33 protein-coding genes and 1 pseudogene are annotated in these 40409 nt (G+C 72.9%); 22 read left to right on the plus strand and 12 right to left on the minus strand.

Features of this window, described 5'->3' with window-relative positions:
- Together Q7T52_RS15855 and Q7T52_RS15860 are read left to right on the plus strand one after the other, a co-directional pair.
- The coding region (locus Q7T52_RS15855) for an oxidoreductase C-terminal domain-containing protein (RefSeq protein WP_304804168.1) at positions 1-411 on the plus strand (411 nt) is incomplete at its 5' end.
- On the plus strand, positions 408-1535 hold the full coding sequence (locus tag Q7T52_RS15860; RefSeq protein ID WP_304804170.1) for an aromatic ring-hydroxylating dioxygenase subunit alpha: 1128 nt from the start codon (positions 408-410) through the stop codon (positions 1533-1535). The genes Q7T52_RS15855 and Q7T52_RS15860, both read left to right, overlap by 4 nt.
- 100 nt (positions 1536-1635) lie before the next feature.
- Here the strand turns inward: Q7T52_RS15860 and purU are convergent, their stop codons facing one another.
- The gene (gene purU, locus Q7T52_RS15865; RefSeq protein ID WP_304804172.1) at positions 1636-2484 is read right to left on the minus strand and encodes a formyltetrahydrofolate deformylase; all 849 of its coding nucleotides are present in this window, start codon (positions 2482-2484) and stop codon (positions 1636-1638) included.
- 58 nt (positions 2485-2542) lie between these two features.
- Here purU and Q7T52_RS15870 point away from each other — a divergent pair, with 58 nt between their 5' ends.
- From Q7T52_RS15870 to Q7T52_RS15920, 11 genes are all read left to right on the plus strand, one after another.
- Entirely contained in the window at positions 2543-3298 is a 756-nt protein-coding gene (locus Q7T52_RS15870; protein WP_304804174.1) for an IclR family transcriptional regulator, read from the plus strand.
- 124 nt (positions 3299-3422) lie between these two features.
- The gene (locus Q7T52_RS15875; RefSeq protein ID WP_304804176.1) at positions 3423-4925 is read left to right on the plus strand and encodes an aldehyde dehydrogenase family protein; all 1503 of its coding nucleotides are present in this window, start codon (positions 3423-3425) and stop codon (positions 4923-4925) included.
- The gene (gene betA, locus Q7T52_RS15880; RefSeq protein ID WP_304804178.1) at positions 4922-6670 is read left to right on the plus strand and encodes a choline dehydrogenase; all 1749 of its coding nucleotides are present in this window, start codon (positions 4922-4924) and stop codon (positions 6668-6670) included. The genes Q7T52_RS15875 and betA overlap by 4 nt, the downstream gene beginning before the upstream one ends.
- Entirely contained in the window at positions 6667-7707 is a 1041-nt protein-coding gene (locus tag Q7T52_RS15885; RefSeq protein ID WP_304804180.1) for a glycine betaine/L-proline ABC transporter ATP-binding protein, read from the plus strand. Before betA ends, Q7T52_RS15885 begins: the two co-directional genes overlap by 4 nt.
- Complete coding sequence (locus Q7T52_RS15890) at positions 7707-9716, plus strand: ABC transporter permease subunit (RefSeq protein ID WP_304804182.1); 2010 nt, start codon at positions 7707-7709, stop codon at positions 9714-9716. The genes Q7T52_RS15885 and Q7T52_RS15890 overlap by 1 nt, the downstream gene beginning before the upstream one ends.
- 80 nt (positions 9717-9796) lie before the next feature.
- Complete coding sequence (locus Q7T52_RS15895) at positions 9797-10777, plus strand: ABC transporter substrate-binding protein (RefSeq protein ID WP_304804184.1); 981 nt, start codon at positions 9797-9799, stop codon at positions 10775-10777.
- Between the two features lie 131 nt (positions 10778-10908).
- Positions 10909-13368 carry an FAD-dependent oxidoreductase gene (locus tag Q7T52_RS15900; protein WP_304804186.1) on the plus strand — a complete coding sequence of 820 codons (2460 nt, stop codon included), beginning with the start codon at positions 10909-10911 and terminating at the stop codon, positions 13366-13368.
- Between the two features lie 11 nt (positions 13369-13379).
- A complete protein-coding gene (locus tag Q7T52_RS15905) occupies positions 13380-14597 on the plus strand; it encodes a sarcosine oxidase subunit beta family protein (protein ID WP_370692330.1) in 1218 nt (405 codons plus the stop codon).
- 27 nt (positions 14598-14624) lie between these two features.
- A complete protein-coding gene (locus Q7T52_RS15910) occupies positions 14625-14870 on the plus strand; it encodes a sarcosine oxidase subunit delta (protein WP_304804190.1) in 246 nt (81 codons plus the stop codon).
- Positions 14870-17611, plus strand: a complete 2742-nt coding sequence (locus tag Q7T52_RS15915; RefSeq protein ID WP_304804192.1) for a 2Fe-2S iron-sulfur cluster-binding protein — start codon at positions 14870-14872, stop codon at positions 17609-17611. Before Q7T52_RS15910 ends, Q7T52_RS15915 begins: the two co-directional genes overlap by 1 nt.
- A complete protein-coding gene (locus tag Q7T52_RS15920; RefSeq protein WP_304804194.1) occupies positions 17604-18113 on the plus strand; it encodes a sarcosine oxidase subunit gamma family protein in 510 nt (169 codons plus the stop codon). The genes Q7T52_RS15915 and Q7T52_RS15920 overlap by 8 nt, the downstream gene beginning before the upstream one ends.
- A 9-nt stretch (positions 18114-18122) precedes the next feature.
- Here the strand turns inward: Q7T52_RS15920 and Q7T52_RS15925 are convergent, their stop codons facing one another.
- The gene (locus Q7T52_RS15925) at positions 18123-18500 is read right to left on the minus strand and encodes a helix-turn-helix domain-containing protein (protein ID WP_304804195.1); all 378 of its coding nucleotides are present in this window, start codon (positions 18498-18500) and stop codon (positions 18123-18125) included.
- A gap of 95 nt (positions 18501-18595) precedes the next feature.
- Here Q7T52_RS15925 and Q7T52_RS15930 point away from each other — a divergent pair, with 95 nt between their 5' ends.
- Positions 18596-19213, plus strand: a complete 618-nt coding sequence (locus Q7T52_RS15930; protein WP_304804196.1) for a malonic semialdehyde reductase — start codon at positions 18596-18598, stop codon at positions 19211-19213.
- Positions 19214-19342: 129 nt separating this feature from the next.
- On the opposite strand, the gene Q7T52_RS15935 is transcribed toward Q7T52_RS15930, so the two are convergent.
- Together Q7T52_RS15935 and Q7T52_RS15940 are read right to left on the minus strand one after the other, a co-directional pair.
- Positions 19343-20200: a hypothetical protein gene (locus Q7T52_RS15935; protein ID WP_304804197.1), complete on the minus strand. Its 858-nt coding sequence runs from the start codon at positions 20198-20200 to the stop codon at positions 19343-19345.
- 13 nt (positions 20201-20213) lie between these two features.
- Positions 20214-20948, minus strand: coding sequence for a helix-turn-helix domain-containing protein (locus tag Q7T52_RS15940; protein ID WP_304804199.1), 735 nt, complete (start codon positions 20946-20948; stop codon positions 20214-20216).
- 93 nt (positions 20949-21041) lie between these two features.
- On the opposite strand from Q7T52_RS15940, the gene Q7T52_RS15945 reads away from it, so the two are divergent.
- Positions 21042-22760 (plus strand): sodium:proton antiporter, encoded by a 1719-nt coding sequence (locus tag Q7T52_RS15945; RefSeq protein ID WP_304804201.1) that lies wholly within the window; start codon positions 21042-21044, stop codon positions 22758-22760.
- A 10-nt stretch (positions 22761-22770) separates the two neighbouring features.
- Here Q7T52_RS15945 and Q7T52_RS15950 read toward each other — a convergent pair whose 3' ends face one another.
- From Q7T52_RS15950 to Q7T52_RS15960, 3 genes are all read right to left on the minus strand, one after another.
- Entirely contained in the window at positions 22771-23463 is a 693-nt protein-coding gene (locus tag Q7T52_RS15950; RefSeq protein WP_304804203.1) for a PaaI family thioesterase, read from the minus strand.
- Between the two features lie 26 nt (positions 23464-23489).
- Positions 23490-25682, minus strand: a complete 2193-nt coding sequence (locus Q7T52_RS15955; protein ID WP_304804205.1) for a hypothetical protein — start codon at positions 25680-25682, stop codon at positions 23490-23492.
- A 73-nt stretch (positions 25683-25755) separates the two neighbouring features.
- Positions 25756-26745 (minus strand): aldo/keto reductase, encoded by a 990-nt coding sequence (locus Q7T52_RS15960; protein ID WP_304804206.1) that lies wholly within the window; start codon positions 26743-26745, stop codon positions 25756-25758.
- Between the two features lie 156 nt (positions 26746-26901).
- On the opposite strand from Q7T52_RS15960, the gene Q7T52_RS15965 reads away from it, so the two are divergent.
- From Q7T52_RS15965 to Q7T52_RS15985, 5 genes are read left to right on the plus strand one after another with little or no spacing between them, the layout of a single operon-like run.
- Positions 26902-27210, plus strand: coding sequence for an STAS domain-containing protein (locus Q7T52_RS15965; RefSeq protein ID WP_304804208.1), 309 nt, complete (start codon positions 26902-26904; stop codon positions 27208-27210).
- 14 nt (positions 27211-27224) lie between these two features.
- The gene (locus Q7T52_RS15970; protein ID WP_304804210.1) at positions 27225-27632 is read left to right on the plus strand and encodes an ATP-binding protein; all 408 of its coding nucleotides are present in this window, start codon (positions 27225-27227) and stop codon (positions 27630-27632) included.
- A complete protein-coding gene (locus Q7T52_RS15975) occupies positions 27629-28900 on the plus strand; it encodes a PP2C family protein-serine/threonine phosphatase (protein WP_304804212.1) in 1272 nt (423 codons plus the stop codon). The genes Q7T52_RS15970 and Q7T52_RS15975 overlap by 4 nt, the downstream gene beginning before the upstream one ends.
- Entirely contained in the window at positions 28897-30012 is a 1116-nt protein-coding gene (locus Q7T52_RS15980) for a B12-binding domain-containing protein (RefSeq protein ID WP_304804214.1), read from the plus strand. The genes Q7T52_RS15975 and Q7T52_RS15980 overlap by 4 nt, the downstream gene beginning before the upstream one ends.
- Positions 30013-30035: 23 nt before the next feature.
- The gene (locus tag Q7T52_RS15985) at positions 30036-31778 is read left to right on the plus strand and encodes a HAMP domain-containing sensor histidine kinase (protein WP_304804216.1); all 1743 of its coding nucleotides are present in this window, start codon (positions 30036-30038) and stop codon (positions 31776-31778) included.
- A gap of 131 nt (positions 31779-31909) precedes the next feature.
- On the opposite strand, the gene Q7T52_RS15990 is transcribed toward Q7T52_RS15985, so the two are convergent.
- The 4 genes from Q7T52_RS15990 to Q7T52_RS16005 all read right to left on the minus strand — a co-directional run bounded on the left by Q7T52_RS15990 (position 31910) and on the right by Q7T52_RS16005 (position 36687).
- A complete protein-coding gene (locus Q7T52_RS15990) occupies positions 31910-33646 on the minus strand; it encodes an AMP-binding protein (RefSeq protein WP_304804218.1) in 1737 nt (578 codons plus the stop codon).
- 10 nt (positions 33647-33656) lie between these two features.
- Positions 33657-34400 (minus strand): vWA domain-containing protein, encoded by a 744-nt coding sequence (locus Q7T52_RS15995; protein WP_304804220.1) that lies wholly within the window; start codon positions 34398-34400, stop codon positions 33657-33659.
- A 209-nt stretch (positions 34401-34609) separates the two neighbouring features.
- Entirely contained in the window at positions 34610-35506 is an 897-nt protein-coding gene (locus Q7T52_RS16000; RefSeq protein WP_304804222.1) for a MoxR family ATPase, read from the minus strand.
- 65 nt (positions 35507-35571) lie between these two features.
- On the minus strand, positions 35572-36687 hold the full coding sequence (locus tag Q7T52_RS16005) for an NDMA-dependent alcohol dehydrogenase (protein WP_304804224.1): 1116 nt from the start codon (positions 36685-36687) through the stop codon (positions 35572-35574).
- 145 nt (positions 36688-36832) lie between these two features.
- Between Q7T52_RS16005 and Q7T52_RS16010 the strand changes: the two genes are divergently transcribed.
- Positions 36833-38479, plus strand: coding sequence for a sigma-54-dependent Fis family transcriptional regulator (locus tag Q7T52_RS16010; RefSeq protein ID WP_304804226.1), 1647 nt, complete (start codon positions 36833-36835; stop codon positions 38477-38479).
- A 94-nt stretch (positions 38480-38573) separates the two neighbouring features.
- Positions 38574-40052, plus strand: a complete 1479-nt coding sequence (locus Q7T52_RS16015) for an aldehyde dehydrogenase (RefSeq protein ID WP_304804228.1) — start codon at positions 38574-38576, stop codon at positions 40050-40052.
- On the opposite strand, the pseudogene Q7T52_RS16020 reads toward Q7T52_RS16015, so the two are convergent.
- Positions 40022-40409 (minus strand): annotated as a pseudogene (locus Q7T52_RS16020) (mycofactocin system glycosyltransferase); the annotation flags it as partial. The gene Q7T52_RS16015 and the pseudogene Q7T52_RS16020 overlap by 31 nt on opposite strands.

A 40409-nucleotide genomic window follows, 5' to 3' on the forward strand; every position in this document is an offset into this window, starting at 1 on the left:
ACCGACGAGCACGGCGCGACCGCCGCGCCCGGCGTCCACGCCGTCGGCGACTGCGCCGCGTGGTTCGACGCGCGCCGCGGCCGCCACCACCGCGTCGAGCACTGGACCGAGTCCCACGAGCGCCCGCGGACCGTCGCGGCCCGGCTCCTCGGGCTCGAGCCGCCGCGCGCCGCGGCGCCCTACTTCTGGAGCGAGCAGTACGACGTGCGCCTGCAGTTCGCGGGCCACCGGGAGGGAGACGAGAGCGTGACCATCGAGGCCGGCAGCGCCGAGACCCAAGACCTGCTGGCGGTCTACCGCTGCGCCGACGGGTCGCCGACCGCCGTGCTGGGGATGAACCAGCCGCGCCTCTTCGGCCGGCTGCGCCGCACGCTGGCGACGGCCGCGACGCAGGCCCCGGTGCCGGCGTGACCACCACCGAGCTGCCCGAGACCGGGCCGAGCCTGATCCCGACCTTGCCCGGGGCGTCCTACGTCGACCCCGCGGTCTACGCGGCCGAGTGCGAGCGGATCTTCGAGGACATGTGGTTCTGCGCGGTCCACGAGAGCGACCTGCCCAAGCCGGGTGCGTTCCGCACCGTGCAGGTCGGTCGCGAGTCGATCCTGGTCACGCGGTCGCGCCGCGGCGAGGTGCGCGCGTTCTACAACGTCTGCCGCCACCGCGGAGCCCGCATCTGCACCGAGGAGTCCGGCGAGCGCGCCCGGTCGTTCCAGTGCAGCTACCACGCCTGGACCTACGACTTCGACGGCAAGCTGATCGCCGCCCCCAACCTCACCAAGATGCCCGACGTCGACCGCGTCGACTACGGCCTCCGGCGGGTCCACGTGCGCACCTGGATGGGCTATGTCTGGGTCTCGCTGGCCGACGAGCCGCCGAGCTTCGAGGAGACGGTCGAGCAGGAGATCGTCGACCGCCTCGGCACCGTCGACAACATCGCGTCCTACGACGTCGCCTCGCTGAGCATCGGGCGCCGCATCGTCTACGACGTCCAGGCCAACTGGAAGCTCATCGTCGAGAACTTCATGGAGTGCTACCACTGCGCGACCATCCACCCCGAGCTCACCGAGGTGCTGCCCGAGTTCGCCGACGGCCTGGCCGCGCAGTTCTACGTCGACCACGGCGCGGCGTTCGGCGAGGAGATCTCGGGCTTCACCGTCGACGGCTCCGAGGGGTTCGGCACGCTGCCCGGACTCGACGAGGACCGCGACCGCAAGTACTACGCCATCACCATCCGCCCGCAGGTCTTCGTCAACCTGGTGCCCGACCACGTCATCTGGCACCGGATGTACCCCGTGGGTCCCGACCGCACGGTCGTCGAGTGCGACTGGCTCTACACCCCCGACGTCGTCGCCTCCGGCCGTGACGTCACGGCCTCGGTCGAGCTCTTCCACCGGGTCAACCAGCAGGACTTCGAGGCGTGCGAGCGCACGCAGCCGGCGATGAGCTCCAAGCTCTACGCCGGGGGTGGGGTGCTCGTGCCGAGCGAGCACCACATCGCGGGGTTCCACGACTGGGTGAGCGGCAAGCTGGCCTGACCCACGGGTGGGCGGGTGGTGGCGGGGCTGGGTGCGCCGGCTGCGGGGATCTCGACGCGGGCTCGCCGAGGGCTCGCCCGGCTCGATCACCGTTGGGGTGTCAGTCGAAGACGACGACGCGGGAGCGGTCGAGGAGCAGGCGCGACTCGGTGTGCCAGCGGACGGCCTGGGCGAGGACGCGGGCCTCGACGTCGCGGCCGGCGCCGACCATCTCCTCGGGCGTGGTGCGGTGGTCGATGCGGATGACGTCCTGCTCGATGATCGGGCCCTCGTCGAGGTCGGACGTGACGTAGTGGGCGGTCGCGCCGATGAGCTTGACGCCGCGCTCGTGGGCCTGGTGGTAGGGCTTGGCGCCCTTGAAGCTCGGCAGGAACGAGTGGTGGATGTTGATCACCCGGCCGTCGAGCTTGGCGCAGGTGTCGTCGGAGATCACCTGCATGTAGCGGGCCAGCACCACGAGGTCGACCCGCTCGGAGGCGACCAGCGAGAGCAGCTGCTGCTCGGCGTCGGCCTTGGTGTCGGCGGTGACCGGCACGTGGTGGAACGGGATGTCGTAGGTCGCGGTGAGCCGCTCGTAGTCGCGGTGGTTGGAGACCACGCCGGCGATCTCGACGTTGAGCGAGCCGGTGGAGTAGCGGAAGAGCAGGTCGTTGAGGCAGTGGCCGAACTTCGAGACCATCACCAGCACGCGGTAGGGCGCGTCGGCGGCGACGAGCTGCCAGGTCATCCCGTGCGCCTGGGCGAGCGCCACGAACGAGCCCTGCAGCGACTCGGCGGTCACGCCCTCGGCCTCGAACTCGACGCGCATGAAGAAGCGCCGGCCCAGCCGGTCGTCGAACTGCTGGGAGTCGGTGATGTTGCCGCGGTGGGCGACGACCCACCCGGAGACGGCGTGCACCAGGCCGACGTGGTTGTCGCAGGCGAGGGTGAGCACGAAGCGCGGGGACACCCGACCAGTGTGCGGCGACTGTTGCGCCATGCGCAAGTAGTTGCATAATATGCAACTCATGAGCGTGCAATCGGTCGACCGGGCCCTGCAGATCCTGGAGATCCTCGCACGCGACGGCGAGTGCGGCGTGACCGAGATCGCCGGCCACCTCGGCGTGCACAAGTCCACCGCCTCCCGGCTCGTCGACTCGCTCGAGGCCCACGACCTCGTCGAGCAGAACGAGTCGCGCGGCAAGTACCGCCTCGGGGTCGGCGTCCTGCGCCTCGCCGGCGCGACGACCGCCCGGCTCGACGTCGTGCAGGAGTCACGCGCCCAGGCCAAGGCCCTGGCCGCCGTCACCGGCGAGACCGTCAACATCGCCGTGCTGTCCGAGGGGGCTGCGCTCTACGTCGACCAGGTCGCGACCAGTGCCGCGGTGCAGTCGCACAACTGGGTCGGCCAGCGGATCCCCCTCCACGCCACGTCCAACGGCAAGGTGCTCCTCGCCGGGATGACCGACGCCGAGGCCAAGGCCCTGCTCGCACGCAAGCTGCCGGCCTACACCGAGCAGACGATCACTGCGCCCTCGGTGCTGGTCGCGCAGCTCGACGGCGTGCGCGAGGCGGGGTACGTCGTCGTCGTCGACGAGCTCGAGGCCGGCCTGACCGCCATCGCCGCCCCGATCCGCAACGTGCACGGCGACGTGCTCGCCTCGATCTCGGTGTCGGGCCCCACGTTCCGCCTGAGCGGCAACAAGGCCGAGGCGGCCACCCGGGAGCTCGTCGCCCACGCGCTCGAGGTCTCGCGGCGCCTGGGCTGGCGCGAGCCCGCCTAGTCGGGGCGGGTCGGGACCGCCCGGAAGGGTGGTGCAAATCGTTCGGCGTTCGTCATGTCCGCGCAACGCAAAGTTGCGTAGAATGACGTCCGTTGCATCATACGCAACACGAAGGGAACAGACGGTGCCAGAGCTGTACGTCGACGGAGCGTGGCGCGACGCGCTGGGCGGGGGCACGCGCGAGATCACGTGCCCGGCCGACGGGTCGCCGGTGCGCACCGTGAGCGAGGGCGGACCCGGCGACGTCGACCTCGCCGTCGCCGCCGCCCGCGCGGCCTTCGACACGGGGCCCTGGCCCTCGACGCCCGCCCCCGAGCGGGCCGCCCTGCTCCACCGGGTCGCCGACCTGCTCGAGCGCGACGCCGCCGAGGTCGCCCGGCGCGAGTCGCTCGACACCGGCAAGCGCCTGGTCGAGAGCGACTACGACGTCGCCGACGTGGTGTCCGTCTTCCGCCACTTCGCGGGCCTGGCCGGGGCCGAGGCCGGGCGCGTCGTCGACACCGGCCGCCCCGACGTCGTCAGCCGCGTCGTCCACGAGCCGGTCGGCGTCTGTGCGCTGATCACGCCGTGGAACTACCCGCTCCTGCAGACGGCGTGGAAGGTCGCGCCGTGCCTCGCGACCGGCAACACCTTCGTGCTCAAGCCGAGCGAGCTGACGCCCAGCACCGCGCTGTGGCTGATGGACGCCCTCACCGAGGCCGGACTGCCCGCGGGCGTCGCCAACCTGGTGCTCGGAGACGGCGCCGAGGTGGGCGCCCCGATGACCGAGCACGCCGACGTCGACCTGGTCTCGTTCACCGGCGGCCTGAGCACCGGCAAGCGCGTGATGGTGGCGGCCGCCGCCACGGTCAAGAAGATCGCCCTCGAGCTCGGCGGCAAGAACCCCAACATCGTCTTCGCCGACGCCGACCTCGAGGTCGCGCTCGACATGGCGCTCACCGCGGTCTTCCTCCACTCCGGCCAGGTCTGCTCGGCCGGCGCCCGCCTCCTGGTCGAGGAGTCGATCCACGACGACTTCGTCGAGCAGCTGGTCGAGCGTGCCGCGCTGATCCGGCTCGGCGGGCCCTTCGACGACGACGCCGAGACGGGCGCCCTGATCAGCGCCGCCCACCGCGACAAGGTCGAGGCCTACGTCGCCGCCGGGGTCGCCGAGGGCGCCAAGCTCCTGCTCGGCGGCGAGCGGCCGACGGGCCCGGCCTACGACGCCGGCTACTTCTACCTGCCGACCGTCCTCGACGGCTGCACGTCCGAGATGAGCGTGGTGCAGGAGGAGTCGTTCGGCCCGGTCCTCACCATCGAGACCTTCGGGGCGACCGGCGCGAGCAGCGACGAGGTCGAGGACGACGCCGTACGCCTCGCCAACGACAGCATCTACGGCCTGGCCGGCGCGGTGTGGACCCGTGACGGCGGACGCGCCGAGCGGGTCGCGGCCCGGCTCCGCATGGGCACGGTCTGGATCAACGACTTCCACCCCTACGTCGCGCAGGCGGAGTGGGGCGGCTACAAGCAGTCCGGCATCGGGCGCGAGCTCGGCAGCGCCGGGCTCGAGGAGTACCGGGAGACCAAGCACGTCTGGCACAACACGCGCCCGACGGTGCAGTCCTGGTTCGACGGGAGGAAGCCGTGAGCGCCGCGGGTGACACCTACGACGTCGTCATCGTCGGCGGCGGCTCGGCCGGCTCCGTGCTCGCCAACCGGCTGAGCGCCGACCCGTCGACCCGCGTCCTGGTCCTCGAGGCCGGTCGCAGCGACTTCCGGATCGACCCGTTCATCCACATGCCCGCCGCACTGCCCTACCCCATCGGCAACCCGCTCTACGACTGGAAGTACGAGTCAGAGCCCGAGCCCCACATGGGCGGCCGCCGCATCTACCACGCCCGCGGCAAGGTGCTCGGCGGCTCCAGCAGCATCAACGGCATGATCTTCCAGCGCGGCAACCCCCTCGACTACGAGCGGTGGGCCGCCGACGCCGGCATGAAGGAGTGGGGCTACGCCCACTGCCTGCCGTACTTCAAGCGGATGGAGACCGTCCTGCTCCAGGACGGCACCCCCGGCGCCGACGCCTGGCGCGGCGGCTCCGGCCCCCTCGTCCTCGAGCGCGGGCCGGCGTCGAGTCCTCTCTTCGGCGCCTTCTTCGAGGCCGTGCAGCAGGCCGGGCACCCGCTCACCGACGACGTCAACGGCTACCGCCAGGAGGGCTTCGCGCCCTTCGACCGCAACGTCCACCGCGGCCGCCGGCTCAGCGCCGCCCGCGCCTACCTCCACCCCGTCCGCCGTCGCCCCAACCTCACGGTCGAGACCCTCGCCCAGGTGAGCGGGCTGCGGATGGACGGCACCCGCGTCACCGGCGTCGACTACGTCCGTGGCGTCGGCGGCCGCGGCGTACGCCGGTCGGTCACCGCCGGCGAGGTCGTCCTCTGCGGCGGCGCGATCAACTCCCCGCAGCTGCTGCTCCTCGCGGGCATCGGCCCCCAGGCCGACCTCGAGGCGCTGGGCGTCCCGGTGGTCGCCGACCTGCCCGGCGTCGGCGCCAACCTCCAGGACCACCTCGAGGTCTACATCCAGTACGCCTCCAAGCAGCCGGTCTCGATCGCGCCCTGGCTCAAGCACCGCCACAAGCCACGGATCGGCGCCGAGTGGCTCTTCCTGCGGCGCGGCGTCGGCGCCTCCAACCACTTCGAGGCGGGCGGGTTCATCCGGTCCAACGACCTCGTCGACTACCCCAACCAGATGTTCCACTTCCTGCCGATCGCGATCCGCTACGACGGCTCGCAGCCCGCCGCCGACCACGGCTACCAGGTCCACATCGGCCCCATGTACTCCGACGTCCGCGGCACCATCAAGCTCAAGAGCCGCGACCCGTTCGAGCACCCCGCGCTGCAGTTCAACTACCTCTCCACCGAGTCCGACCGGCGGGAGTGGATCGAGATGGTCCGCAAGGCGCGCGAGATCATGGAGCAGCCCGCCTTCGCCGCCTTCAACGACGGCGAGATCTCGCCGGGACCCTCGGTCTCGACCGACCAGGAGATCCTCGACTGGGTCGCCCAGGACGCCGAGACCGCGCTGCACCCCTCCTGCACCGCCCGGATGGGCGTCGACGACCAGAGCGTGCTCGACCCCGGCTCGATGCGGGTGCACGGCGTCGACGGCCTGCGCGTGGTCGACGCCTCCGCGATGCCCTACGTCACCAACGGCAACATCTACGCCCCCGTCGTGATGCTCGCCGAGAAGGCCGCCGACCTCATCACCGGTGCCACGCCCCTCGCCCCGGTCGACGTCCCCTACTACCGCCACCGCGACGACGTACCGCTCTATCCGCCCGGCGACCCGCGCAACGTCACCCGCACCACCCCACCCGAGGAGACGGCATGACCGAGTCCGCCCTGCAGGTCGAAGGCCTGTGGAAGATCTTCGGGCCCCGCGCCGACAAGATCATCGGTACGCCGGCCGCCGACCTCCCCCGCGCCGAGCTCAAGCAGCGCACCGGCTGCGTCGCGGCGGTCAAGGACGTCTCGTTCGAGGTCGCACCGGGCGAGGTCTTCGTCGTCATGGGGCTCTCCGGCTCCGGCAAGTCGACCCTCGTGCGCTGCCTGACCCGGCTCGTCGAGCCCACCGCCGGCCGGGTCACCTTCGAGGGCAACGACATCACGAAGGCCTCCGAGTCCCAGCTGCGCGACCTGCGTCGTCGTACGGTCTCGATGGTCTTCCAGCACTTCGGCCTGCTGCCGCACCGCCAGGTCGTCGACAACGTCGCCTACGGGCTCGAGATCCGCGGCATCAAGAAGGCCGAGCGCCGGGCCAAGGCCCAGGAGCTCGTCGACCTGGTCGGGCTGACCGGCTACGAGAAGTCCTACCCCGACCAGCTCTCCGGCGGCATGCAGCAGCGCGTCGGCCTGGCCCGCGCGCTGGCCAACGACCCGGCGATGCTGCTCTTCGACGAGCCGTTCTCGGCCCTCGACCCGCTGATCCGCCGCGACATGCAGAACGAGGTCGTCCGTCTCCAGCAGGAGGTCAGGAAGACGATGGTCTTCATCACCCACGACCTCCAGGAGGCGCTCAAGCTCGGCGACCGCATCCTGATCATGCGCGACGGTGAGATCGTCCAGGTCGGCACGCCGGCCGAGGTCGTCGCCCGGCCCGCCGACGACTACGTGCGCGACTTCGTCAGCGACGTGCCCCGCTCCCACGTGCTCACGCTCGAGTACGTCATGCGCGAGCCCACCCTCGACGACTCCCGCGAGGGCCCGGTCATGGCGCCCGACACGATCGTCATGCACGCCGCCCGTGCTTCGCTCGGCTCGGCCCACCCGGTGCAGGTGGTGCGCGACGGAGAGCTCGTCGGCATCGTCGACTCCGACGCCATCCTCCGGGTGGTCGTCGCCGAGGAGCAGGCCCCGGTGGGCGTCTGATGTCCGCCGCCACCGTGGAGAGGAAGCCCGAGACCGCGGCCGACCCCGGTGGCGCGCCCGCGCCCGACGAGGCCGTCCCCCGTCGCCGCGTGCCGCTCTGGTGGTGGCTGGCCGGCGTCCTCGGCGCCTGGGTGGTGCTGTCGATCGTGCTCGGGGACAGGTGGACGCTCTACCTCCCCGGCCAGGGCACGCGCGGCATCCACGAGACCCTCGGCGACTTCCGGCGCGACCTGATCGCCGGACGGGACGACAACCCCGTCATGCAGGCGGTCGGCGCGCTCTCCGACCTGTTCAACACCGTGGTCGAGTGGTTGCAGGGCCTCGTCTCCCAGGCCGCCTTCCCGCGGCCGGTCCCGCAGATCGGCTGGCTCGGCGTGATCGGCATCGCCGGCTGGGTCAGCCTCGCCGTCGCCGGCTGGAAGCACGCGCTCGGCGTCGTCGCCGGCCTCGGTGCGATCGGCCTCCTCGGCTACTGGCCCGAGGCGATGGACACCCTCATCATCACGTTCTTCTCGGTGGCGATCTGCCTGCTGGTCGGGCTGCCGATCGCGGTGCTGATGGGCACCAACCGCCGGGTCAACGCGATCGTCACGCCGGTGCTCGACGTCATGCAGACCATGCCGTCGTTCGTCTACCTCGCCCCGATGGCCCTCTTCTTCAGCCTCGGCCCGGCCATCGCGGTCGCCGTGACCGTCGTCTACGCCATGCCGCCGGCGATCCGGATCTCGGCCCACGCGCTGCGCGCGGTCTCGCCGACCACGATCGAGGCGACCACGTCGATGGGCCAGACCGCCGGGCAGCGGCTGCGCAAGGTGCAGCTCCCGATGGCCCGCCGCACGATCATCATCGGCGTCAACCAGACCATGATGGCCGCGCTCTCGATGGTCGTCATCGCCGGCTTCGTCAACAGTCCCGGCCTCGGCATCCCGGTGCTCCGTGCGCTGCGTGCTGGTGACAACCAGGTCGGCGTCGCCTTCGTCGCCGGGCTCTCGATCGTCGTCGTCGCCATCGTGCTCGACCGGGTCACCACCGCGGCCAGCGAGCGCAGCGAGCTCGCCGCCCGGGGTGCTGCTCCCGGTCGTGGCCGCTGGATCCTGCTCGGCGTCGTCGGGATCGCGGCCGTCGTGATGGTCTACCTGTCGCGCACCTACTTCTCGCTCGCGACGTTCCCCGAGAGCGAGGTCGGCCCCCGGGTCGCCGACGCCGTCCAGTCCGCAGCCGACTGGGCCAACGACCACCTGCGCGGCGTCACCACCTTCGTCCAGGAGACGACGACCACCCTGTTCATCAACCCGCTGCAGGACCTCGTCGCCGGGTCGCCGTGGTTCGTCACCGGCGCCGCGCTGGTGCTGCTCGCCCAGCTGCTCGGCGGCTGGCGCGCCACCCTCAGCACCGTGGTCTGCGTCGGCGGCATCCTGGCGACCGGCCTCTGGTACGACGCCATGGTCACCCTCACCAGCGTCCTGGTCGCCACCGTCTTCGTCATGGTGGTCGCGCTGGTCCTCGGCGTCTGGATGGCCCGCCGCCGCGGCGTCGACCGGGTGCTGCGCCCGGTCCTCGACGCCGCCCAGGTGATGCCGTCGTTCGTCTACCTCATCCCGGTCCTCGGCCTCTTCGGCCCGGGTCGGTTCACCGCGATCTTCGCCGCGGTCGTCTACGCCGTCCCGGTCGCGGCCAAGCTGGTCGCCGACGGCGTGCGCCAGGTCTCGCCCACGACGGTCGAGGCCGCCACGGCCGCCGGCTCCACGGCCTTCCAGCTGATCACCAAGGTCCAGCTGCCCATGGCCCGCGGCCACCTCGTGCTCGCGGCCAACCAGGGCCTCCTCTACGTGCTGTCGATCGTCGTCATCGGCGGCCTCGTCGGCGGCGGCGCGCTGGGCTACGACGTGGCGCTGGGCTTCTCGCGCAGCGAGTTCTTCGGCAAGGGCCTCGCGGCCGGGATCGCGATCGTGCTGCTCGGCGTGATGGTCGACCGGGTCGCCAAGCAGGCCGCGGAGCGCCGGCGCTGAGGCGCCACACCCACACACTCCCTCGCACCGTCCGGGGCGGCAGCGGGGCAGGCAGGACCACAACCGAGAAGAGGACCCACGTGAAGCACAGGAAAGTCAGCGCCCTGACCGGGTCGCTCGCCGCAGTTGCGCTCGTCCTGAGCGCATGCGGCGGTGGCGACATCGCGGAGGAGGAGGACCAGAACGCCGAGCAGGCCGGGGAGGCCGGCGACTGCGGCGACCTCAACCTCGCCGTCAACCCGTGGGTCGGCTTCGAGGCCGACGCCTACGTCGTCGGCCACGTCGCCGAGGAGAAGTTCGGCTGCAAGGTCAGCTATCCCGAGCTCGCCGAGGAGGTCTCCTGGCAGGGCTTCGGCACCGGCGAGGTCGACGTCGTCATCGAGGACTGGGGCCACCCCGACCTGGAGAAGCAGTACTTCGCCGACTCCGGCGACGGCAGCGCGATGGAGATGGGTCCGACCGGCAACATCGGAGTCATCGGCTGGTACGTCCCGCCGTGGATGGCGGAGAAGTACCCGGACATCACCGACTGGGAGAACCTGTCCAAGTACGCCGACCTGTTCGAGACCCCGGAGTCGGGCGGCAAGGGGCAGTTCCTCGGCGCCGACCCGAGCTACGTGCAGTTCGACGAGGCGATCGTCGCCAACCTCGACCTGCCGTTCAAGGTCGTGTTCTCCGGCAGCGAGGCCGCCTCGATCGCGGCGTTCCGTCGCGCGGAGGAGGAGAAGACGCCGCTCATCGGCTACTTCTACGACCCGCAGTGGTTCATGTCCGCGGTCCCGCTGGTGCGGGTCAACCTGCCGGCCCACACCGACGGCTGCCAGGACGACGCCAAGTCGGTCGCCTGCGACTACCCCGAGACCGAGCTGAAGAAGATCGTGTCGACCGAGTGGGCCGAGTCCGGCTCGCCCGCGACCGACCTGGTCAAGGGCTTCTCGTGGACCAACGACGACCAGAACCTGGTCGCCAAGTACATCGCCGAGGACGGCATGTCCGCCGAGGACGCCGCGGCGAAGTGGGTCGACGAGAACCCCGACAAGGTCGAGGCCTGGCTGTCCTGACGGCAGCCCTCACGTGACCGGGGGGCGGACGTCGTGCCGAGGGGCATGACGTCCGCCCGCCCACGTCGTACACTTGTTGCACATAGCGATACTAGTTGCGCGATGCGCAACGTGCGAGTCGGAGGTCAGGCATGACGGGCAAGCGAGTCGTCGTCATCGGCGCGGGCGTGGTGGGGGCAGCCCTGGCCGACGAGCTCACCGAGCGCGGGTGGACCGACGTGACGGTGGTCGACGCCGGCCCGATCCCGCACACCGGCGGGTCGTCGACGCACGCGCCCGGCCTGGTCTTCCAGGCCAACGGCTCGCGGATGATGAGCCAGCTGGCGACCTACACCGTCGACAAGCTGGTCGGGCTCGAGACCGACGAGGGTCCCTGCTTCCTGCAGGTCGGGGGCCTCGAGGTCGCGACCACGGCCGACCGCCTCACCGAGCTGCACCGTCGCGCCGGCTGGCTGGCCGCCAACGGCGTCACCGCCGAGGTGCTGACCGCCGACGAGTGCGTGGCCCGCCACGACCTGCTCGACCCCGCCGTCGTCCTCGGGGGGCTCTTCACCCCCACCGACGGCCTGGCCAAGGCGATCCGCGCCGTCGACGCCCAGACCCGCCGCGCCGCCGAGCGGGGTGCGACCCTGCGGCCGGGCGCCGAGGTGCTCGACGTGCTGGTCGAGGACGGCCGCGTGGTCGGCGTCGAGACCACTCGGGGCCGCATCGACGCCGACGTCGTCGTCTGCTGCGCCGGCATCTGGGGCCAGAAGGTCGCCGGCATGGTCGGCCTGACGCTCCCGCTCACCCCGCTCGAGCACCAGCTCGTCCGCACGACGCCGGTCCCGGCGATGGCCGGCCAGGACACCGAGGCGCGGCGGCCGATCCTGCGCCACCAGGGCGAGGACCTCTACTACCGCGACGACTTCGACCGCCAGGTCGTCGGCTCCTACGCCCACCGGCCGATGCCGGTGACCTACGACGAGTTCGACGACTGGGGCCGCGAGGTCATGCCCAGCGTGCGGCCTTACACCCCCGACGACTTCGAGGGCCCGTGGAAGACCTCCCAGGCCCTGCTGCCCGCCCTGGCCGAGACCGAGGTCGAGTCGGGCATCAACGGCATCTTCTCCTTCACCACCGACGGCGCCCCGCTCATCGGCGAGAGCCCCGACGTGGCCGGCTTCTGGGTCGCCGAGGCCGTCTGGGTCACCCACTCCGCGGGCGTCGGTCGCGCGGTGGCCGAGCTGCTGGTCGACGGCGTGCCGACCACCGACCTCCACGAGGCGGCCATCGACCGCTTCGAGGTGCACCAGACGGGCCCGGCGTACGTCCTCGAGCGCGACCAGCAGAACTTCGTCGAGGTCTACGACGTCCTCCACCCGCTGCAGCCGATGGAGTCGCCGCGGCCGCTGCGGCTGCCGCCCTTCCACCAGCGCCAGCGCGAGCTCGACGGCTACTTCCTCGAGGCCAACGGCTGGGAGCGCCCGCAGTGGTACGCCGCCAACACCGGCCTCCTCGAGGGCTACCGCGCCGCGGGGCGCGAGGTGCCCGAGCCGGGGGAGTGGGCCGCCCGCTACTGGTCGCCGGTCGCCGGCGCCGAGGCCATGGCCACCCGCGAGCGCGTCGCGATGTACGACATGACCGCCCTCAAGCGCATCGAGGTCGTCGGGCGCGGCGCGACCGCGTTCCTGCAGTCGCTGGTCACCGGCAACGTCGCGACCTCGGTCGGGTCGGTCACCTACTGCCTGATGCTCGACCCGCGCGGCCGCATCCGCAGCGACGTCACCGTGGCGCGGCTCAGCGCCCGGCCGGGCCAGCAGCGCTACCAGGTCGGCGCCAACGGCCACCTCGACCTCGCCTACCTGCAGGCGCTCGCGCCGGCCGACGTCTTCGTCCACGACATCACGCCCGGTACCTGCTGCATCGGGCTGTGGGGGCCGCAGGCGCGCGACCTCGTGCAGTCGCTGTCCAGCGACGACTTCAGCAACGACGGCGTGAAGTACTTCCGCGCCATCGAGGCCCACGTCGGGATGGTCCCGGTCACCGCGATGCGGCTGTCCTACGTCGGTGAGCTCGGCTGGGAGCTCTACACGACCGCCGACCTCGGCCAGAAGCTCTGGGACACCCTGTGGACCGCCGGTCAGGAGCACGGCGTGCTCGCCGGCGGCCGGGCGGCGTTCTCGAGCCTGCGGCTCGAGAAGGGCTACCGCTTGTTCGGCTCCGACATGACGTGGGACCACACGCCCTACGAGGCCGGCGTCGGCTTCGCGGTGCGGTTGAAGAAGGAGGACGACTTCGTCGGCCGGGCCGCGGTCGCCGCGATGGACCCCGACGCGGTGGACAAGAAGCTCGTCTGCCTGACCTCGACCGACCCGAAGGCCGTCGTGATGGGCAAGGAGCCGGTCCTCTCCGGCGGTGCCGCGGTCGGCTACGTCACCAGCGCCGCCTGGGGCTTCACCGTCGAGCGCGCGATCGCCTACGCCTGGGTGCCGGCCGCGCTGGCCGCCCCCGGCACCGAGGTCGAGATCGGCTACTTCGACCAGCGGCTGCCCTACGTCGTCACCGAGGAGCCCCTCTTCAACCCGACGATGACCCGGCTGAGGGGCTGAGCGCGGTGCGCATCTCCGACCGGCTCCCCGACCACCCCGACTTCCTGTGGGCCGACGCCGAGCCGAGGAAGAGCTATGACGTCGTCGTCATCGGCGGCGGCGGGCACGGCCTCGCCACGGCCTACTACCTCGCCGCCCACCACGGCATCACCAACGTCGCCGTGCTCGAGAAGGGCTGGCTCGCCGGCGGCAACATGGCCCGCAACACCACGATCATCCGCTCCAACTACCTGTGGGACGAGAGTGCCGGGATCTACGAGCACTCGCTCAAGCTGTGGGAGACGCTCGAGGACGAGCTCGACACCCAGGTGCTGTTCAGCCAGCGCGGGGTGCTCAACCTGGCCCACAACCTGGCCGACGTCCGTGAGGGCAAGCGCCGGGTCAACGCCAACCAGCTCAACGGTCTCGACGCCCAGTGGCTCAGCCCCGAGGAGATCGGCAAGCTGGTGCCGATCCTCGACGTCAGCGACCGGCCGCGCCACCCCGTCGTCGGCGGCACCTTCCAGCCACGGGCCGGGATCGCCAAGCACGACTACGTCGCGTGGGGCTTCGCCCGCGCCGCGCACGCCCTCGGCGTCGACATCGTGCAGAACTGCGAGGTCACCGGGTTCCAGACCTCCGGCGACACGGTCATGGCGGTCGAGACCAGCCGCGGGACGATCGGCTGCGGCAAGGTGGCCCTCGCCGCGGCCGGCCACACCGCTGTCCTGGCCGGGCACCTCGGCGTACGCCTGCCGCTGCAGAGCCATCCCCTGCAGGCGCTGGTCTCCGAGCTGCTCGAGCAGGTCCTCGACACCGTCGTGATGTCCAACGCCGTGCACGTCTACGTCAGCCAGGCCCACAAGGGCGAGCTGGTCATGGGCGCCGGGGTCGACGCCCATGTCGGCTACGGCCAGCGCGGGTCGTTCCACGTGATCGAGGAGCAGATGGCCGCCGCCGTCGAGCTGTTCCCGATCTTCGGCCGCGCCCACGTCCTGCGGACCTGGGCCGGCATCGTCGACGTCACCCCCGACGCCTCGCCGATCGTCGGGACACTGCCCTTCGACAACGCCTTCGTCAACTGCGGCTGGGGCACCGGAGGCTTCAAGGCCACGCCCGGGGTCGGCTCGGTCTACGCCGACACCGTCGCCCACGGCCGCCCGCACGAGCTGGCGGCGCCGTTCGCCCTCGACCGGTTCACCACCGGCCGCCTCATCGACGAGCACGGCGCCGCCGCCGTCGCCCACTGACGACGAACCACGACGAGAGACCGACCGATGCTGCGAATCCCCTGCCCCCACTGCGGGGAGCGTGACGAGACCGAGTTCCACTACGGCGGCGAGGCCGGTGTCGACTACCCCGCCGACCCGTCGGCGCTGGCCGACGACGCGTGGGCGGCCTACCTCTTCCTCCGTGCCAACCCGCGCGGCTGGTTCCGCGAGCGGTGGTTCCACGGGTCGGGCTGCCGGCTGTGGTTCGCCCTCGAGCGGCACACCGTCACCGACGAGATCAGGAGCGCGTGATGGCCCGCAGGCTCCCCACCGGTGGCTCCCGGATCGACCGCTCCCGGCCCGTCACGATCACGGTCGACGGCGAGACCGTCGAGGCCTACGCCGGCGACACCCTCGCGTCGGCCCTGCTCGCGGCCGACCGGCTGCTGGTCTCGCGCGGCATCTACTCCGGCCGCCCGCGCGGCGTGATCGGGGTGGGCGTCGAGGAGTCCAACGCCTACGTGCAGGTGCTCGACGACGGCCACGTCGATCGGGGCGGCGACCAGGGCGGCGGCGGGGGCGAGCCGATGGTCGCCGCCACCACGCTCGAGGTCGCCGACGGCCTGGCCGTCGAGCGGATCGCCGGGCGCGGCTGGCTCTCCACCGACGTCGACCACCGGCGCTACGACACGCTCACCACCCACTGCGAGGTGGCCGTGGTCGGCGGCGGGCTCGCCGGCCTGCGGGCTGCGGTCGCGGCGCAGGCACCCGGTGTGCGGGTGCTCCTCCTCGACGACGGCCCGGTCCTCGGAGGAGCGGCCGCCGACCTGCCGGCCGGCTCCCCGGCCGGGCTGGAGCTCGAGGCGTTGCTGGGGGAGCTGACCTGCGAGGTGCTCGTGCGCACCACCGTCACCGGGTCCCACGGCCACGGCCGGCTGGTCGCGGTCGAGCGCGGCCGCCGGCTCCACCACGTGCAGGCCGCGCGGATCGTGCTCGCCACGGGCGCCCAGGAGCGGCCGATGGTCTTCGAGGACGACGACCGTCCCGGGATCATGCTGGCCTGCGCCGCCGCCGACTACGTGAGCCGCTACGGCGTGCTGCCGGGTGAGCGGGCGGTCGTGTGGACCGCCCACGACGCGGGGATCCACGCCGCCCTCGAGCTGGCCGCGGCCGGGACCGAGCTGGCCGCGGTGCTCGACGTCCGTGGGTCGATGGCGCCGGAGCTCGCCGGGGCGCTCGACGCGCTCGGCGTACCCGTCCACCTGGGTGCGGAGGTCACCGGCACCGACGGGTCCGACGACGAGACCGGACGTCTCGTCCGCGTGCACACCAGCGCCGGGTCGTGGGACGCCGACCTGCTGGCCGTCTCCGGCGGCTCCAACCCCGCGGTGCAGCTCTTCAGCCACCCCGGCGGCCGCACCCGCTGGTCCGACGAGGTCGCCGGCTTCGTCCCCGACACCCCGGCCCCGGGTCAGGCCGGCCGCGAGAGCGTCGTCGGCGCCGCGGCCGGCGAGACCGCCACGATCCCGGGCTGGCGCGAGCAGCTGACCCCGCCGGCGGCCTGGTTCCGCTCGAGCGTCGGTGACCCCGAGCGGGTGTTCGTCGACCCCCACCGCGACGCGACCCTCCACGACCTGCGCCGCGCGCACGCCGCCGGGCTCAGCAGCGTCGAGCACGTCAAGCGCTTCACCACGGTCGGCACCGGCGCCGACCAGGGCCGCGGCTTCGGGGTGCTGACCGTCGGGATCCTGGCCCAGGAGCTGGGCCGACCCGTCGGCGAGGTCGGTACGACGACCTACCGTCCGCCCTACCTCCCGCTGTCCTTCGGCCTGCTGGCCGGGCGCAACCGCGGCGTGCTGTCCGACCCCGTGCGGGTCAGCCAGGTCCACGACCGGGTCGCCCACGCGCCGATGGAGAACGTCGGTCAGTGGAAGCGGCCGTGGTTCTTCCCGACGGCCGACGAGACCGGACCCGGCGCCATGGATGCCGCCGTCGCGCGCGAGGTCGCCGCGGTGCGCACCGGCGTCGGGATGATGGACGCCTCGACCCTCGGCAAGATCCTGCTGCAGGGCGCCGACGTCGGGGTCCTGCTCGACCGCGTCTACACCAACCTCTTCTCGACGCTCAAGGTCGGCAAGGTGCGCTACGGCGTGATGTGCGGTCCCGACGGGATGGTCATCGACGACGGCACCACCGCGCGACTCTCCGAGACCGCGTGGCTGATGTCGACGACCACCGGCAACGCCGCGAGCGTCTACGACGCGCTCGAGGAGTGGCACCAGACCGAGTGGCCCGAGCTCGACGTCACCATCACCTCGGTCACCGACCAGTGGTCGGTGGTGGCGGTCGCCGGCCCGTCCTCGCGTTTCGTGATCAGTGCTCTCGCTCCGGACCTCGACGTCTCGGCCGAGGCGTTCGCCTTCATGGAGTGGCGCGAGGCCGTCGTCGCCGGCATCCCCGCGCGGGTGATGCGGGTGTCGTTCTCCGGTGAGCTGGCCTTCGAGGTCAACGTGCCGAGCTGGTGGGGCGCGGCCCTGTGGGACGCGGTCGCCGAGGCGGGCGAGCCGTGGGGCATCACGCCCTACGGCACCGAGACCATGCACGTGCTGCGCGCCGAGAAGGGCTTCCCGATCGTCGGGCAGGACACCGACGGGACCGTCACCCCCCACGACCTCGGCATGTCGTGGGCGGTGTCGAGGAAGAAGCCTGACTTCATCGGCAAGCGGTCCCTGGCCCGCGACGACGCGCAGCGGCCCGACCGCCGCCACCTCGTCGGGCTGGTGCCGGTCGACGGCCGGACCCGCATCGTCGAGGGCGCCCAGCTCGTCGCCCACGGCGCCGACCTCACGGCCTTCCCCGTCGCGATGGCGGGGCACGTCACCAGCGCCTACCCCGTCGGCCACGACGGGCAGCCGTTCGCGCTGGCTCTGCTCGACGGCGGCCGTGACCGCCTCGGCGAGGTCCTCGACGCCGTCGACGACCTCGTCCCCCTCGCCGTCCGGGTCACCGGACCGGTGTCCTACGACCCGGAAGGGGCGCGCCGCGATGGCTGACGTCACCGGCGTGCTCGACCTGCGCCGCTCCCCGCTCGCCGACACCGCCTTCGGCGTGACCTCGCCCGGCCTCTCGCTGGACGAGCTGCCGTTCCGCTCGCTGGTCGAGGTCCGCTCGCCCGAGCCGCCGACCGCCCCCGGGCTGGTCTGGCGGCTGGGCCCGGCGTGGTGGCTGGTGGACGACTCACCGACCACGGAGCCCGCGCTCGAGGTGCCGCTGGCCGACGAGGTCCGTGCCGCCAACCCCGGCTGCCCGGTCGTCGACGTCTCGGCCCAGCGCACGACCATCGTGGTCACCGGTGAGCACGCCACCCGGCTGCTCGCCCACGGCTGCGCCATCGACCTCACCGTGCTGCCCGTGGGCGAGGCGGTCCAGGGCGACCTCGCCGGCGCCCAGGTCGTCATCGGCCGCACCGCCGACGAGCTGCGCATCTATGTGCGGCCGGCCTTCGCGCGGCACCTGGCCGCGTGGCTCACGGACGCGGCGCTGCCCTACACGTGATCCACAGGGTCAGTGCTGGCTGGGGTGCTGGCCGGAGCACTGCTCCGCGGTGAGGTTGTCGCGCGCCCACGTCGACAGCTCGTGGAGAGCCGGCAGGATCGCCTGGCCGCTGTCGGTCAGGGTGTAGAGCACGGCGAGCGGCGGGCCCTCGTCGACCGTGCGCGCGACGAGGCCGGCGCGGGTGAGCTCGCCGAGGCGGTCGGACAGCATCGAGTCGCTGATGCCGAGCGAGCGCTTGAGCTCGGCGAAGCCGGCCGGGGCCTGGATCAGGGTGCCGAGCAGGACGCCGTTCCAGCGCTTGCCGAGGAAGCTGAACGCCCGCTCGAGGGCGGCGTCGCACGCACGCGGCTCGTGCTCGGTCGCGCTCTTCTGGGGCGTCGGGCTCACGTGACGCATGCTAGTCCGCTTCGGAGTTGACCGCGACTTCTAAAACAGGAGTAGCATCGTGAAGACAAGCCGCTCTCGATCCGAAGGACCCGCCCATGACCACCACCCCGCTCGCCCTCGACTCCCTCGACGAGGCCGCGCGCGGCCTGCTGTTCACCGAGGCCCGCACGGCCAACTCGTTCAGCGACACCCCCGTCACCGACGACGAGCTGCGCGGCGTGTGGGAACTCGCCCGCTGGTCGCCGTCGATGGCCAACAGCCAGCCGTTGCGCGTCCTGTTCGTCCGCACGCCCGAGGGGCGCGAGCGACTGCTCGGGCACATGGCGGAGGGCAACGTCGCCAAGACCCGTTCGGCGCCGGCCGTGGCGGTGCTGGCCTACGACAGCGAGTTCCACGAGCACTTCCCGACCGTCTTCCCGGCCCGCGGCGAGCTGATGCGCGGCAACTTCGCCAGCATGCCGGGCGAGGCCCGCGAGGGCCTGGCCAAGTACAGCGCCGCGATCCAGACCGGTGTCTTCATGCTCGCCGTACGCGCCCACGGCCTCGCCGCCGGCCCGATGGCGGGCTTCGACGGACCGGGCATCGACGCCGAGTTCTTCGCCGGCACCACCTGGCGCACCCACCTCGTGGTCAACATCGGCCACCCGGGCGTCGACCCGTGGTTCGACCGGCTGCCGCGCCTCGACGAGGACGTCGCGCTGGCCTGGGCCTGAGTTGTGGGTGCCCCGGGGGTGGCGGATCACCCGGCCGGCCGGGGATTCCGACCCCTGTCAGGGGTTGCAACCCCTGACAGGGGGCGGACCTCCCTGACCAGTACGCCGTCGGCGTGCGTGCGGCCCGCCTCACCGCCTCCCGTGGGCGCGCAGGGTCGTGACCGAGTCGACGGTGAGCCGTCCGCGCCACTCGACCGCCTGGGCGGGCGACCAGGCGAGGAAGTCGGGGACCCAGCTGCCGTCGGGCTCCTGCTCCGCCGCCAGGTCGTCGAGCGCCGAGGTGACGACGTCATCCGTGAAGGCCGCGCGGCTTCGCAGCCCCGGGCGGGGGGAGAGGACCAGGGCGCCGAGCCTCTCGCCCTCGGTGCCGCCCGGGACCGGGACGCTGCCGTCGGGTCCGAGCTTGTCGGCGAGGACCGCGACCGTCCGCTCCGCCCGGGCGTCGTCGGCGTCGTGGTCGAGGAAGTGGAAGGCGAACTTGACCCAGAAGTGCTCCAGGTCCGACCCGTCCCCGATGACCGACCAGCACCACTCCCGGGCCCGTTCGCGCCACGGGGTCGGCGCTGCGCCGCCCTGGGAGAGGAGGCCGACGAGGGCGAGGGTGAAGAAGCCGGCCTCCGGTTCGGGACCCATCCACGGGGCGTGCGGCGCCGACTCGACGGAGGCCAGCACCTGCGGCACGGACCCGTCGTCGTGCGCGATCGTGGCGAGCCACGCCTCGGCGCGCTGGGTGATCGGGTCGTCGAGAGCGCCGACCTCGGCCAGCACCTCGAGCGCGGAGAACGTCGCGGCGGGTTGGCTGGCGGCGTCGCGGAGGTCGGGCTCGAGCGCGTTGCCGAACCCGCCGTCGGGGTTCTGGTAGGCGCTCAGGGCCGTGAGGACCGGCTCGCGCGGCCCGTCGTCGACCAGGAAGGCGAACCGGTGCCGGTCGAGGACCCGTGCGTTGCCGAGGACGGACCGTCGAGCGGCGGCGACGTCGTAGGACATGCCCCGACGCTATTCACGCGACGGCGGCCCGGTCTTCCAGGAATCGGACAGGCGTGGTGCCGGTGAGCCGGCGCACCTCGTCACCCATGTGGGCCTGGCTGGCGTAGCCGGCGCGCAGCGCCCGGTCCGCGAGATCGAGGTCGTCGTCGCCGACGCCGAGGCTCCGCAGTCGCTGCAGCCGCAGCACCCGGGCCAGCATCTTGGGGCCGTAGCCGACCGTCGCGACGCAGCGCCGCTGCAGCTGACGGTCGCTGACGCCGATGGTCCGCGCCACCTCGCCGACGCGCGCGCCCGGCTCGGCCAGGAGGCCTGCGGCGTGCTGCACCACCGGATCGGGCCGTACGCCGACCAGGCGGCCCAGCATCAGCCCGTGGACCGCATCGCCCCCGGCCACCGCCAGCGCGACCGCCACGTCGGCGCCGTGCTCGCCCCACACCTCCGCGGGCTCGACCTGCCGGTCGAGCAGCTCGGACACGTCGCGCCCGAGAGCTGCCGCCGCGGCCCCCGGGCGCAGCCGCACGCCGTGGACGGTCTCGCCGGGCGACAGCCGCTCGACCCGGGCGGCCGTGTCGGCACCGGCCACCACGAGGCGCCCGGAGTCGAACCAGACGACGTCGACGCAGCCGTCCGGCACGATGACCTGGCGGTCGACCTCGACCCGTTGCCGCCACAGGCAGGCGACGGTGTCGCGCACGCCGGCAGGCGGCGCCTGCTCGACGTAGGCCCCGAGCATCGTCACGGCACTCACCTCCGTTCCTGCGTCCAGTGTCACGCGCCGGACAAGTCAGCGGACACGTCAGCGGACACGTGAGCGGACGCGTCAGCCTCCTAGGCTGCGCGGGTGGACCACGAATTCCTGCTCATCGCCGGGACGGGTCTCGCGATCATGATCGCGGCATCGGTGTTCTCGCGTCGGACGGGCGTCGCGGCGCCGCTGCTGCTGGTGGGCCTCGGGATCGGGGCGAGCTGTCTACCGAGCACGCCGACGATCCACGTCGAGCCGGAGCTCGTGCTGGCCGGGGTGCTCCCGCCGCTGCTCTACTCGACGGCGGTCAACCTGCCGGTGATCGACGTCCGCCGCAACCTGCTCCTGATCGCCTGGCTGTCGGTCGTCATGGTGGTGGTCTCGGCGCTGGTGATCGGCGCGGTCGTGCACTGGCTGTTCCCCGGCATCTCGTTCGCCCTCGCCACGGCGCTCGGGGCCGTCGTGAGCCCGACGGACGCGGTCGCGGCGACCGCGATCGGGCGACGGATCGGGCTGCCACCACGGCTGATGGCGGTGCTCGAGGGCGAGAGCCTCGTCAACGACGCCTCGGCGCTCGTCGTGCTGCGCACCGCGGTGGCGGCGATCGCCGTGACCGGCGAGTTCGCGCTCGGCCGGACCGCGCTGGAGTTCGCGTGGGCGGTCGCCGGCGGGGCCGTGATCGGTCTGCTCGTCGGGCTCCTGACGGTGCGGCTGCGCACGCGGCTCGACGACCCGGTGCTGAACACCACGATCTCGTTCGCGGTGCCCTTCCTGGCCTACTTCCCGGCCGAGGAGGTCGACGCGTCCGGAGTGCTCGCGGTGGTGCTCGCCGGGCTGGTGACCGGGGCGATGGGCAGCCGTCGCTTCAGCGCCCGTGACCGGCAGACGCAGGCGACGACCTGGGTGACGATCAGCTTCGTCCTCGAGAGCGCGGTGTTCCTCGCGATGGGCTACCAGCTGCCGGAGGTTGTCGACGCCGCGCAGGCGGAGACCACGACCGCCGAGATCACCGGCCTCGTGGCGGTCGTCGTCGGCCTGCTGGTCGGGCTGCGCTTCCTCGGGCTCGCCTGGCCCGCCCTCCACCAACGCCTCGCCGGCGCCGACCAGGGCGACCAGCAGCGCGGCCGACTCGACCAGTTCGAGGAGAAGCTCGACTCGATGACCCCGGCCGACGACCGCGAGGAGTCGCGGCTGTCCTACGCCCGGCGGCGCCTGGCCCGGGGCCGCGCCGACGTCGAGTTCCAGGAGCGCGAGCCGATCACGAGCCGCGGCACGGTCGTCATCGCGTGGGCCGGCATGCGCGGCGTCGTCACCGTCGCAGCCGCTCAGACCATCCCGGCCGGCACCCCGCACCGCGACACCGTGGTCCTCGCCGCGTTCCTCGTCGCCCTGATCACGCTCGTGCTGTTCGGGCTCACGCTCCCGGCGGTCATCGGCGCGATGCGGTTGCGGTCGGAGAGCGCGGAGGACAAGCAGGGCTCGGTGCAGGCGCTCCTGCGCCGGATCGGCGACGCGTCGGTCGACACCCTCGGTCCGCTCGAGGAGCAGACCATCGACGGCGAGCCCGTCGACCCCGAGCTGGCCAGCACGATGAAGGAGCGGATCCTGCCGCGGCTGCTCACCGGCGTCCGCGAGCTCCGAGACGCCGGCCGCCCCGGCGCGATCGAGCAGACGATGATCATCCAGCGCCGCTACCTCGACGCGATGCGCGACGCCCTCGCCAGCGAGCGCGGCATCGGTGCCTACAGCTCGGAGACCTACCGGCAGGTGGAGGCGCTGCTCGACACCCTCGAGCACCGCACCGGCGGCTCCTAGCCTCGGGAGGCTAGTCGAGCGAGCCGATCCCGGTCGGCCCGGTGTCCGGGTCGGGCTGGTAGGCCCACCGCGGGATGATGAACAGCCCGGTCGCCTCGACCGCGGGCTCCGCGTCGACGACGTCCGGCCGGATCGTGGCGGTGACGGTGACCTTGCGGCCCGACTCCTCGGAGACCCGCGCCTCCATCCGGACGGGTCCGAGCGGAAGCGGCCGGACGTAGCGCAGCGTGAGGGTGCCGGTGACCGTGAGCCGTGTGTGAGCGGCGCTCGCGGTCTCGCCCATCAGATGGTCGAGCAGCAGCGCCGAGACTCCGCCGTGCACGCTGCCGGGCGGACCCTCGTAGGGCGCCCCCAGGGTCACGGCCGAGCGGACGACGTCGTCGTCGCCCCACGCGAGCCGCACCGGCGGCGCGAACGCGTTGCGGACGCCGACGACCGTGTTGCCCCAGTTCCACGAGCGACCGTGGGCGTTGTAGTGCACGCCCGCGGGCTCCGCCGGGGCGTCCTCGGCCAGCAGGTCGGCAGCCTCCTGCAGCATGGCCCGCGCCCGGGCGACCTGCTCCGGGCCGACGCGGCTGCGGATCGTCAGGTCGAGCAGTCGGCGTACGTCGTCGGTGAGCCCGCCCCACAGCGCCTCGGCGGCGTCGACGTCCTCGGTGGTCAGGTCCTCGAAGGAGAAGGACGACATCGACAGCTCGGACACCTGTCCAGCCTAGGGCAGGGTCGGGGTCAGCAGCCCCCGGCCTCGTACCTCGACCTCGCCTTCGCGAGCGCGGCCTTGGCGGCCTTGAGCTTCTTCTGCGCGGCCTTGATCTTCTTGCGCTTGCCGGTCTTCTTGGCCTTCTGGAGCGCCTTCTGCGCGGCCTTGACGCCCTTGACCGCCTTGGTGACGGCCGCCTTGAGCTGCGCGCACGTCGGCGGCGGGTTGCCGACCGCGGCGGACCTCGCCGATGTCGCCACCTGGGTGCGTGGCTGGAACTGGTCCTCGACGCGAGCGGTGATCTCGATCCGGAAGGTCGAGCCCTTGTCGGTCGCCTTCACGGCGTACGCCGACGTGGTCACCACGGGGTTGGTCGGGTTGCACTGCAGGCCCTGCGCGTTGCAGCGCAGCCAGCGCCGCGCGAAGGAGGGATGGGTCCCCGTCCAGGCGCCCGCGGTCGACTGCAGCACCGTGCCGACGTAGGCGGGCCCGACGACCCGCGGGGCTGCGGTGTTGACCGGCTTCTTCTCGTAGACCGCGCCGGAGATGCCGGCCAGTCGCCGTGGCGACCTGGTGCTGGCGATCGTGCCGATCACGTCGCCCCGCACGACGTGGTCGACGTCCTCGACCGTGGTCGTGTAGGAGAGGCCCGTCTCGCCCGGGATGTCGACGCACGGGTCGCCGTCGAGGTCGCAGCGCGACCACGAGAACTCGAACGACGTCGCGGTGTAGGTGCCGTTGCTCTTCCACCGCTCCTGCGCGTCGTCGCTGGGGTCGATCGTCATCGTGGTGCCCCACGGTGCGGACGTCCCGTCGAGCAGCTTGGGGTAGTTGGTCGGGGGCGTCGGCTCGAAACCGGCCGGCGCCGCGACTGGTCCGACCGCGCTCGACACGACCTCGGCGGAGAACGCCGGCTGGACGATGTTGAGGGCACGGACCCCGACGCGCACGTACTGGCCGACGTCGGCCTGCGCGAGCTGGTAGGTCCGGTCGGTCTCGCCGCTGATGTTGGAGCACGAGCCGACGGCGCTGGTCGAGCACCGCTTCCACTGGTAGCGGTAGAGGAACGGCCCGGTGCCGCCCCAGGTCCCGTTGTTGGCGGTGAGCACGACGTTCTTGACAGGGCTGCCGCTCGGGCTCGTGATGGCCGCGGGGGCCTCGACCGCCGACAGCGGCAGGCTGAAGACGCCGTGCCCCTGGGTGCCGACCATCAGGCTGCCCGGCGTGCCGAAGCCGATGTTGAGCCCGTAGGCCGACTCGCTGGTCATCGCGACCTCGCCCGGGGCGTTGAGCTTGGTGCCCGACATCTTGGCCCAGCTCTCGCCCCCGTCGAGGGTGGCCCAGACCCCGTTGTTGGTGCCGGCGACGATGCGCGGCCGCCCGTCACCCCAGTACGCCGACGGCACGAGCTGGAAGGCCCGCACCTCGCCGGCCAGGAGGGCGCCGTCGCCCGTGCCGCTGGCGTCGTACCAGGTGGTGCCGGCGTTGTCGGAGCGGTAGACGCCGCCGACGGTGGCCGCGATGAGCTGGGCGGGGTTGAGCGGCGAGACCGAGATCCGCTTGGGCGACTCCCCGGGCGGGATGCCGTCGGAGATGAGGGACCAGGAGCGGCCCGCGTTGGCCGAGCGGTAGAAGCCGGTCGTCGCGGCGGCGTACATGACCGGCCCGGCGGAGGTGAGGTAGAAGGTCGCGCCGGTGAGCCCGCTCGCCTGCGCCCACTTCTTGCCGGCGTCGGAGGAGTAGAAGACGCCGTCTCGGCCGGAGCCGGCGGTGGCGACGACGACGTTGGTCAGCTCGCCGGTGGGGAACACCACCGACTGGACGCCGCCCTGGTCGAGGCGCTGGGGCTGCGGCGTCGCGTCGTCGACACCGAGCCGGGTCCAGCTGCCGCCGCCGGTGCCGCGGTAGAGGCCTGCGCTGGTGGCGAGGAAGATCTGGCCGGACTGGCCGACCGCCTGGTGGACCTGCTTGCCGGCCGGCGGCAGGTTGCCGCTGATGTCGGTCCACGGCCCGACCGCGTTGGTGGCGGTGTAGACGCCGTCGGTCTCGGAGCCGCCGACCAGCTGCGTCGGGGTGACGTAGTCGAGGGACCGGATCCAGACGTCGCCCATGTTCCACTTCACCCACACGTCGGGCACGGCGGCCTGGGCCGGGACGACGCTCCCCGAGAACGCGACGACGAGCACGACGAGCGGGAGCAGCAACCGGGAGAAGCGACGCATGGTCGGAGGCTAGTGACGGGAATTGACCGTCGGCAGGCACGATCGGGCCCCCTCCGGTGGTAGTCCTTCCGGGTCAGCGGTCGATCATCTTCTCCATGGCCTCGCTGTAGCGGTGGCCCTGCACCTCGACCGCGGTGATCGCGGACTCGATCTCCGCCAGATCGGCGTCGGTGAGGTCGACGTCGGCGCCGCCGATGTTCTCCCGGACCCGCGACGTGCGCCGGGTGCCCGGGATGGGCACGATCCACGGCTTCTGGGCCAGCAGCCAGGCGAGCGCGACCTGACCGGGCGTGGCGCCCTTGTCGGTGGCGATCCGGGTCAGCAGGTCGACCACGGCCTGGTTGGCGGACCGGGCCTCGGGGCTGAAGCGGGGCAACGACGTGCGGATGTCGGTCGCGTCGAAGGCGGTGCTGCTGTCGATCGCCCCGGTGAGGAACCCGCGGCCCAGCGGGCTGAACGGCACGAGCCCGATGCCGAGCTCGTCGAGCACGGGGATGATCTCCGGCTCGAGGTCGCGCCACCACAACGAGTACTCGCTCTGCAGGGCGGTGACCGGCTGCACGGCGTGCGCGCGCCGGATGGTGTCGACGCCGGCCTCGGACAGGCCGAAGTGGCTGACCTTGCCGGCCTCGATCAGCTCCTTGACGGTGCCGGCGACCTCCTCGATCGGGACGTCGGGGTCGACGCGGTGCTGGTAGCAGAGGTCGATGTGGTCGACGCCGAGACGGCGCAGCGACCCGTCGACCGCAGCGCGGACGTGCTCGGGGCGGCTGTCGACGCCCTCGGACTGCTGGCCGTCGTCGTCGAAGGCGAAGCCGAACTTGGTGGCGATGACGACCTCGTCGCGGAACGGCGCGACGGCCCGACCGAGCAGCTCCTCGTTGACGAACGGGCCGTAGACCTCGGCGGTGTCGAAGAACGTGACGCCCAGGTCGAAGGCCGAGCGGATGACCCCGGTCATCTCGGTCGTGTCGCTGGCGGGCCCGAAACCGTGGCTCATGCCCATGCAGCCGAGTCCGATCGCGGAGACCTCGAGGCCTTGGCCGAGGGTGCGCTTGTCCATGTGGTCCTCCTGGTGCGGCGGTCGTGCGTGCCTCTCGACCGTACGTCGGCGGCGCGACGGGTGGGGGTCCCTCCCAATACCCCTCGACGGAGGCCTGCGGCGCCGACTCGCGGGAAGCGGACGCCCGACGCGACCTCACGCACTAGGGTCGCGGGCGTGGTGGGGGTGGAGAGCAAGCCGGACGGCGCCGGGTCCGACGACCGGCTCACGGTGACCGGTGACGTGGACGAGACCGTGATGCCCGACCTGCGCGACACCATCGAGAGCGTGTCGCAGGGCTACACCCGGGGCCTGGCCATCGACCTCTCGGAGGTGACGTTCCTGCCGAGCTCGGCCGTGGCCCTCCTGGCGATCGCGCAGCACCGGGCGTTCCTCGAGGGCGGGGTCATCGACCTCGTCGCCCGCCAGGGGACCCTCGCCCAGCGCATCCTCGCGACCTGCGAGATCCCTCACCGGTTCGGCTGAGGCCGGGTGACGGGATGCGTGCGACGTTGCCCGCGGGGCCCGGGGCGGCCCAGGAGGCGCGTGCGCTGGCCCGCGCGTCTCTCTGCGCCACGGGGATGGGCGAGGACGACGTCAACGCCACCCTGATGGTCGTGCACGAGCTCGTCGAGAACGCGATCCAGCACGGCCTCCACGGGCCCGAGCACGAGGTGCGGGTCGAGTGCGACGCGGCGGACGGCGCGCTGCGGGTGCGGGTCGCCAACGACTCGTTGCCGGGGGTCGTCACGACGCACTGGAGCCACCCGCCGACGGGGCACGGCCACCCGCTCGGTCGCGGTCGCGGGCTCCGGATCGTGACGTCGCTGTGCTCCTCGGTCGAGGTCGAGCTGGTCGGCCCGTCGGTGGTCGTGACCGCCACGGTGGCCACCACGGGTGACCGATGAGCCCGACCGCCGACCACAGGCCCCTCACCCACGGGCCCGTCACCCACCCCGCCGGCACGGCCGAGGCCGTCGTCGTCGACCTGACGCGGGAGCTCGTGGCGTGCGCGCAGGTGCTGGTGCGGGTCGGCGGTTCCTGGGTGGCCAGCGCCGCGGTCGGGGGCCGGCCGTTCGTCCGCGCGCCCGACCACCGGGTGCCGGCGCGCACGATCGCCCAGGCCACGCGCCTGCGGGGCAGCGCGGTCACGACCCTGGTCCTGCCCCACGACGACCGTCGCCGTCACGCGATGGTCGACGACGCCCTCGGCGACCCCGCCCTCACCGACCACGTCGCCGCCCTCGGCCCCGTGACGGTCGTCCTCGCGCCGCTCGAGGTCGACGGCCGCAACGTCGGCCTCGCGACGCTGGTGCACCGCGACGACGCGACGCCGTCCCTCGAGCAGGTCCTCGCCTCCCTCGCCGAGCTGCTGCCGGGCGTCGCCGCACGCCTCGACGTCAGCCGCAACGTCGCCGAGAGCCGGCGTCTCGCCGGTGCGTTCAGCTCGTCGCTGCTGGTCCCCGACCCGCCGCCGGGCAGCCCCGTGCTCGCTGCCTCCTTCGTGCGGGTCGGAGCCGAGGACGAGTCCGTCGGTGGCGACTTCGTCGACCTGCACGGCGACGACGTGCTGACGGTCCTGCTCGGCGACGCCATGGGCAAGGGTGCGGTGGCCGGCCTCAACGGCGAGCGCATCATCAGCGCCGTGCGCACCGCCGCCCTGGTCGACCGCGACCCGGCGGCGATCCTCTCGCTCACCAACCGGATGCTGCTCGGCCGGGCCCGCAGCTATGGCGACCACTTCGCCACCGCGCTCTGCGGCCGGATCACCGAGACGCGGCAGGGGACCGCGACGGGGCTGTCGGTCACGCTGGCGTCCGCCGGCCACCCGCCGCCCCTCGTCCTGCGCGAGGACGGCGCCCTCGAGCAGGTCGCCTGCAGCGGGCCGGCCCTCGGTCTCTACGACCGGAGCAGCTATCGGATGGCCGACCTCGTGCTCACCGGTCGCGACACCCTGGTGCTCTACACCGACGGCGTGACCGAGGCCCGGCGCGACGGCGACCTCTTCGGCGGCTCGAGGGTCCTGCGCTCGCTCGCCCCGATGGCCGGCAGCCTCCCGGGCGCGATCATCGAGCGCCTCGCCATGGCGGTCGCCGAGTTCCACCCCGACCACGGGACGCGCGACGACGTGGCCATCCTCGCGCTCCAGCACCGGGCGAGGGGCGGCTCCGGATGACCCGCCTCTCGGCCGCGGCCGCGGAGTCCTACTGGGACGCCGTCGTGGCCGGCGACGACCGGGCCGCCTTCGACCGGCTGGAGACCGCGCTGCGGGAAGGGGTCCCGCTGCCCCAGGTCCTCCGCGGGATGCCCCTCGCCGCCCAGCACCGGATCGGGACGCTGTGGGAGGCCGACACCTGGAGCGTCCCGCAGGAGCACGCCGCGACCGCGGTCAGCCAGCAGGTGCTCCAGCGGCTCCTCACGCGAGGACCACCGGCCGACGCCGACCGCGGTGAGACCGTCGTGGTCGCCTGCGTCGAGCGCGAGTGGCACTCCCTGCCGGCGCTGGTCCTGGCCGTGACGCTCCAGCACCACGGGCTCCACGTCGACCTGCTCGGCGCCGACACCTCCGTCGAGCGGCTGCACGCCCGGCTCACCGACGCCCCGGTGCGCGCGGTGCTCCTCAGCGCCTCGCTGTCCTCGGCCATCCCCGCGGCCCACCGCCACGTCGAGGCGAGCCGCGCCCACGGCGTACCCGTCATCGCCGGAGGCAGCGCCTTCGACCGGGACGGCGTGCGCGCCCGGGCCATCGGGGCGAGCGCCTTCGCCGCCTCGGCCGAGGCCGTCCTGGAGCAGCTCGACCGGCTCCCCGCCCGGGTGCCTCCGGTGCAACCGCTCACCGGGCCCGGGCCGGCCGCGGCCCGCCGCATCCTCCACCAGGAGCGGGTCGTCGCGGCGCGGCTCGTGCACGCCACCCGGCAGCTCGCTGCGCGCCTCGACCGGCGGCCAGGTGACGAGGCCACCCCGTCGTGGTGCGGCGTGCTCGTCGACGCGGCGCCCTACTGCGTCGGCGCCGTCGCCGCCGCGTGCCTCACCGGCGACGAGGGTGTCCTCGACGAGCTCGGTGGCTGGGCCCGGCGGGTGCTCCGGCCGCGGGCCGCGCCGAGCGGTGTCCACGAGGCGTGGTGGGCTGCGCTGGCCGAGGCGGTGCGCGACACCGACGCCGGCGACGTCGCGCACCGGATGGTCGTGGACGTGGGTGCGGCGGTGGCCTCCGGAACCGCTGATCCGGAAGGTAAAGACCGATATCCTGCCCCGACAGACCTCGACCGGCCCGACGTGCGCGACTGAGGCATCCAGGACGGGAGTCGGTCGTGCCCGAGGTCGACGAGGCAGCCGCTGCTGCCGGCGTGCGCCTCGCGGCGACCGTCGACGCCGTCCTGGCCACCGCCCGCCCCGAGGGGCTCGCGTCCTCCACCGTGCTGCTCTACCTGCTCAACTCCAGCGGCTCGGTCGACATGCACGCCTCGCCGGTGGCGTCCGGGTTCGGCCCGAGCATGACGCTGCAGCTCGACGCCCTGCTCGACGCGGTCCTGGCCACCGACGCGACCGGCCGGCAGCGCCACGTGCGCGACGAGACCATGCTGGCCGCGCTCCGCCCGCCCGGCGGCTTCGTGCGCCACGGCGACCGGTCCGAGCCCGGCTCGGTGCTCCTGGCCCCGCTGCACGGCGACCGTCGCCACGTGATCGGCTACGTCGGGCTGGGCATCGAGGGGCCGGACGGCATGCCCACCCCGACCGACGAGAACCTGCTCGCCGGGCTGGCCGAGCACCTCGGTGAGGCGCTCAACCACACCTACGTGGCGCACCGCACCGTCGAGCGGGCCGGCCTCGCCGTCTCGGCCCGCCACGTCGTGATGCGCGCCGCCGCGCAGACCGACGTCGCCGCCGTGCTCGACGAGGCCGCGCTCGCCCTCTCCGAGGTGCTGACGGTCGACGGCGCCTGGTACTCCTGCGTCGCCGTCGCCACGACGACCGTGTCGGCCACCGCCGGCCGCCTCGCCCGGCTCCCCGGCGCGGTGGTCGACCGGCTGACCCGGCAGCTGCCCGACCTGGCGACCCGGGCCTGGGACGACCAGCGTGTCGCGGTCCTCTCCCGCGCGCGCACGCCGCTCAACCCCCCCGTCTCCTACGACCACGACCGCACGCTGGCCGACCTCGCCGAGGCCGGGCTCGCCTCGGTGGTGGTGGTGCCCGTCGGCGTCGGCGACGTGACGCTCGGCTGCCTCGCCCTGGTCCGGTCCGACGCCCACCCGTCGTGGTCGTCGGCCGAGGCTGACATGCTCCTCGCCCTGGGCCGCGACCTCGGCCACGTCATCACCAAGGCGCGGGCGTTCGCGACGATCACGCGCGCCAACGAGGAGCTCTACGCCAACGACCGCTACCGCTCCGAGCTCGTCGCGACCGTCGCCCACGAGCTCGGCACGCCCCTGACCGTCATCAACGCCCACCTCGAGCTGCTCGCCGAGGCCACCGGCGACGGCGACCTCGCGATGTCGACCTCCGCGATCCGCCGCAGCACCGAGCGGATGAGCGCGCTGGTGTCCGACCTGCTGGCCCTCACCCGCTACACGCCCCACGAGCACGCGGCCGCGCACGAGCTCGTCGACGTCGGTGAGACCGTCGACCTGGTCCTCGCCGACCTCGAGGCGACCGCCGACCTGCAGACCGTGACGCTCGTCCACCTCGGCGCCCCGCCGACCGCCCGGGTGCTCGCCACCGCGGTCGAGCTCCGGCACGCGATCGCCAACGTCGTCGGCAACGCCATCAAGTACAGCGACGCCGGCGGTCTCGTGATCGTCCGCACCGACTGCACCGCGACCGACGTCGTCCTCACGGTCCAGGACCGCGGCATCGGGATCTCGCCCGACGACCAGGCCCGCCTGTTCCAGGAGTTCTTCCGCAGTGACGACCCCCGGGCCCGCCAGCGCCCGGGCACCGGGCTGGGCCTCGCGATCGTCGATCGGGTGCTGCGCCGGATGGACGCCTCGATCAGCGTCGACTCCGACCCCTTCGGCACCACCTTCACCATGCGCTTCCCCTTGCCTGACTCTTGAGTCACTTCACCGTCGACACCATCCGTACGGGGGAGTAACGTCGGGGGGAGGCAGTGGAGTGCGACCTCTCTGCCTCCATCCGTCCCACCCGGACCCCATGCTGGGTGGGGCGGATCCCCCCAGGTGGCCGGTTAGCCCCTGAGCTCGGGGAACATGTCGTCGCGGAACTCGCCGGACGCGACCTCGGCGGCCCGCGCCAGGTCGTCCTCCCGACCGCGGAGCTCGACGCGGCGGATCTTGCCCGAGATGGTCTTGGGCAGCTCACCGAACTCCAGCCGGCGCACCCGGAGGTAGGGCGGCAGGTGCTCACGCGCGTGCTTGAGGATCGCGTACGCCGTCTCACGGGTCGGCTCCCAGTCGGGCGCCACGACGACGTAGGCCTTGGGCACGGCCAGGCGCACGGCGTCCGGCGCGGGCACGACGGCCGCTTCGGCGACGGCGGGGTGCTCGATCAGCACGGACTCGAGCTCGAACGGGCTGACCTTGTAGTCGGAGGCCTTGAAGACGTCGTCGGTGCGCCCGACGTAGGTGATGTAGCCGTCCTCGTCGAGCGAGGCCACGTCGCCGGTGTGGTAGAGCCCGTCGGCCATCGCCTCGTCGGTGCGCTCGGCGTCGCCGTGGTAGCCGACCATCAGCGGGACCGGCCGGCGGGTGGGTCCGGTGAGGTCGAGGCAGATCTCGCCCTCGGCGCCGGCGCCCTCGACGCGGGCACCCGTGGCGGGGTCGACCAGCACGACCGGGACGCCCGGCAGCGGCCGTCCCATCGAGCCCGGCTTGACCGGCTGGCCGGGGGAGTTGCCGACGACCGCGGTCATCTCGGTCTGCCCGAACCCGTCGCGCAGCGTCAGCCCCCACCTGGCCCGCACCTGCGAGATCACCTCGGGGTTGAGCGGCTCGCCCGCCCCGATGACCTCGCGCAGCGAGCCGGGTCCCTCGGACAGGTCGGCCTTGATGAGCATCCGCCACACCGTGGGCGGCGCGCAGAACGTCGTGACGTCGCGCGAGCGGAGCTGCTCGAGCAGGGCGGGGGCGTCGAAGCGCGTGTAGTTGTAGAGGAAGACCGTCGCCTCGGCGATCCACGGCGCGAAGAAGCACGACCACGCGTGCTTGGCCCAGCCCGGCGACGAGATGTTGAGGTGCACGTCGCCCGGCCGCAGGCCGAGCCAGTACATCGTCGTCAGGTGGCCGACCGGGTAGGACACCTGCGTGTGCTCGACCAGCTTGGGCCGCGACGTCGTGCCCGAGGTGAAGTAGAGGAGCAGCCGGTCCTGGGGACCGGTGCCCGGGTGGGGGAGCGGACCGTCGTCGGCCGCCCCGCCCGCACCGGTGGCCGTGCGCAGGTCGTCCCACCCGTCGGCCGGGCCGACCGAGATCCGCGTGTAGTCGCCCGGCACCTCCTCGAACTTGCCGACCTCGGCCGCGTTGGTGATGACGTGCCTCGCCTCGCCGCGCTCGACCCGGTCGCGCAGGTCGGCCGGACCCACGGCGGTCGTCGTCGGCATGACGACGGCGCCGAGCTTCATCACCGCGAGCATCGACTCCCACAGCTCGACCTGGTTGCCGAGCATGACGATCACGGAGTCACCCCGGCCGACCCCGCGCTCGGCGAGCCAGCGGGCGAGCCGGTTGGAGCGCCGACGCATGTCGTCGTACGACGTCTCCGAGGTCGTGCCGTCCTCCTCGACGATGACCAGCGCGGGCCGGTCGCTGTCGAGCGCGACCCGGTCGAACCAGTCGACCGCCCAGCACCACAGCGGCCCGACGTCGGGGAAGCGGAACTCGGCGACCGCCCGGTCGCGGTCGGTGGACAGCTCGAGCAGCAGGTCGCGGGCGGCGCGGTAGGTCTCGTGGGGGTCGGGGGTGGTCATGGGGAGATCCTCACAGTCGGTCGTCGGCGATCAGTCGGTTCAGCGCCGCCGGTACGTCGAGCACGGACCCGATCGCCGCGACGCGGGCCCCGCTGTCCCGGGCGAGCCGCTGGGCCTCGTCGTCGTCCTCGGCCGGGGCGAGGATCACCAGCTCGTCGATGCTCCGCGCCGCCGACGTCGCGTCGACCTCGTCGGTGACCCGGCAGTCCGAGAGCAGCAGCACCACGCGCCGTCGGGCGCGGGTGCTCGCCAGCTGCACCTGCGCCTCGCGCAGCGCCCCGGCGAGGCCGGTGGTGCCGTGGCCGCGCAGGGCGAGGATGCGCTCGATGGTCGCCGTCGGGCGCGCCGCCTCGGAGACCCGCTTGAGCCGCGTGGTCGTGGCGGCGAACGCGAGCACGGCGTGCTCCTCGGGGGCGTAGGTCAGGCAGGCCGCGCCGGCGACCGCGGCCGTGGTCAGCCGGGCCCCGTTCATCGAGCCGGAGTGGTCGATGACCAGGCAGAGCGCCAGCTCGGGCCGGCTCCACGCGACGGCGGTCATGTCCTCGAGCGACGGCATCCGGGCCTCGGCCCGGGCGCCGACGATGGCGTCCATCGAGCGGTCGAGGTCGAGGTCGCCACCGCGGTGGGCCGGCACCGGACGGGGCTTGGCCACCCCCCGGTTGCGCGGGATGCCGCGCCGCGTCTGGTCGAGGATCAGCCGCGGCGCGAGCCGGCGTACCGCCGCCCGCAGCCGCTCGTCGGTGGCGTGCGACATCTCGACGAGCAGGGTGAGCGTGTCGTCGGGGTCGCCGCGCAGCGCGTCGTCGAGCGCCTGGAGGTCGAGCTCGCCGACCTCGGGCGAGAGCTCGGCGAACTTCGGGTTCTTGGCGAGGTCGGACCGGCCGGTCGTGCGCGGCGCCGACTTGCGCTGGCGCGACTGGGGTGTCGCCGGTGGAGGGGAGCCGCCCGCCCCGGGGGGCGGGCTCAGGGTTCCCCCGGCGACCCCTCGCTGTCGGCCGGGTCGGCCGGGTCGGCCGGGTCGGGGGCGTCGGACGGCTCGGCACCGAACACGGCGACGTAGAGCTCGGTCACGACCTGCTCCGGCGTCCGGTCGCAGCCGTCCTGCAGGCGGATCCGGCCGGACAGCGACGCCTTGGCGGCAGCAAGGCCGACGTGCCAGTCGTCGGTCGGTACGCCCCGCAGACGGGCGAGCTCGACGGACAGCCGCGCGATGTCGATGGCGCCGCGGACCGACGACCCGAACCGGATGTCCTCGTGGTCACGGGTGCTGCGGACGAGCTCGACGACCTGGGCCCGCCAGGCCAGGTCGATCTCGTCGGTCCGCAGCCCGACGATCGACTGCTCGGCCTCGGAGGTCTGGTAGTCCATCGAGATCCGGCAGGTGCGGTCGTAGAGCGCGCCGGAGACCCGGGCGGTGCCGACCGCGTCGAACGGGTTCATCGCCGCGACCAGGGCGAACCCAGGGGCTGCCGCGACCCGGCCGAGGCGGGGGACGGTGATCTCGAGCTCCGACATCGCGGTCAGCAGGACGTTGAGGGTCTCCTCCGGGATCCGGTTGAGCTCCTCGACGTAGAGCAGGCCGCCGGTGCGCAACGCCTCGAGCAGCGGGCCGTCCTCGAAGATCTCGGCGACGTAGCCCTTGGAGAGCACGAGCGCCGGGTCGAAGTGGCCGATGAGGCGGGCCGGGGTGAGCTCGGCGTTGCCCTCGACCATCACGAACGGGATGCGCCGGCCGGTCGCGACGCGGCGCAGCAGCGTCGACTTGCCGGTCCCGGGCGGCCCCTCCAGCAGCACGTGTGCGCCGCTGAGCAGGGCCGCCTCGAGGAGCTCCGCCTCGGCGGCCCGCTCGATGACCTCCATGGGGCCGTCCTGCACGCCCGGCCCCATGGAGGACGTCTGTGTCACCTGGTCGGTCTCCGTCGCCGTCAGTTGTGGCTGTGGACGACGACGCCGCGGACGTTCTTGCCGGCGAGCAGGTCGTCGTAGCCCTCGTTGACCTGGTCCAGCGTGTAGGTCCTGGTGATGATCTCGTCGAGCTTGATGTCGCCGCTCTGGTAGAGGCCGAGGATCCGCGGGATGTCGATAGTCGGGTTGCAGTCGCCGAACAGGCTGCCCTTCAGCGTCTTGCGGAAGAGGGTCATGATCGAGCCCGGGAGCTCGATGTTCTGCTCCTCGAGCTTGTTGAGGCCGGTCAGCACCACGACCCCGCCCTTGCCGATCGCGTTGAAGCCGCCTGCGACGATCTCGGAGGTCATCAGGCCGGGGGTCAGGATGGCCGAGTCGGCCATCTGGCCGCGGGTCAGGTCGGTGATCGCCTCCATGGCCTCGTCGGTGCTGGCGAAGCTGTGCGTGGCGCCGAGCTCCATCGCCTTCTCTCGCTTGTTCTCCAACGGGTCGACGGCGATGATGTTCTTCGCCCCGGCCAGCCGGGCGCCCTGGACGGCGTTGATGCCGATGCCACCGATGCCGACGACCACGACGGTCTCGCCGGGCTTGACCGCGGCGGTGTTGACCGCGGCGCCCCAGCCGGTGGGCACGCCGCAGCCGACGAGCACGGCCTTCTCCAGCGGCAGGTCGTCGTCGACCTTGACGCACGAGTTCTGGTGGATGACGCCGTACTGGCTGAAGGTCCCGAGCATGCACATCGCGCCGTAGTCGCCGCGCGGGCCGGTGTTGGGGAAGCGCTCGCCGGGCAGGTAGCCCTCGAGGATCGTGGCACCCATGTCACAGATCGACTGGCGGCCGGTCGCGCAGTAGCGACAGCTGCCGCAGTTGGGGATGAACGAGCAGACGACGTGGTCGCCGACCTTGACCCGGCTCACGCCGGGGCCGACCTCCTGGATGATGCCCGCGCCCTCGTGGCCGAGGATCATCGGCAGCCGGGCCTCGAGGTCGCCGTGGGCGACGTGCACGTCGGAGTGGCACAGGCCGGCGTGGGTGTACTGGATCAGCACCTCTCCCTCGCGGGGCTTGTCGAGCTCGAGCTCCTCGATCTCGATCGGCTTGCCGGCTTCGATGACGACTGCTGCCTGGGTCTTCATGGTTCTCCTCTGGGCTCGTGGTCCCCCCACCGTGGCACGCGTCACACGAGCCGTCTGTTCAGGAACTGGACAGCCCGGGTCACCAGAGCGGGTGCATGATGGGTGTGACGGGGCCCACACGAGCGACCCCGGGAGGTGCACCCGCATGCCGCGACCCGCGACGTCCTACGACGACCTCCCCGACGCGCGCCCCGACATCGCCGCCTCGTGGCGCCGGGCCAGCCTCGCCGGGGTCGACCGCACGGGGTCGTTCGAGCGACTGGTCCCCGGCGACATCGACCGCCACAGCTCGCTCCTGGTCGGGGCCGCACCCGTGCTGGAGCAGCTCGAGTCGAGCCTGGCCGGCACCGGCTACTCGACGATCCTGGGCGACCGCGAGTGCCGGATCGTGCGGCGCTGGTTCGACGACCCCACCACCCGCGAGGGCTTCGACCTGCTCAACATCCGCGAGGGCGCGAGCATGCTCGAGGACACGATCGGCACCAACGGCCTCGGCACGGTCTTCGAGACCCGCCACCCGGTGGTCATCCACGGGCCCGAGCACTTCGCGGAGTCGCTGCGGCGGTTCAGCTGCTACGGACACCCGATCCGGCACCCGCTCACCCGCCGCATCGAGGGCGTCCTCGACATCTCGGCCGTCGTCGAGACCGCGAGCCCCCTGCTCCCGCCGCTCATCGCCCGCGCCGTCCACGACATCGAGCAGCGCCTCCTCGGTGGCAGCCGCATCTCGGAGAAGAGCCTGCTAGCGGCGTTCCAGGAGGCGTCGGGCCACAGCCGGCACGCCGTGCTCGCCATCGGCGAGAGCATCGTGATGTGCAACCAGGCGGCCTCCGACCTGCTCAGCTCCTCCGACATCGCGCTGCTCCGGGTGCTGGCCGAGGACCCGCCGGGAGCCGGCGAGAGCGCGCTCCGGGTGACCCTCGAGACCGGGCGCCCCGCCGACGTCACCGTCACCCGCGTGCCCGGCGCGCGGCGCGGCGTCCTGCTGCAGGTCGCCGAGCGAGCGACCGGCCCGCACCTGACCCCGACCACGATCCCCACGACCGTCCCTCTCCGGGCGCCGGCCCCCACCCTCGTCTCCGGGCCCCCCGGGACCGGTCGCTCGACGCGGGCCCGCGAGCTCGCCGTGCTGCCCGCCAAGGTGATGCGGGCCGCGACCGCCCTCCTCGAGGGCGAGGCCGCGTGGGCCCAGGAGCTCGAGCGTGCGATGAAGCGGTCGGGCGGATCGGTCGTCGTCGACGGCATCGACCTGCTGAGCGACGAGCTGCTCGACCTGGTGATCGAGCTGGTCGACCGGCGCACCCGTCCCCAGCTGGTCCTGACCTCCGGCCCCGTCGAGGGGCTGACCGGCCGCGCTGCGACGCTGGCGGCGACGGCCATCACCCGCGAGGTGATGCGGCCGCTGGCCTCGCGGCGTACCGAGATCCCCGACCTCGCCGTCTCGATGCTCGGCGCGGTGGCCGCGAGCGACTCGGTGCACCTGACGCCCGGAGCCCTGCACGCGTTGGCCGCCCACGACTGGCCGGGCAACCTGCGCGAGCTCAAGGCGGTCATCGCCCACGCTGCCGCGCTGCGCTCGTGCGGCGGCATCGCGCTGACCGACCTGCCGGAGCCCTACCGGGTGACCGGACCGGCCAAGCCGTTGGCCGGCCTCGACCGCGCCGAGCACGACGCGATCGTCGCGGCGCTCCGGGCCGCCGACGGCAACAAGGTGCAGGCGGCGCGCGACCTCGGGGTCTCGCGCACGACCCTCTACGCCCGCATCCGCCAGCTCCGCATCACCGGTTTCTGACGCCCGACCCCCGACGTCCAGAAACTGAACACCTAGGCAGTGCGGCGAGGCGCACGCTGTGATTCCCGCCATTGCCTACGCACCAGGAGTGCAGATGACCGTCATCGCCGACGTCGAGACCAACCTGGACCGGACCCGCTTCTTCATCAACGGTGAGTGGGTGGACCCGATCGGCTCCGAGACCCACCACGCCCTCGAGGCCGCCACCGGCGACGCGCTCGGCACCGCGTCGCTCGGCACCGACGCCGACATCGATCGCGCCGTCAAGGCCGCCCGCGAGGCCCTCGACCACGGCCCCTGGGGCCGCACGACGGCCGACGAGCGCGCCGCGCTCATGCACAAGTTCGCCGACGCCCTCGAGAAGCGTGCCGACGCGACCGCGACCCTGGTCAGCCGCGAGAACGGCATGCCGATCACCCTGTCCGGACCGTTCAACGGTGCCGCCCCCGCCGGCCTGCTCCGGATGTACGCCGAGCAGGTCAGGGCCATGGACCTCGAGGAGGTCCGGCCCAGCGCCCTGGGCTCGACCATCGTGCGCCGCGAGCCGGTCGGCGTCGTCGGCGCTATCGCGCCGTGGAACTACCCGCAGGTGCTCGCGATGATGAAGATCGCCCCCGCCCTCGCCGCCGGCTGCACCGTCGTCCTCAAGCCCTCGCCCGAGACCGCGCTCGACTCCTACGTGATGGGCGACGCCGCGCAGGAGGCGGGACTCCCGCCGGGTGTCCTCAACATCGTGCTGGCCGACCGCGGCGCCGGCGCCTCGCTGGTCTCGCACCCGCTCGTCGACAAGATCGCGTTCACCGGCTCGACCGAGACCGGCCGCATCATCGGCGCCGAGTGCGGCCGCCTGATCCGCCGGATGACCCTCGAGCTCGGCGGCAAGTCGGCCGCGATCTTCCTCGAGGACGGCGACATCGACACCTTCCTCGGTGGCATCGGCGCGGCCTCCTTCATGAACAACTCGCAGACCTGCACGACGCAGTCGCGGATCCTCGCGCCGCGCTCGCGCTACGACGAGGTCGTCGACGCCCTGGCCGGCTGGACCGACAGCCAGACGATCGGCAACCCGCTCGACCCGGCGACCACGATCGGGCCGATGGCGAGCGAGAAGCACCTCGGCCGGGTGCTCGGCTTCATCGACGTGGCCAAGAACAGCAACGCGCGCCTCGTCTCCGGCGGTGGCCGCCCCACCGACCAGGACCGCGGCTGGTTCGTGCAGCCGACCGTCTTCGCCGACGTCGACAACGACGACCGCCTCGCCCGCGAGGAGGTCTTCGGTCCCGTCATGGCCGTCATCCCCTTCGACGACGACGCGGACGCCGTCCGGATCGCCAACGACAGCAACTACGGCCTCGGCGGCTCCGTCTGGAGCGCCGACGAGGAGCGTGCGCTCGGTGTCGCCCGCCAGGTGCGCACCGGCACGATCGGGCTCAACTACTACAGCCTCGACCTCGGCGCGCCGTTCGGCGGGATGAAGGACTCCGGCGTCGGGCGCGAGCTCGGCCCCGAGGCCATCAACCCCTACCTCGAGTACAAGTCGATCTACGCCGGCGCCGACCGGCTCCGGGGCTGAGCCGGGCTGAGCCGGGGGAGCAGCGCCCGGGCCGAGCCGGCCCGGGCGCAGCCCCACCACACGCCGGCGCCGTAGGCGAGGTCGTCGATGCGTCGTCCGGCGAGCCGGGTGAGGGGGTCGAGGCCCCGTCGGTCGGTGAGCGCGACCGCGCCATCGACGACGGCCGCCGCCAGCAGGACGCGGCGGCCGGTGCGCGTCGTGGCGGCCAGCGCCGCGAGCGGCCAGAGGTGTCGTACGGCGAGCGAGGCCTCCTGGCGCACCGACGAGCCGAGCGCGGAGGCGGCGACCCTGCCCGCGGACGCAGCCGGGAGGGTGTCGGCCAGCCGGCGGTGGGCGACCGCCCACGCGACGAGCCCG

Origin of the sequence: Nocardioides sp. (genome assembly GCF_030655615.1) — a bacterium.
In the GTDB taxonomy this organism is placed as follows: Bacteria; Actinomycetota; Actinomycetes; order Propionibacteriales; family Nocardioidaceae; genus Nocardioides.

Bases quoted from the DNA above. Each gene is read 5' to 3' on its own strand.
- Q7T52_RS15870 (WP_304804174.1), top strand. From the start codon at position 2,543: ATGAGCGTGCAATCGGTCGACCGGGCCCTGCAGATCCTGGAGATCCTC.
- Q7T52_RS15885 (WP_304804180.1), top strand. From the start codon at position 6,667: ATGACCGAGTCCGCCCTGCAGGTCGAAGGCCTGTGGAAGATCTTCGGG.
- Q7T52_RS15890 (WP_304804182.1), top strand. From the start codon at position 7,707: ATGTCCGCCGCCACCGTGGAGAGGAAGCCCGAGACCGCGGCCGACCCC.
- Q7T52_RS15900 (WP_304804186.1), top strand. From the start codon at position 10,909: ATGACGGGCAAGCGAGTCGTCGTCATCGGCGCGGGCGTGGTGGGGGCA.
- Q7T52_RS15910 (WP_304804190.1), top strand. From the start codon at position 14,625: ATGCTGCGAATCCCCTGCCCCCACTGCGGGGAGCGTGACGAGACCGAG.
- Q7T52_RS15915 (WP_304804192.1), top strand. From the start codon at position 14,870: ATGGCCCGCAGGCTCCCCACCGGTGGCTCCCGGATCGACCGCTCCCGG.
- Q7T52_RS15920 (WP_304804194.1), top strand. From the start codon at position 17,604: ATGGCTGACGTCACCGGCGTGCTCGACCTGCGCCGCTCCCCGCTCGCC.
- Q7T52_RS15930 (WP_304804196.1), top strand. From the start codon at position 18,596: ATGACCACCACCCCGCTCGCCCTCGACTCCCTCGACGAGGCCGCGCGC.
- Q7T52_RS15935 (WP_304804197.1), bottom strand. From the start codon at position 20,200: ATGTCCTACGACGTCGCCGCCGCTCGACGGTCCGTCCTCGGCAACGCA.
- Q7T52_RS15955 (WP_304804205.1), bottom strand. From the start codon at position 25,682: ATGCGTCGCTTCTCCCGGTTGCTGCTCCCGCTCGTCGTGCTCGTCGTC.
- Q7T52_RS15960 (WP_304804206.1), bottom strand. From the start codon at position 26,745: ATGGACAAGCGCACCCTCGGCCAAGGCCTCGAGGTCTCCGCGATCGGA.
- Q7T52_RS15970 (WP_304804210.1), top strand. From the start codon at position 27,225: ATGCGTGCGACGTTGCCCGCGGGGCCCGGGGCGGCCCAGGAGGCGCGT.
- Q7T52_RS15975 (WP_304804212.1), top strand. From the start codon at position 27,629: ATGAGCCCGACCGCCGACCACAGGCCCCTCACCCACGGGCCCGTCACC.
- Q7T52_RS15980 (WP_304804214.1), top strand. From the start codon at position 28,897: ATGACCCGCCTCTCGGCCGCGGCCGCGGAGTCCTACTGGGACGCCGTC.
- Q7T52_RS15990 (WP_304804218.1), bottom strand. From the start codon at position 33,646: ATGACCACCCCCGACCCCCACGAGACCTACCGCGCCGCCCGCGACCTG.
- Q7T52_RS15995 (WP_304804220.1), bottom strand. From the start codon at position 34,400: ATGTCGCACGCCACCGACGAGCGGCTGCGGGCGGCGGTACGCCGGCTC.
- Q7T52_RS16000 (WP_304804222.1), bottom strand. From the start codon at position 35,506: ATGGAGGTCATCGAGCGGGCCGCCGAGGCGGAGCTCCTCGAGGCGGCC.
- Q7T52_RS16005 (WP_304804224.1), bottom strand. From the start codon at position 36,687: ATGAAGACCCAGGCAGCAGTCGTCATCGAAGCCGGCAAGCCGATCGAG.
- Q7T52_RS16010 (WP_304804226.1), top strand. From the start codon at position 36,833: ATGCCGCGACCCGCGACGTCCTACGACGACCTCCCCGACGCGCGCCCC.
- Q7T52_RS16015 (WP_304804228.1), top strand. From the start codon at position 38,574: ATGACCGTCATCGCCGACGTCGAGACCAACCTGGACCGGACCCGCTTC.